The sequence below is a fragment of the Streptomyces sp. CA-135486 genome (assembly GCF_050936555.1).
GTDB lineage: Bacteria > Actinomycetota > Actinomycetes > Streptomycetales > Streptomycetaceae > Streptomyces.
In genome coordinates, this window is record NZ_JBNJMM010000002.1 from 4,025,946 (window position 1) to 4,068,500 (window position 42,555).

The 42,555-nt window shown below is 67.9% G+C and carries 37 protein-coding genes and 2 pseudogenes (1 of these 39 cut by a window edge); 25 read left to right on the top strand and 14 right to left on the bottom strand.

Annotation, left to right across the window (positions count from 1 at the left end):
* The 5 genes from ACQEVG_RS37980 to ACQEVG_RS38000 form a co-directional block, all read left to right on the top strand.
* Positions 1–63 carry the final stretch of a YihY/virulence factor BrkB family protein gene (locus ACQEVG_RS37980; RefSeq protein WP_432992679.1) on the top strand. 1,014 nt of this gene lie to the left of the window's left edge, so 63 of the gene's 1,077 nt are visible here — the last part of the coding sequence; the start codon falls outside the window, past its left edge; its stop codon occupies positions 61–63.
* A 72-nt stretch (positions 64–135) separates the two neighbouring features.
* Positions 136–684 (top strand): phosphatase PAP2 family protein, encoded by a 549-nt coding sequence (locus ACQEVG_RS37985; RefSeq protein WP_432992682.1) that lies wholly within the window; start codon positions 136–138, stop codon positions 682–684.
* Between the two features lie 121 nt (positions 685–805).
* Positions 806–1,225 (top strand): phage holin family protein, encoded by a 420-nt coding sequence (locus ACQEVG_RS37990; RefSeq protein ID WP_432992685.1) that lies wholly within the window; start codon positions 806–808, stop codon positions 1,223–1,225.
* Positions 1,222–1,653, top strand: a complete 432-nt coding sequence (locus ACQEVG_RS37995) for a DUF3618 domain-containing protein (protein WP_432992688.1) — start codon at positions 1,222–1,224, stop codon at positions 1,651–1,653. Before ACQEVG_RS37990 ends, ACQEVG_RS37995 begins: the two co-directional genes overlap by 4 nt.
* Entirely contained in the window at positions 1,650–1,916 is a 267-nt protein-coding gene (locus tag ACQEVG_RS38000) for a DUF4235 domain-containing protein (RefSeq protein ID WP_432992692.1), read from the top strand. Before ACQEVG_RS37995 ends, ACQEVG_RS38000 begins: the two co-directional genes overlap by 4 nt.
* Before the next feature lie 118 nt (positions 1,917–2,034).
* Here the strand turns inward: ACQEVG_RS38000 and ACQEVG_RS38005 are convergent, their stop codons facing one another.
* Positions 2,035–2,484: an HD domain-containing protein gene (locus ACQEVG_RS38005; RefSeq protein ID WP_432992695.1), complete on the bottom strand. Its 450-nt coding sequence runs from the start codon at positions 2,482–2,484 to the stop codon at positions 2,035–2,037.
* Between the two features lie 690 nt (positions 2,485–3,174).
* Between ACQEVG_RS38005 and ACQEVG_RS38010 the strand changes: the two genes are divergently transcribed.
* Entirely contained in the window at positions 3,175–3,525 is a 351-nt protein-coding gene (locus tag ACQEVG_RS38010; protein WP_432992698.1) for a PRC-barrel domain containing protein, read from the top strand.
* 102 nt (positions 3,526–3,627) lie between these two features.
* Here the strand turns inward: ACQEVG_RS38010 and ACQEVG_RS38015 are convergent, their stop codons facing one another.
* Positions 3,628–4,044 carry a CBS domain-containing protein gene (locus ACQEVG_RS38015; RefSeq protein ID WP_432992701.1) on the bottom strand — a complete coding sequence of 139 codons (417 nt, stop codon included), beginning with the start codon at positions 4,042–4,044 and terminating at the stop codon, positions 3,628–3,630.
* Positions 4,045–4,790: 746 nt separating this feature from the next.
* Here ACQEVG_RS38015 and ACQEVG_RS38020 point away from each other — a divergent pair.
* Together ACQEVG_RS38020 and ACQEVG_RS38025 are read left to right on the top strand one after the other, a co-directional pair.
* Complete coding sequence (locus ACQEVG_RS38020) at positions 4,791–5,840, top strand: IS110 family transposase (RefSeq protein WP_432992704.1); 1,050 nt, start codon at positions 4,791–4,793, stop codon at positions 5,838–5,840.
* A 1,246-nt stretch (positions 5,841–7,086) separates the two neighbouring features.
* A complete protein-coding gene (locus ACQEVG_RS38025) occupies positions 7,087–8,235 on the top strand; it encodes an FG-GAP repeat domain-containing protein (protein WP_432992707.1) in 1,149 nt (382 codons plus the stop codon).
* Positions 8,236–8,268: 33 nt separating this feature from the next.
* Here ACQEVG_RS38025 and ACQEVG_RS38030 read toward each other — a convergent pair whose 3' ends face one another.
* The 6 genes and pseudogenes from ACQEVG_RS38030 to ACQEVG_RS38055 form a co-directional block, all read right to left on the bottom strand.
* The gene (locus tag ACQEVG_RS38030) at positions 8,269–8,742 is read right to left on the bottom strand and encodes a hypothetical protein (protein WP_432992710.1); all 474 of its coding nucleotides are present in this window, start codon (positions 8,740–8,742) and stop codon (positions 8,269–8,271) included.
* Positions 8,743–8,976: 234 nt separating this feature from the next.
* A complete protein-coding gene (locus ACQEVG_RS38035) occupies positions 8,977–9,954 on the bottom strand; it encodes a peptidase (RefSeq protein ID WP_432992713.1) in 978 nt (325 codons plus the stop codon).
* 46 nt (positions 9,955–10,000) lie between these two features.
* Positions 10,001–10,531: a hypothetical protein gene (locus ACQEVG_RS38040; protein WP_432992716.1), complete on the bottom strand. Its 531-nt coding sequence runs from the start codon at positions 10,529–10,531 to the stop codon at positions 10,001–10,003.
* A 115-nt stretch (positions 10,532–10,646) separates the two neighbouring features.
* Positions 10,647–11,546: a transposase gene (locus tag ACQEVG_RS38045; protein WP_432992719.1), complete on the bottom strand. Its 900-nt coding sequence runs from the start codon at positions 11,544–11,546 to the stop codon at positions 10,647–10,649.
* Positions 11,543–12,124, bottom strand: a complete 582-nt coding sequence (locus ACQEVG_RS38050; RefSeq protein WP_432992722.1) for a helix-turn-helix domain-containing protein — start codon at positions 12,122–12,124, stop codon at positions 11,543–11,545. The genes ACQEVG_RS38045 and ACQEVG_RS38050 overlap by 4 nt, the downstream gene beginning before the upstream one ends.
* 442 nt (positions 12,125–12,566) lie before the next feature.
* A pseudogene (locus tag ACQEVG_RS38055) lies at positions 12,567–13,138 on the bottom strand (dihydrofolate reductase family protein).
* 463 nt (positions 13,139–13,601) lie between these two features.
* Between ACQEVG_RS38055 and ACQEVG_RS38060 the strand changes: the two are divergent.
* The 10 genes from ACQEVG_RS38060 (at position 13,602) to ACQEVG_RS38105 (ending at position 28,941) form a co-directional block, all read left to right on the top strand.
* Positions 13,602–14,453 (top strand): Rieske 2Fe-2S domain-containing protein, encoded by an 852-nt coding sequence (locus ACQEVG_RS38060; RefSeq protein WP_432992725.1) that lies wholly within the window; start codon positions 13,602–13,604, stop codon positions 14,451–14,453.
* A 319-nt stretch (positions 14,454–14,772) separates the two neighbouring features.
* Positions 14,773–15,993 (top strand): ATP-binding protein, encoded by a 1,221-nt coding sequence (locus ACQEVG_RS38065; protein ID WP_432992728.1) that lies wholly within the window; start codon positions 14,773–14,775, stop codon positions 15,991–15,993.
* A gap of 2,170 nt (positions 15,994–18,163) precedes the next feature.
* A complete protein-coding gene (locus ACQEVG_RS38070) occupies positions 18,164–21,070 on the top strand; it encodes an HD domain-containing protein (protein WP_432985495.1) in 2,907 nt (968 codons plus the stop codon).
* 520 nt (positions 21,071–21,590) lie between these two features.
* Positions 21,591–23,174 carry a type I-E CRISPR-associated protein Cse1/CasA gene (casA, locus tag ACQEVG_RS38075; RefSeq protein WP_432984817.1) on the top strand — a complete coding sequence of 528 codons (1,584 nt, stop codon included), beginning with the start codon at positions 21,591–21,593 and terminating at the stop codon, positions 23,172–23,174.
* Entirely contained in the window at positions 23,174–23,899 is a 726-nt protein-coding gene (locus ACQEVG_RS38080; RefSeq protein ID WP_432984820.1) for a hypothetical protein, read from the top strand. Before casA ends, ACQEVG_RS38080 begins: the two co-directional genes overlap by 1 nt.
* Positions 23,900–23,903: 4 nt before the next feature.
* Positions 23,904–25,067: a type I-E CRISPR-associated protein Cas7/Cse4/CasC gene (cas7e, locus tag ACQEVG_RS38085; protein WP_432984823.1), complete on the top strand. Its 1,164-nt coding sequence runs from the start codon at positions 23,904–23,906 to the stop codon at positions 25,065–25,067.
* Positions 25,064–25,858: a type I-E CRISPR-associated protein Cas5/CasD gene (gene cas5e / locus ACQEVG_RS38090; RefSeq protein WP_432984827.1), complete on the top strand. Its 795-nt coding sequence runs from the start codon at positions 25,064–25,066 to the stop codon at positions 25,856–25,858. The genes cas7e and cas5e overlap by 4 nt, the downstream gene beginning before the upstream one ends.
* Positions 25,855–26,493: a type I-E CRISPR-associated protein Cas6/Cse3/CasE gene (locus ACQEVG_RS38095; RefSeq protein ID WP_432984830.1), complete on the top strand. Its 639-nt coding sequence runs from the start codon at positions 25,855–25,857 to the stop codon at positions 26,491–26,493. The genes cas5e and ACQEVG_RS38095 overlap by 4 nt, the downstream gene beginning before the upstream one ends.
* Positions 26,494–26,530: 37 nt before the next feature.
* Positions 26,531–28,120: a Mu transposase C-terminal domain-containing protein gene (locus ACQEVG_RS38100; RefSeq protein ID WP_432984833.1), complete on the top strand. Its 1,590-nt coding sequence runs from the start codon at positions 26,531–26,533 to the stop codon at positions 28,118–28,120.
* Positions 28,117–28,941 (top strand): AAA family ATPase, encoded by an 825-nt coding sequence (locus ACQEVG_RS38105; RefSeq protein WP_432984836.1) that lies wholly within the window; start codon positions 28,117–28,119, stop codon positions 28,939–28,941. The genes ACQEVG_RS38100 and ACQEVG_RS38105 overlap by 4 nt, the downstream gene beginning before the upstream one ends.
* Positions 28,942–29,655: 714 nt before the next feature.
* Here the strand turns inward: ACQEVG_RS38105 and ACQEVG_RS38110 are convergent.
* Positions 29,656–30,090: a hypothetical protein gene (locus ACQEVG_RS38110; protein WP_432984840.1), complete on the bottom strand. Its 435-nt coding sequence runs from the start codon at positions 30,088–30,090 to the stop codon at positions 29,656–29,658.
* A gap of 786 nt (positions 30,091–30,876) precedes the next feature.
* Between ACQEVG_RS38110 and ACQEVG_RS38115 the strand changes: the two genes are divergently transcribed.
* From ACQEVG_RS38115 to ACQEVG_RS38130, 4 genes and pseudogenes are all read left to right on the top strand, one after another.
* The gene (locus ACQEVG_RS38115; protein ID WP_356226749.1) at positions 30,877–31,140 is read left to right on the top strand and encodes a helix-turn-helix transcriptional regulator; all 264 of its coding nucleotides are present in this window, start codon (positions 30,877–30,879) and stop codon (positions 31,138–31,140) included.
* A gap of 156 nt (positions 31,141–31,296) precedes the next feature.
* Complete coding sequence (locus ACQEVG_RS38120; RefSeq protein WP_432984844.1) at positions 31,297–32,163, top strand: DUF6083 domain-containing protein; 867 nt, start codon at positions 31,297–31,299, stop codon at positions 32,161–32,163.
* 162 nt (positions 32,164–32,325) lie between these two features.
* A complete protein-coding gene (locus ACQEVG_RS38125; RefSeq protein ID WP_432984847.1) occupies positions 32,326–32,724 on the top strand; it encodes a hypothetical protein in 399 nt (132 codons plus the stop codon).
* A pseudogene (locus ACQEVG_RS38130) lies at positions 32,721–34,207 on the top strand (UvrD-helicase domain-containing protein). Before ACQEVG_RS38125 ends, ACQEVG_RS38130 begins: the two are co-directional and overlap by 4 nt.
* Before the next feature lie 529 nt (positions 34,208–34,736).
* On the opposite strand, the gene ACQEVG_RS38135 reads toward ACQEVG_RS38130, so the two are convergent.
* The 5 genes from ACQEVG_RS38135 to ACQEVG_RS38155 form a co-directional block, all read right to left on the bottom strand.
* A complete protein-coding gene (locus ACQEVG_RS38135) occupies positions 34,737–35,393 on the bottom strand; it encodes a hypothetical protein (RefSeq protein ID WP_432984850.1) in 657 nt (218 codons plus the stop codon).
* Positions 35,390–37,666, bottom strand: coding sequence for a hypothetical protein (locus ACQEVG_RS38140; protein WP_432984852.1), 2,277 nt, complete (start codon positions 37,664–37,666; stop codon positions 35,390–35,392). Before ACQEVG_RS38140 ends, ACQEVG_RS38135 begins: the two co-directional genes overlap by 4 nt.
* A 51-nt stretch (positions 37,667–37,717) precedes the next feature.
* Positions 37,718–38,545: a hypothetical protein gene (locus ACQEVG_RS38145; RefSeq protein WP_432984853.1), complete on the bottom strand. Its 828-nt coding sequence runs from the start codon at positions 38,543–38,545 to the stop codon at positions 37,718–37,720.
* Between the two features lie 105 nt (positions 38,546–38,650).
* A complete protein-coding gene (locus tag ACQEVG_RS38150) occupies positions 38,651–39,310 on the bottom strand; it encodes a Crp/Fnr family transcriptional regulator (protein ID WP_432984855.1) in 660 nt (219 codons plus the stop codon).
* A 44-nt stretch (positions 39,311–39,354) separates the two neighbouring features.
* Positions 39,355–39,795 carry a Pycsar system effector family protein gene (locus ACQEVG_RS38155; protein WP_432984857.1) on the bottom strand — a complete coding sequence of 147 codons (441 nt, stop codon included), beginning with the start codon at positions 39,793–39,795 and terminating at the stop codon, positions 39,355–39,357.
* Between the two features lie 379 nt (positions 39,796–40,174).
* Here ACQEVG_RS38155 and ACQEVG_RS38160 point away from each other — a divergent pair, with 379 nt between their 5' ends.
* The 3 genes from ACQEVG_RS38160 to ACQEVG_RS38170 all read left to right on the top strand — a co-directional run.
* Positions 40,175–40,492, top strand: coding sequence for a hypothetical protein (locus tag ACQEVG_RS38160; RefSeq protein ID WP_432985513.1), 318 nt, complete (start codon positions 40,175–40,177; stop codon positions 40,490–40,492).
* A 667-nt stretch (positions 40,493–41,159) separates the two neighbouring features.
* Positions 41,160–42,065 carry a hypothetical protein gene (locus ACQEVG_RS38165; RefSeq protein WP_432984859.1) on the top strand — a complete coding sequence of 302 codons (906 nt, stop codon included), beginning with the start codon at positions 41,160–41,162 and terminating at the stop codon, positions 42,063–42,065.
* A gap of 140 nt (positions 42,066–42,205) precedes the next feature.
* The coding region (locus ACQEVG_RS38170) for a TIGR04255 family protein (protein WP_432992731.1) at positions 42,206–42,555 on the top strand (350 nt) is incomplete at its 3' end.

Here is a 42,555-nt window from a genome sequence, read left to right on the forward strand (position 1 = left end):
GTCCAGCCGCGGGACACTCGCAAGTGGACCGATGAAGAACGCAGGGAGCTGGGCGACCGCTGACCCGGCACGCTAGGGCCACACGGCAGCCGGAACCGGGGGTTTGGGATACCGGACGACGGAAATGGGCTGGTCATGCGCCTGCTCCATGATGCCCGGCACCTCGACCGGCAACTGACCCGCCAAGCCGCCGCGTGGGACTCGCCCTGGGCACGACACGTGCTGCCCGGCGTGGCGTCCGCGGCCGAAGGAACCAAACTCTGGTGGGGCATGGCGGCGATGATCAGCGCAACTGGCCGCTCCGGATTCAAAGCCCCTGCCGCAGGCCTGCTGAGCATGCTCACCGCGGAAATGCTGTCGAACGCGGTGGCGAAGCAGATCACCCGCCGACGCAGGCCGCCCAAGCAGCTGATCCCGCACGACGACGTCGAAGACCGTCCGGCCAGCTCCTCCTTCCCGTCCGGGCACACGGCAGCCGCCGTGGGCTTCACCGCCGCTGTGGCTTTCGCCTCGCCGTTGTGGGGAGCCGCGGCCGCCGTTCCGGCAGTCATCGTGGCCGCCGAGCGCGTCCACACCGGGGCCCACTACCCCAGCGATGTGGCGGCCGGCGCCGCCATCGGCCTGGCCAGCGCCTGGCTCATCCACCACGCGCCCCGCCTGCTGGTCCGCAGGCTGCTGCCCTGATCCCTCAGACCGGCCGGCCATCGGCAGCCGAATGAGCCGGCCCTGCTCGGGTACGCGGGATGCAGCCATGCCTGCAATAAGGGGGATCACCCGCCGAGCCAACGCAAGAGAGGTCACGACGATGAACACGTCACCGGACTACCCGCCGCGTCACGATTCCGAGGAGTCGGTCGGCGAGCTGGTCACACAGGCATCGGAGCAGATCTCGCAGCTGATGCGGCAGGAGCTGCGACTGGCGCAGGCGGAGTTGCAGCGCAAGGGCAAACGGTTCGGGATCGGCGGTGGCCTGTTCGGCGGGGCCGGCGTGGTCGGGTTTCTCGCCCTGCAGGCCGTGGCGGCCACCGCGATCGTGGCGCTGGACCTCATGTGGCCGCTGTGGGGCGCGGCGCTGACCGTGACCGCCGTCCTTCTCGCTGTGGCCGGTGTCCTCGCTGCCGCCGGCAAGAATCAAGTGGACCAGGCCACCCCGCCCGCCCCGGAACAAGCCATCGAGGGCGTCAAGAGCGACGTCGCCGAGATCAAGGAGAGGGCACGCCGATGACCGACAAGTCCCAGGACAACGGCTCCACGCCCACTCCCGAGGAACTGCGGGAGCAGGCGGAGGACACCCGAGAGGAACTCGGGGAGACGGTGGAGGCGCTGGCTGCCAAGGCGGACGTCAAAGCGCAGGCGAAGCAGAAGGCCGCCGAGGTCCGGAGCCAGGTGCAGGGCAAGGCCATCGGTGCCCTGCACATGGTGCAAGACAAGGCATCCGGGCCGGTACGCGAGAAGGCCGCCCATGCCAAGCAGCAGCTGACCGAGACCACTCACGTCCTGGGAGAGAGACTCCAGGACAGGACCCCGGAGGCGGTGCGTGACAAGGCCGATCAGGCGGCGCAGGCGGCGCGGAGCAACCGCAGTCTGCTCATGGCCGCCGGGGCGGCTCTGGCCGCCGTCTTCCTCCTCTTCCGCAGGAGGAAGAACCGATGAAAGCATCCGAGGTTGTCTACAAGCCGGTCGGCCTGGCCCTGGGCGCGGTGAGCGGCGCTCTGGCTGGTGCGCTGTTCAAGCAGGTATGGAAGGCCACCGGCCATGAGGAGGGCGCTCCCGATGCCACTGACAAGGACCGCGACTGGCGCGAAGTCCTGGCCGCCGCCGCGATGCAGGGTGCGATCTTCGCCGCGGTCAAGGCGGCTGTCGACCGCGGCGGCGCCAGCACCGTACACCGGCTGACCGGAACCTGGCCGGGCTGACGGGGACCTCCTACGTCTGCCCACGCGACGCCGGCCCTGCCGCCGGGCGGGACCGTCAACCCACGCGAGTGGGGGGTTGCACGAACAGTGGGTCATCTCACCGTCTACGGAGAGATCGTCACGGCTCGTGCAGGCCGAGCAGCCGCCGCATCCTGGCGTACTTCTCGCGGAGCTGGGTGCGGGTCGGTTCGTCGAGGAGGGCGAGCCGGTCCGGGTTGGCGTTGTGGGCGAGGTCGGCCTCCTTGATGAGGCGGGCGCCCGGTGTGGCGAGGATCCGCTGTGTGTACGACGCGTCGTCCTCGCCGGGGCGCTTGGTCATCGCGTCGACCAGGTCCTTCACGTTCTGCGGAAGGTCGGCTGACTCGAGCCACTCGCGGGAGAGGACGTCGTCCTCGATCGTGTCGTGCAGCCAGGCGGCGGCGATCTGTTCGTCGGAGCCGCCACGCTCCCTCACCCCGTCAACCACGGCCCGGACATGCTCCAGGTAGGGCCGTCCGGCCTTGTCCCTCTGGTGCGCGTGGCCTTCGCGGGCGATCGCCTCGACCTGGTCGAGCGTGCGGTCCGGCATAGGTACGACTCTACGGGCGCCGGGCCTTCGCCGCCCGGCTCACCGCTGCTTGCGGCCAGCAGCCCAAGGCAGCTCCGACCGGAGCTCGGCACGCACCTTGCGAGTGCGGCAGGCGCGGCATCACCCGGAGGACGTGAGCGCGCAGCCCGCCAGTCGGAGCAGGTGGAACTCCCTTGCCCGGCGGACCGCGTCGCGGCGCCGGGACTACAGCTTGCGATAGATGCTCCTCAGAAGCTGCTGCGTTCATCCCGTGCCTGGCCCGCGACTGCGCGCTGCCGCGCGGCATCCGGATCCGGTGGTGGCTGCCGCTGGCCTATCTGGCGATGCCCCCGGCCTGGCGAAGGGCTGGAGCGCCACTGGCCCGACACCGACGGGAAACGGCATCGCCCCAGCTACCGCCGAGCCCGGCGACCACCACGACATATTCAAGTCACGACCCTGTTGTCTGGCTGAATCCAGTGCAATGCTCTGACGACGGTGATCCCCCAGCCCCCAGGCGGAGATGCCCCACCCCCTGGCCCCGCCCGTGTGCTGTCACCTTGGGCGGGGGCCGCGCCGTCCCTCCCGGCCTCCCCACGGGAGGGCCGACGGCTGCGCACTGGCGCCCGAGTGGCAGATCCGGTACTGCGGACGTACGTTCGACGACGAGCGGCGGATGCTCGTATCTGTCATGCACCGAGAGGCACTGCTGTGAGTGGAGACATCTGGGGCTATCGACCGACCGCGGGATATCAGCAGGGGATCGACCTCGTCGGTTACAAGGTTGAAGCCAGCGACGGCCACATCGGCAAGATCGACAAGCACTCCGAAGATGTCGGCTCCTCCCACCTCGTCGTGGACACCGGAGTCTGGATTTTCGGCAGACGCGTACTGCTGCCCGCCGGGGTCATCGAGCGCATCGACACGGCCGCAGAAACGGTCTACGTCAACCGGACCAAAGACCAGATCAAAGACGCTCCCGAATTCGACGAGGCCAAGTACGCCGGCGAGCCCACCTACCTGGAGCAGTTCGGCCGCTACTACGGCCAGCCGCACATGTAGCAGGCGCAACCCCGGCGCAGGGGACTCCATCCGCGAGAAGGAGTCCCGAGCACCGCGTCACAATCGGGGGCCTCGCCTGGCCCTCTCGCGCATACGGGCCGATCAGTCGGTGGACAATGCCTGGAGGAGATCACCGACCTTCGGGTCCGGCAGGGCGCGGGCGACGTCGGCCTGGGCGACCATGCCGACCAGAGTGTGCCCGTCGATGACGGGCAGACGCCGGACCTTGTGCTCACTCATGGTGCGCAGGATCTCCTCGGCATCATCGTCGGCACCGATGGTGACCACCTCGCCCTGCGCCAGCTCACCGGCCTTCACCTCGGCCGGATCCTTGCCCACCCCCAGAACCTTCACCACAATGTCGCGGTCGGTGAGCATGCCCTTGAGCCTCTTGTCCGTGCCGCAGATCGGCAGCGCACCCACCCCCAGCTCGGTCATCTTCTTCGCGGCCTCGAGCACCGTCTCCTGGGCGCCGATGCACTCGGCGCCCCCTGTCATGATCTCTCGCGCGGTCGTCATTCCGGCAGCACTCCTTCTTCCTCACCTACAGGTGCGGGCCACACCGCTGAAGCGGCAAGCCCCGGGCACCCATGGGTCCCCCGCACCAACGCCCGCTAACGGCATCGCCCAGCCGTCCACCCAGCGGCCCTCACTTGACCTAGGAACCGACGGAATTCGCTGGCCCTGCCGAAACACAGCTCGCGCCGTGTGGAGGTCCCGTGTGGGGGTGCGGAGGTTGACGTCGTCGGTCCGGGGATGCGCGCGTTCCCGCCGGGGGAGTGGACTGCCTGATTGATCCTCAACGTGGCCGTGGAGCGGTTAGGGGGCCTTTGTCTGTCGTCGGCTGGAGACCTCACGTCATCTGCCGATGTCAGGCGGGGGAAAGGGTGCTCCTCGAGAACGTCCGTGGCAAAGAGGAACGCGATCGTCAGGGCGGGTCCTCCGCCACCGCATCCTCCTCGGATAGTGCCACCGTCAGTCACCACCGAAAGTGAGACAGGGCCGCTCGCTTTACAGGTGGGCGAGATCGCTGCGCTGATCACCTCGAGTACGGGAAAATGGGGCCGGGCGTCCCGGTCAGCCGATGGGCCTGTGATGCGAGCGAGCTCGTTTTACAGGATGGCGATGGGGGCCGACCAGGGGACCACGGATTGTTGCCAGGCATCGGATTTCCGCTGCCGGAGCACGTGTGTCAGACTCCGACTCCTCCCTTGGCCCCTCCGGGGCACCCGCTGAGCACGGACACCACGCGGGAGGAGACAACGATGCCCCGGCTCCAGGATGTGAAGGACGATGTCATCCATCTGCGGTCCGCGGGAGTGGATTTAGGCAAGCGGTTCCTGCTTGCCTGCGTCCGCGTGCCATCCACGAAGCGGGCTGGCAGCTGGTCGCTGGAGACGGAGCGATTCGGCACCACCACCGTCGAAGTACGGCGCCTTTTGGCCTGGCTCCTCGATCACCAGGTCGAGGTGGTGGTCATGGAGGCGACCTCGGACTACTGGCGCGGCGTCTACTACCTGTTGCAGCCGCACCTGAACCTGATGCTGGTCAATCCCGCCCATCTCAAGGGCATCCGGGGCCGCAAGACCGATCCGAGCGACGCGGCCTTCCTGGCCCGGGCCGGCGCCTCCGGGATGGTGATGGCCTCCTTCGTCCCGCAACGCGACATCCGCGAACTGCGCGATCTGACGCGTCGCCGCACCGAGTTGGTCAGGGCCGCGGGCTGGGAGTCCCAGCGGCTGGAGAAAGAACTCGAGGACACCGGCATGAAGCTCTCGGCCGTCCTCAGCGACATCACCGGCGTCAGCGGCCGGGCCATCCTGGAAGCCCTCATCTCCGGCGAACGCGATCCGTCCCGACTTGCGGACCTCACCCGAGGAAAGGCTCGCAACAAGATCCCCGCCCTCGTGAACGCCCTGGACGGTCAGTTCACCGACCACCACGCCTTCATGGTCCGGCACTACCTCGACGAGATCGACCGCTGGAAGAACGTCATCGCTGCCTTCGACAGCCGCATCGCCCAGCTGCTTGCCGACCGCGAGCGGGACATGGCAGTCCTGCAGACCATCCCAGGGATCGGCCGCCTCGGCGCCGAGATCATCATTGCCGAGACCGGTGGCGACATGGCCCAGTTCGCCTCCGCCCACCACCTGGCCTCCTGGATCGGGGTCTGTCCCGGACAGAACGAGTCGGCCGGGGTCACCAAGTCCGGCCGAACCCGCCCCGGCAACAGCAATCTCAAGCGCCTGCTCGGAATCGCCGCCATGGTCGCGATCAAGAAGAAGGACTCCCCCCTGACGAGCCGAAGTCAGTAATGGAATGTGGCCGTGGACGACCCGAACCTGAAGTAGTAACACCACCCGCGCACCGCCGAGTTGATGCGGAGACGCTGGTGAACACCGGTGATCTGGGGCCCGACCCCGACGGGGCCTGGCTGCGGGTACGGACGACGCGCCTTCCCGCCCGACACGCCTGGAGAGCGCGCTCGGACGAGAGCTCCGGGATGGTTCCCACGTTCACTGTGATCCGCTTGTCGGTGAGGCGGCCAGCTTTGCCCCTGCGGCATCGCCACGGTTACGCCGCAGTCCTTCACCGTGGCCTCCCGACCGGCAAGATCAATCCGATCCAGGAGTTCCCGCCCGTACGGGCGGTGCGCACCGCGATCCAGCCCAGATCCACCGGGTTTGAGCTGGCGAAGGTCTTGAGGGGCTTTACACCGCTGGTTCCTCGCGCCCATCTTCCCGTCTCGCTTGCCGGACCCGCACCGTCCGGTCGTTCCGGTGCGTCCCGTCGTTGTCGGGGGTGCTCTCCATCAGGCCCGGCCGAATTACCGAACCCGACTGCCCTCAGCTTCTGCCGTCCCGCTGCGACGGGACGACGGCGCAGGTCTCACACCCGCACGCGGATCGCAGCGCCTCGTGGCGCACGGTTTTCCACTTCACTCGAACCAACAGCGCCTCACGGCGCAAACGAAAATCTGCCAGAGCCACGTTCACCTGTACGCTGACAACTCGCAAGTGCAGCCCGCTGACGGCCTTTTCAGACGCCCTCAACTTCCGCCCATCCAGGCCGCTTTGAGCAGAGAACGTGGATTGTTTCCGGCTGGTTCCGCGAGCCTGCCGTTTTCCACATGGGGAGTTATTAGTATAATCCTAATTAGTGCGATTTGACGAGCGGCTCCGGCGTGCAATGAAGGACTCTTCACAACCCTCGCGGAATATTCTCTGCTTCACAATGGGATTTGCCTACGTGACTTACCCATTGACGGCCCATCAAGGGAGCGGGACCGTGTGAGTGGTTCTATTTACTGCCGCGGATGCCTTCGGGCGACCTGCGCGGCTGTACCGGTGCTGATGCTCGAAAGAGGGGATTGATCAGCTGCAGTCCAAACGCCGGTCGGCGGCGTCCCTTTCGCCTCGACTGTCACCGCGCCGACTGAATGACCACGAGTGGCGGATATGCATGAGCTCTGACCTGAGCGTGAATCGTCGCGCCGGAACACCATCGCAACAATTTCTAGGCGGTCAGAGAGAAGCCGATTCATGACGTCAAGGAGGCATCATGCCACGCAAACGCTCGACCGCCACGGCTCGTAGGAGTACGAGATTCGCGGTCACTGTCCTGATGGCGGTGATGGCCCTGTTCACCGCGCAGGGCTCCGCGATGGCGGCCCCTCCTACCTTCGCGACCCATGTCGAGTACAGCACTGGCACCAGTCCCGTTTCCGTGGATGTCGCCGACTTCGACGAGGACGGTTTCGACGACCAGGCCGTCGCCAATTCCGACGACGACTCGGTGTCGGTGCTGCTGGGCAACGGAGACGGCACCTTCGACGCCAAAGTCGACTACGCCACGGGCGACTATCCGGACGGGCTCGAGGTCGGTGACTTCAACGAGGACAGTGACCTCGACCTGGTGGCGACGAACAGCTTCGACAACACTGTGTCGATTCTGCTGGGCAACGGGGACGGCACTTTCGACGCCAAAGTCGACTACGGCACCGCTGCGACTCCGTACAAGGTGGCGGTGGGCGACTTCGACGAGGACGCGAACGCCGACCTGGCGGTGACCGATCTCGAAGCGGACGTGGTGTCGGTGCTGCTGGGCAACGGGGACGGCACCTTCGACGCCAAAGTCGACTACGGGACAGGGTCCTTCCCGTACGGGGTGGCGGTGGCCGACTTCGACGAGGACGCCAACCTCGACCTGGTCGTGTCCAACTTCGCTGCGGACACGGTGTCGGTGCTGCTGGGCAACGGCGATGGCTCCTTCGACGCCAAGGTCGACTACGCGACCGGAGCGGTGCCCAGCCGGATCTTGGTGGGTGACTTCGACGTGGACGCGAACGTCGACATCGCGGTCGCCAACCTGGACGCCGCATCGGTGTCGGTGCTGCTCGGTAACGGGGACGGCACCCTCGACGCCAAAGTCGACTACACAACAGGCGCTGGCCCGTTCTCAATGAGGGCGGTCGACTTCGACGGCGACACCAACATCGACCTGGCGACGGCCAACGCGTCGGAAAACACCGTGTCGGTGCTGCCGGGCAACGGAGACGGCACCTTCGACACCAACGCCGATTTCGCCGTCGACGCTGCCCCGTTCTCCCTCGCAGTGGGGGACTTCAACGAGGACACACTCCCTGATGTGACGACTGCCAACCTCGGGGCGGACACCGTGTCGGTCCTGCTCAACACCACGACCCCCTAGCCCCGGCCAACGCAGCAGCGAGCCATCGGACCGCTAGGCAACGGAGTGAGTCACGGTGCCGGTGTAGGTGCCTGCCACAGCCGAGGCAGGCACCGACATCGTCAGCGTCGGCAGCCAGGTCACGAAAGTGCTGGTCATGACGCCGTTGTAGGAGAATGCCGGGCGGGGGACATCTAGAGGCTGTGCGTCTGCCGCGGTGGGCTGTCCGGGGATCCAGGTTCCGGAGCCGGACTTCGTGACAATCGGGCCCGACCGGTACGACAGCTGGCTCTTCGAAATCGTCTCACCGACTGTGCCCCCTCCAGTGGTGAAGTTGCTCGCGGACACCGTGGCGGTCCAGCTACGAACGCCGATGTTGGTGACTTTCAGCTGCCCAAGTTGCACGCTCGTCGTTTGTCCGGGCTTCGCGGCCCCTATGGTGGCTGACCCCGGAGCGGTCACGGACGGGGCCAGAATCGCCTGGGGAATCGCGAAGACGGCAGGGGCCATCATGGCTTCTGCCCCCACTGCTTCCATGGGAGGCCACGCCAGGACGCCCACACACATCACCACAGTCCCGCCCCACACGCTGAATCGAGACTCTGAGCCGGACCGAACTTCCACTGACGCTCCCATATGCGATACGGCGACGGCCGGTACTTACTTACAAACATTCGGACAGGGGCAGATTTGCATCTGCCGAGCAGACGGCTGCGCTGACTGATCCGCCATTCATCCGCAGGTGTTACATATCGCGGGCACTCAGGGGCATCGTCGGCGCCGGTACCTGACAAGGGCCGCTGCAGAGCCGAGGACAATCAGGCCTCCTGCCAGGCCGTACCGCACCGTGCTGCCCGACGGGTCGGGAAGCCAGACGAAGGCCTTGCCACCCGGTTCTGGAAATGTCAGTCGTGCCGCAAGACTGCGCCGCACCGTTCCGCTTTCCAGCCGCAACCGTGCCCTCCACGGACCCGCGGGCAGACGCCGGTCGAGGTCGATCCGGACAGTACCCGCTCCCCCTGGGGGCAGCGTTGTGCCGGGAGTAACCTCGTACGCGCCCGCGCTCAGTCCTCCAGGACCCTCCGCGAGGTCAAGCTTCCCTCTAAGATCCAGTGCCCGCTTCCCTGTATTGCGAACGCGCGCGATGACGCGAGGCTGACCGTTCTCCTGGCGGATGGCGGTGAGCTTGTCAATATCGAAGGCTGCGTACTCTCCGCTGTCACTGACATCCAGATACACACGCACTCCTACGCGTGTGACGCTGCCGACGTTGTGCGTGGCATCCGGCGGCGTTCCGCTTTCGGCCCACACGACCGCATACCGCTCTCCCGGTGCCGCCACCTTCGGTACTTTGATCGTGACGTTCGCCTCCGTTTTCTCCCACGGATCGAGCGTCTGCCGGGCGGGATTGACGCCGGTCCATTCGGTCAGTTCGTTCGGCGTGTGCGCGTCGGCGAAGGTGAAAGTGTTCTTCTCGATCCTCGCCGCAGCCGCATACAACCTCACCTCCCGCCGGTTACGGCTTTCGTTGGCCACCTCGAAGCGGCGCTCGATGGTCGTTCCCGGCTTCAGGTGGTCGACGATGTACTTCAGCGCCCGCGGGTCATCGCGCCGGGCTACCGGCGCTTCGAGGAGCCGGAAACCGAGGTATCCGGGCTCGGCTGGCTCGAAGGGGAGAGTCGAGGCGGGAGCGGGCGTGGCCGGGAATGTACTCATGAGGACGGCCAGTGCCGCGCTCATGAGCCAGAAGGGTGCGCTCTTTCCTGTGCGGGCGTCCGTCAAATGCTCACGCTACCGAATGGGTAATGACGCCGCTGTAAGCACCGGACACATTGCCCGCCGGCACAGTGACGGTCAGCAGGGGGTTCCAGCTGACGGAGTTGGCTCCGTCGGCCGTGTTCGGCCGGGAGAACGCCGTACGAGGCGAGGCGAGGTTTCCCGGAGTGCCGGCCGTGAACGGGGGGTTGACCGGATTGATCGCAGTCCGGGGGTCATACACGACGGAGCCTCCCGAAATCGTCTCGGACGCCGAGCCGCCGCCCGTGGTGAAAGGCGTGCTCAGGCTCACCGTAGCAATCCAGTCAGTGCTGAGCTCGGAACGCTGGTCATTCACCGAGATATTGCCGAGCGCGCCAACCGCCTGGCCCCCCGGCGCCGCCGAAGAAAGAGAGGCACTTGTTGGCGCGCCGATCGTCAAACCCGTCGTGGCGGACACCGTGAAGGTCGTCGTCGTGTCGGCTGCAGTCGCCGGCACCTGCGTCACCGCGACAGCAGCGACCGCCAGAGCGACGGCGACAGCGGCGTTTCCAATACGCATGCTCACCCCTTATTCCATCAGCAATTATCCCGAACATATGCTTTTCCCTGATCATGGAGCGAGGCGAGATGTCATTGTTCACACCACAGAGGTAACGGCAGGAGGCTGGATGGCCTTACCCGGCAGAATGCGCACATGAACAGGCATCGATGGGGGGCTGCGATCCAACGGAACACCACCGAGACACCCCTGCTGATCGCACGTCCGGTCCCGTCTGCGTCGGCGCGATGGGCAGGCGTGACACCGGCGCTGAGCGTAACCTCCCGGGGAGGCCGCGGACGTGGTGACCTGCGCTCGGCGGCCGATCGGAATAGACAACAGGGAATGAGCGTCCCAGGTCCCGCAGAAGCGCCGCCGCGCAGGATTGGTTCGTGCGTGCGCGTGTCCGCATCCCCGAAGCGCACAGGTGCAGCTCCGTCGAACCTCTGCCCTGAGGACTGCCAGGGCGACGGAGGATTCTTCCGGGTGATCGGCGGTGTGCCGGTCGAGCCTGGCCAGCAGATCGTCCAGGTCGGAGGTGGTGAACCTCCACTGGAACGGCTGCGCTGTGGCGTTGTAGCGGTCTTCGAAGGCGCGGAGCCGGTCCCTGACCTCGCCGAGGTCGGTGAAGTCGTTGGGTGAGCTTGCGCTGGACGACGGAGAAGTAGATCTCCACCTGGTTGAGCCAGGAGGCGTGTACCGGGGTGTGGATCATGACCGCGTTCGGGAAGGCGGCGGCCAGGCGGTCGGCTGCCTTCTTCCCGCGGTGGGAGGAGCCGTTGTCGACGATCCAGAAGACGCACTTGGCGCTGGCGTACGGTTCTTGGCTCATGACCTGGGTGACCAGGGTCATGAACGGGGCGATGCCGGTGCGTGGTTCGGTGCGGCCGAACACGCGGGCGCGGTGGAGGTCGTAGGCGGCCAGGTAGGCCAGGGCGCCGCCGCGGCCGTAGGTGTGGTTCACGCATGGCCCGGGCTTTGCCGGGGGCGAGGGTGGGGTGGCAGCGGCAGCGGGCTTGGATGGAGGTCTTCTCATCCGCTCTGATGACGTACTCGTCCTCGCCGAGCGGGATGCCGTTCCAGGTGCGGGCGTACAGGTCCAGCACACGGGGCCGCCCTGAGGCGGAAGCCGGGGCCGGTAATGAAGATCCAGGAGCGGTGCTGCCAGGGCTTGAGCGCGTCCTGGTCCAGCCAGCGACGCACGGTGGAGGCCGACACGGACGGGGCGATGCCGCGGGCCATGGCCTCGCGGGCCAGCTCCGGGCACGACCAGCGGGACAGCGGCGCCCCGGCCTCAGCGGGCAATTGGCAGGCCAGCGCCTTGACCTGGGCGGCCTGCAGCGCCGTGAACGAAGGCAGGCGGCCGGGATGCCTGCGGTCGGCCAGCCCGGGCATGCCGTCCTCGGCGAACCGGCCCCGCCACTTCCGCACGGTGTCCAGGTGCAGGCCCGTCTGGCGGGCGATGCGCGCGTGGGAGCGGCCCCTGGCCGCATGCAGCACGATCTGCGCGCGCATCCGGGCCTGGTAAGGGGTCTTGTGGCCGTAGGCCATCTTCTTCAGCCAATGCCTCTGCGAGGCGGTCAGCGATATCAGGCAGGCGGAGGCAACGGGCAAGGCAGGCAAGCCAATCAGCAGAAGTGGATCTTACTGGCCGCACTGTGCCGCAGCACCAGGCACCGCGGCCGGGCAGGATGACCCCATGCCCACCGTGCCGGAGTCGACGAAGTCCTCCCTCGCCCAGAACCTGACCGCATGGTTCTGTTCACGAGGTTGGGTTTCGACAGCACCTACCTGCCTGGCGGGCCGGCCGGGTCGTTCGCGGCTGAGGTACGTTCGCCGGGGAGTATGGTGTGCCGCCGGGTGCCTCCCAAGGTTGAACAGCGGTTGTGCATCGTTTTGGGAGGCGCCCCGCAACCGGCGTGTTCGATGGTCGCGAGAAGCGACAGCACCGGGGGCGAGCGTTCGTACCGCGGGGCTCGAACAGGTCCCGCGGCGCGGATGCTCGGGTTACTTATCGCTGCCTTCGGCGAGGGTGGGGCGGGTACGGGAGCCCTTGTCAGCGGACGACGTCGAAGACGTTCTTCTGCAGGCCGTTGGCGTAGACCTCGTGCTCGACCAGCTTCAGCTTCTGGGTGTCCTTGTCTGTGGTGCTGAACAGCCGCTTGCCCGCGCCGAGCAGGAGCGGGAAGACGAGCAGGTGGTAGCGGTCGATCAGGCCGGCGTCGGAAAGGCTCTGGTTCAGGGCGGCGCTGCCATGGAGGATGATCGGGCCGCCCTCGGTCTCCTTCAGCGCGGCGACGTCGTCGAGCGAGCGCAGGATCGTGGTCTCGCCCCAGTTGGACACCAGGTCGTCCTTGGTGAGGGTGGTGGAGACGACGTACTTCGGCATCACCTTGTATTCGGCGAAGTCCTCCATGTCGGGCCACACCGGGCTGAACGCCTCGTAGCTGGTCCGGCCCAGCAGTATCGCAGTGGCTTCCTTCTGCTCCCGGCCCTTGATGGCGAATGCCTCGGGGAGGAACTCGATGTCCTTGAAGGTCCACCCGGAGTTCCGGTAACCGGACTCGCCGCCCGGGCTTCCACGACGCCGTCGAGCGAGACGAAGGCGGTGCTGATCAGGGTTCGCATCAAAGGTTCCTCGGGTCTCGTGTCTGGTTCTCAGCAGGTGCGGTCGTGCACGCTTCGACCACACTCGCGGCTGCGGCGCACCAACCATGATCTCTGACTGCGGATCACGGAGAAACTCATCGGCCGTCGCCTGCCGCTCCCCGCGGCCTCGGCATCCGGATCATCTCGGGAGCCACACATGTGCCCGACCGCGGGAGCTACCAGCAGCGCAACGTACAGCTCGGCGACCCGGCCACCTCCAGCACACGCCGCCACCGGCCACGCCGGAACACGACCGTCTCGCCGACTGCGGCTGAAGGCCCTCAGACGGGCGGTGTTCTGCGGTTCTCCCTGAACTCGAGCTCCTTGGATAAGGGTGATGAGCCGCTCCGTACGGTACCCGGTTAGCCCGTTATCGCTCGTCCCGTCGCGGATAGGGGAGTAGGAAGCGACCTGTGCAATACCCCGGTGAGGAGAGCATGAAATGGCCGTCCTTCATCAGTTCGCCAGACGACTGGAGCGTCTTGGCGCGCTGGATTCGGTGGCGGCTCCCGTGGCTCGAGCAGTCGGCCGCGTGGTGCGGCCGCGGCCGGTCCGCAACCTCCTCAGCGGAACGAACCTGGGCCATCCGCTGCATCCGGTGCTCACGGATCTGCCAATCGGGGCATGGACCATGTCGGTCCTGCTGGACACCGTGGGGGGGCGGTCCGCGGAGCCTGCAGCCGACCTGCTGGTCGCCGCAGGCATCGCCACCGCGGTGCCGACCGCCGCCACCGGCCTGAACGACTGGTCGGACACCTACGGAGAGGCCAGGCGCGTCGGCCTGGTGCACGCAGGAGCGAACGTGACCGCACTGACCTTGTACGTGGCCTCTCTCCTGGCCCGACGAGCCGGGAATCGCCGCTTCGGCAAGGCCCTGGGCATGGTCGGCTTCGGTGCTCTGCTGGCCGGGGGCTACCTCGGCGGCCATCTCGCCTACGTGAAGGCTGTCAACGTCAACCACACCGCGTTCGAGGACCACCCGGCGGAATGGACACCGGTGATCGCGGACTCAGAGCTCCGCGAGGGCGAACACCGTAGGGTCCTCGCCGCAGACACGCCGGTCCTGCTCTGCCGCGAAGCAGGTGACGTGCTGGCGCTGGGGAGCACCTGCAGTCACATGGGAGGACCCCTGGATGAGGGCAAGATCGACGATGGCTGCGTCACCTGCCCATGGCACGGCAGCACCTTCGCCCTCGCTGACGGACACATCGTCCGCGGCCCCGCCACCACACCCCAGCCCAGCTACGAAACCCGTGTCCGCGACGGACAGATCGAAGTCCGCGCACGTCAGTGACAACACCGCGAATGCCGCCCCGAGCGGCACAGGCCCGCTCATACAGGGCTGCGCACCGCTCGCTTCCCGCTCATAGCAAGAGAACCTCGCGGGGAACAATGACATGGCCGGGCGCGTGGGTGCACCGTCGCTGGATTGGGAGATGCCGTCAGCAACCGAGGGTGGTGAAACCTCCGACGCTGGCTCCGTAGCCGACGTGGGCCAGGTGGGTGGCCAGTGGGCATAGTCGCCCCGTAGTTGAGCATCAGGAAGCCGGGGGTTCCAGCGCCGGCCGTCGTGCCGGCGCGGGCGGCTGCCGCGGTGTCCGGGACCGGCTCGTATGGCCATGCCCTGGTGCGGCTCCCAGCTCGGCGACGAGCGCGGCGGCCTGTTCGGCCTTCAGCTCGCCTCCGGCGGCGCCCGGCCGGTGATGGTCGACCCCGCCCGCGGCCCCCGCGAGAACGCGTCCGCATCGATGGCGTTCACCGGCGAGCTCGGCGCCGGCAAGTCCGTCGGACTCAAGTCCGCGGTCTACAACGTCCTCGCCCGCGGCCACCAGCCCGGCAAGCCCAACTCGCGTGGCCGCGCGGTCATCGTCGACCGCACGAAGGAAGAGGAGTGGGCACGCTTCGCCAGCGCCTGCCCTGGCACCACCCAGGTCATCCGAATCGACCAGAGCGCCGAAGTCTTCCTGGATCCGCTGCGCCTGTACGTAAAGGACAGCCCGAAGGTCGCCGCCCGCTTCTGCGAGTCCTTCCTGACCCTGCTGCTCGGCGTGAAGCCGATGGACCTGGAAGGCGTCGCACTCTCCGAGGCGGTCCAGGCCGTCCTGGAGCGCCCCGAACCGTCCATGCGCGCCCTGATGGACGAGCTCACCCGGCGTGGAGAACAGGACACCCCGGCCCGCAACTTGGCCCGCAAGCTGAAGGCCGTTGCGCGCAAGGACCTCGCCGCGGTGGTCTTCGACGAGACGCTGCCGGTCGAAGACACCGCCCGGGCCGACTCCGTCGTCTTCCTGGTCAACTCCCTCGCGCTGCCGAAGAAGAGCGAGCTCGCCTCCGATCACCGCATCGAGCGCCTGGAGTTCGAGAAAGTCCTGGGCCGCTCACTGATGTACCTGATCGCCGCCGTCGCCCGCGAGACCGTCATGGCCTCAAAGCACGAGTTCGGCGTCGCCGTCTTCGACGAATGCTGGTGGCTCACCAGCTCGGACGAGGGCCTGGAGCTGCTGCTGGAGCTCATGCGTGACGGCCGCAAGCACAACGCCGCCGCGTACGTCGGCAGTCACGACCCGGACGACATCGGGCCGGCCGACAGCGAGAAAGGCGCCATCATCCGCGGCCTGATCCCACACCGGCTCCTCTTCCGCCAGACCACCCGCTCCCTGGCCTCCCGCGGGCTGGAATTCCTCGGCGTCGACGCCACCGACGCCGAGCTGCTGAGTCTCACTTTGATGTCCGACGAGGCTCTCATAGTGATGTCCTGTGTTCCTCTGTTGCTGCACCCCATGTCACGTGCTCATTTGCCGATCCCTGGCAGAATCAAGAGCGGCAGCCGGTGAGAAGTTGACGTGACGTCATATGGGACATTGCAGGACATTGAAGTGAGAATCCCGATAGCGGTCCCTACCTGACCTGCAGGTTCTTCCATTTAGCGGGGGCGAGGTCGGCTGCGTGGGTCGGGTGCCCAGTGTTGGGCGCCGGGTCCTGCGAAGGAGGGGACCCAGCTCCCTGCCACCTGAAGAGGGCTTGCTGTCGGATGACTCATGCTTCGGCAGGGACATGCAGGATGTCAGGGCCGCCCCCGGTGAGCGAATCAACCCTGCGTGTGCGGGGCCGGAAGTGGTTCGACCGCGATGTATGGACTGCCGTGGTGTCATCCCTGCGTGTGCGGGGCGGAGCCCAAGAAGGACGGCGGCCTGACCGACCGTGAGGTGTCATCCCTGCGTGTGCGGGGCGGAGACTTGTGAGCTGGGGCGTTAGAGCCCACTGCAGTTTTTGCTGTCCGCAAGACTGGTTCGCGTGGCTGAGCTTGGTCACGGCGGGTGAGATCGGTGCGGCAGTGGATTCGCCCCGGCCATCGGGGGAGTGGTGTCGTGGCCCGTCAGGACGGGGTCGGGGACGGCACTCGATGATACTGCGCCTGAGAGCCATCCCTGCGTGTGGCGGGGCGGAGTTCCTGGCGCGGGCGGTGAGGTTGCCGCTGGTCGAGTCTTCCCCGCGTGTGCGGGGCGGAGAAGATCTGTCCGTCGGTCATGAGGCGGCTCTCGGAGTCATCCCTGCGTGTGGCGGGGCAGAGGCGCAGTTACTCAATGGGGAGGCCTTCGAGTAGGTGTCATCCCTGCGTGTGCGGGGCGGAGGGGGCGCACCTGAGTGACGCGCTGCTGAGCCGGGAGTCATCCCTGCGTGTGCGGGGTGGAGTGGGCGATGGTGACGGCGCACGCGTACCGGACTGAGCCATCCCTGCGCGTGCGGGGCGGCGCCCTGATTGTCGTCGGGATTGGTCCACAGGCTGGAGTCATCCCTGCGTGTGCAGGGCGGAGCTCATCATGCTGTGGCTCGCGAGCGTATGCGCCGACTCATCCCTGCATGTGCGGGGCGGAGCTGTCCCAGGGCGTGCGCTGCGACTGGACCCGCGAGTCATCCCTGCATGTGCGGGGCGGAGCCGCCGAGGAGCCGGGGCTGGTAGGTCTGGCCGGAGTCATCCCTGCGTGTGCGGGGTGGAGCCCTGAGCGGCCAGGGTGATGAGGTCACCGAACGAGTCATCCCTGCGTGTGGCGGGGCGGAGGCTTGCTGAGCTGGGACGTTACCAGAGCCCACTATGGTTTTTGTCTGGTCGCAACACTGGTTCGTGTGGCTGATCTTGGTCACGGCGGGTGAGACCGGTGTGTTAGCGGATTGGCTCCGGCCACCGGGGAGTGACGTGGCCCGGCAGGACGGGGCCCGGGGACGGTACGCGATGGCACCTGCTACACCTGAGAGTTCGTCCCCGCGTGTGCGGGGCGGAGGGAATCCGTCCGGGTGTGATGGCGGCCGATCAGGAGTCATCCCCGCCTGTGCGGGGCGATTGGGGCCGAACTCGGTAAGCAGCATGGAGTCCTGAGAGTCGTCTCTGCGTGTGCGGGGCGGAGCTGTCCCAGGGCGTGCGCTGCGACTGGACCCGTGAGTCATCCCCGCGTGTGCGGGGCTGAGGACGAGGACGAACTGACCGACGCCGACTGCATGGTGTCATCCCTGCATGTGCGGGGCGGATTCGTGGGATCCGGCGATCAGGCCAGCGCCGTGCGAGTCATCCCTGCGTGTCTGGGCGGAGTTGGAGTTCGGCTTACCCCTCGTGGACACGAACGGGCCATTCCTGCGGGTGCGGGGTGGGGTCACCGGTACTGCCAGCCCCGCTCCTCACCGGCGTGTCATCCCTGCGTTTGCGGGGAGGGGCCCGCGGTGCCGTTGCGCGGGTTGGAGAAGACCGTGTCATCCCTGCGTGTGCGGGGCGGGAAGCGGGTGGAGCAATAAGCGCAATCAGGCCGCTGAGTCATCCCTGCGTGTGCGGGGCGAAGTCGGCGGTCTCGGTGCCGCTGGTGGTGCAAGGCAGGCTGTCCTGGTGTCCGGTGACATGCCGTTAAGCCTAGTGTGCTGAACGTGATCGACTGGTGCGATGAGTGGGACCGGGGCTGAAAGGGGTTGCGGGTGGGGGTGGTTGAGGATGCACGGTTCGGCGGTATCGACCTTAGGGTGTGGGCGGAGTTTGATGCAGCGACGTGGACGTCGTATCCGTTGCTGTTTCGGATGCTGGATGACGCGGCGGTTGCGGCGGTGTTGTGGGACCGGTTCTTGAGCGCGTCGCAGCGTGCGGTGATCGCTGAGGGCCTGGGTGTGGGCGAGGAGCAGGCGCGGTCGCTGACGGCGTTGCTGGCGGGCTTGCGGGAGTTGGGCAAGCTGGTGCCGGGCTTCCAGCGGCGTGAGCGTGGCGCGTGGGAGCGGCTGGGTGAGGATCTGGTGGCCGGGGCGGGCCGTATCCCGCAGGTACCGGTGGAGGTGGACCGGTCCTCGATGCATGTGGCGCTCGGTGTGCTGGGCGGGTTCGGCTTCGCCGTCGGCGGCAACAGCAGTCCGGCGCTACGTTGCGCGCAGGTGGTCGGGGGCATGGGGGGCCGGTTCCTGCAGGTCGATGTGAGCGGTGGCGCTGCCGTGCGGAGGGTCGCGGACACGGCGGGCGGACCAACCTGGCGGGAGTTACGGGCCCGCTACGCGGCGCTGCTGCGGTATCTGACCGGTGCCGTGACGGTTCCGGAGCGCGTTTCGGTGCAGGCGGCGGTTCTGCTGACCGGCGTGGGGATGCTGGCGGGCCGGCTGTCCGGGCAGCGCGGGCACTGGGAGGGGGCAGCGCACATGCCGGCGTTCGGCGCAGCCGAGCACTTCGCGACCGCCCGCGCTTGGGCGGTCGAGACGGTCGATGAGGCGGAGTTGGAGCGCGTCGACCTGGAGCCGCTCCCGTTCACCACCGCCCACCCGCACTTGAAGGGCCCCAACGCTCTGCAGGCTTCGCTGATGGCGCAGCTGCCCGGTTTGGTGGGCGAGTACGGCGTCGGCATCACGGTGATTGCCGACGGTACGGGATCGGGCAAGAGCGTCGGCGCGCTGGAGGTCAGCCGGATCTGCAACGGCGGGTGCGGCACGGCCGGCGTGGCGTGGCTGATGCCGACCACCGCGACCACCGACGCCGCGTGGGAGACGCTGGAAACGTATGTGCGCGCCCACCGGCCCGAGCGTGCGCCGGTGACGCTGGTCCACGGCCACAGCCGGCTGAACGCCGCCTACACCGACACACGGCTCACCAGCGAGGCGGCCAGCGGGCACGCTGATCCTGCCGGTGCCGTGACCACACTGATGCCTGACGGCACCCGCCCGGCCGACATTCCGGCACCCGCCGAGGGCGGTGCGGCCGGCCGGGACAGCGGAGCGCTGGAGCCGACAGAGGCGGGGGAGTGGCAGGCGGCGCGGGAGGTGACCGCGCCGGAGGGCTTCCTGCGCGGCCAGGACGCGGCGCTGCTGGCCCAGTTCAGCGCGGCGACCGTCGATCAGGCGCAGATGGCGGTGCTGCCGGTGCAGTTCAGCGCGCTGCGGTTGCTGGCCCTGTCGGGCAAGACGGTGGTCGTCGACGAAGCCCACGCCTTGACCCCGTACAGCCACCTGCAGTTGCTGCGACTGCTGCGCTGGCTGGGGAGTCTGCGTACACCAGTGGTGCTGCTGTCGGCGACGATGCCCGCCTCAACCAGCAGCGCCATGGTGGCCGCGTACCTGGCTGGCGCCGGACATGAGCCGGCCCGGCTTGCGGCCGCGGACTATGCGCCGGCCTACCCGGGGTGGCTGTTCGCCGATGCCGCCACCGGCACCGCCCACCGGATGGAGGACACAGCCCGCATCCGGCATTCCCGGGCCCAGAGCCGCCCACTGCGGATGACCATGCGCGCGGTGACCTACCGGCGGCTGCGTGACGTGAACCGGGACGTGGAACCGCACGAGCGGCTCGCCGTGATCGGCCAGACGATCGGACAGGTGGCCCGTGAGGGCGGCTGCGCAACGGTGGCATGCGCGACGGTCGCCGACAGCCAGGACACCTACCGATATCTGCAACGGTCCTGGACGGGCGATCCGGGGGAACTGCTGCTGCTGCATGCGCGGTTCCCCGGCTGGGTGCGCGAACAGCGCACCGGCTGGGTGCGCCGGGCTCTCGGGCCGTCCGGGCCCCGCCCGCACCGGCTGGTCGTGGTGACCACGAGCATGCTGGACACCAGCTTGGACATCGACGTTGACATGATGGTCAGTGACCTGGCCTCGATCGCCCGGCTGCTGCAGCGCGCCGGCCGCCTCGCGCGCTTCTACCTGGCCTGGCAGAACACCGCCCGCCGCCCGCGCTGGTGGAACTCCGACGGCGTGCCGCACCTGACGGTTCTACAGCCGCTCGGCGCCGCGGGGGCCACCGCAGTCCCGGCCGAGTGGCGCACCGTGGAGCCGGCATTCCTGCTGCACGCCACCGCGGCCCTCCTGCAGGCCAAGAATTATGACTTGCAGCTGGGCGTGCCCGGCGACGTGCAGGATCTGGTCGAGCAGGTCCACGGCGAGGACTCTCCGTTCGCCGAGGAGACGGCGAACCTGCGCCGGCTGCTGGCAGGACACCTGGAGCGCTCCAGGGCCGAGGAACACCTCAGCGCCGTGCACCTGATCCCGCCGCACGACCGGGTATCGGCCCTGGCCGACCTGCATCGTCAGTATCTGACCGCCGCCCAGGCTGCCACCCGCCTGGGCACCCTGCCACGACGTCTGCTGCCCTGCTATCTGACCTCTGGCGGCGAACTGGCCCTGGACCGTGCGGGTACGCAGTCGCTGCCCGACCAGAGGTACCTGAGCCCCCGCCAGGTACGCCATATCCTGCAGCACACCGTGCCCGTGCCAGCCGCCTGGGTCGCCCGCCGCGGCCCGCAGCACTGTCCTCCGGCCAGCTGGGAGCAGCATCCGCTGCTTGCCGACCTGGTCTTGCTGCCCACCCCTGCCTGCGACCACGCCCACTCCGAGCACTATGGACCTCATCGCCTGCGCATGGACGACGAACTGGGCCTGGTTCACGACAGGGTGAACTGACCCGCCCGAGGCCGGCGCGGCAGATCAAGCTGCGGGTACTGGTGTCGGGCGGGCGCATGCAGGGAACCGCAGCACCCGCTCGTCTATGACCTGCCGCATCTCAGCGGCGGGACGGGCCGAAACACATGTGGAAAATGCTGATAATCGCACTTTCTCACTCATTGGACATGGTTGGTTACGGTGTGATTGTCTCTGGGGTGTTCAGAGAGCCAGACGGCTCGGAGAGGGACGCAACCGTCACGCCACAAGCATGAGCGGCGGTGTGCCGGTCCCACTCCGTGCCTTCGGCATGAACGCGCGTTCCGCTCGACGCATCCGCCGAGCCGGACACCGCGTTGGGGCGCAGGCTGCCGTACCAGCCCCTGACACTTGGCCAGCTTCCTTTCCCCTCCCGCCTCGGCCCTTCGAGGCCGACACGTCGCACGACCTCCCCCTCTTCCTCTGCGTGGCCTGCCGGACCCGGACTGCTGTCCAGGGGCCCAGGCAGTGCTGTGTCTTCGTCCGCAGGAGACGCCCCTTGATGCCCTGTGTTCCCGCCCGTTTCAGTGCCGCCGACGATCCCTGGATCGATGTCCGACGCGGCACCACCTACCGCCAGGTGGGACTGCGGGAATTGTTCCTCGACGCCCACACCGTCGATGACCTGGCCATACCGATCGCGCCGTCCGCGTCCGGGCTGCTACGCATCGCTGCTGCCATCACCGCCCGCATCACCGGCCTGGATGATTCGACGTTATCCGCCGATCAGTGGAACACCCGCCGCTGGGATCTGCTGTCCGCACCCGACGGCTTCAAGCCCGCCGCGGTGAACGCCTATTTCGACAACAAAGCCCACTGCTTTGAGGTGTTCGACCTGGTGCGGCCCTGGCTGCAGGACCCGCTCCTGGCATCCCAGTGCAAAGCCCTCTCGGGTATCAACAAACTGGTCTTCGGCCGCCCGGCCGGCAACAACCTGGCCTGGCTGAGCCCGCACCACGACCTCGATCCGGTGCCCGTACCGACCGCCCAGGCCCTGCAACACCTGCTCGTCCACCACTACTACGGCGCCTGCGGCGGCGGCACACCACGCACCGTCGGCCGTCGCGCCCCCCGACACCTGGGCGGGCGAAGCGGACCGCTGCGCTCGACGGTCTCCTTCCACCCGCTGGGCCGCACCCTGCACGAGACGTTCCTGGCCCAGATCCCGAAACTCACCGGCGAGCAGACCGGCACCGATCTGTGCCCATGGGAAGACCCCACCCCGCCCGCCCCCGACGCCCCACCCGCCCCGATGACCTGGCCGGGGCGGATCCTGACCGGCCGTTCCCAGCATGCGCTGCTGCTGGTGCCCGGCCACGACGGCTCGTACGTCAGCGATGTGTATCTGACCTGGGCCACCGAACGTCCACCGCTGCCGGCCACCGACCCCTACCTGGTCATCCACACCAACGCAAACGCCAAACCCGAGCAGCGCCGGTACCCGCGGCGAGCGGACGCAGACAAGGCCTGGTGGCGGGAACTGGACGCGCTGCTGCTGGCTCCGGACGAACGCCACGCCTTCCGCCGCCCGCAGATCTTCGACACCCTCAACGACCTGCCCGAACACGTGCGCACCAGCCTCCGGGTCCGCGTCCACGGCTTCGACCAGGACGGCAAGGTCAACAACCGCCGCTGGTACACCGCGATCACCCCACCGATCCTGGCCTGGGCCCAGGAACATGATCCGGAACGCGCCGTGCGGATCGCCGAATGCGTCGCGGCGGCAGAACATCACGCCGGGCGGCTGACCTATCTGGCCGGCCAGGCATGGAAGCACACTGTCAACGGCCCCGGCCGCGCCGCAGATGGCCGCACCCTCGGCAAGGCCGAGAAGAAGTCCGCGTCCCCCTGGGCAGCATCGGCCCGCGCAGCGTACTGGCCACTGGCCGAGCACGCGTTCTGGCACCTGCTCGACCAACCGGACCTCTCCGCCCGGCACACGTTCGCCACCGCCGCGGAGCAGGCACTGCGTACCGCCACCGCAGGCGACCGTATCCGCCTGAGGCATGCCGCCCGCGCGGTCGCCGCCGCCGTGGCCGAACTCCACCGGCCCCCACGCACCCGCCCGGAAGAGGACCGCCGCTGATGTCCACGGCCGCCGAACGCCGCCGCCATTACCAGGACTTCACCGCCGAGGTCCTCGAACTGTGCACCGACCTCGGCGTGCGCAGAGACCTCCAGGACGGCCGCGGCCGACCGGTCAAGGAATGCCTGAGGATGCACAAGTACCTGACCGTGCGCACCGCCGGCCACGGCCAGCGCCGCGCCCACTACACCGTCGCCTCCCTCATCGCCCTGGCCGACCCCCTCGAAGCACTGCGCACCCGCCCCACCCCCGCCCCGCGGCAGACTGCCGACGAACTCGCAGCACAGCCCTCCCCGGCCGCCCCTCATCTGTCCGCCGCCAGCCCCAGCGGCACACCTGCGGTGCCCTCCCGCACAGCCGCAGACAACCCTCTGCCCAGCCCGTCGGACGCCCCCAGTCCCGGGCAGCTCGACCCCGATGCCTACACGGCCACAGCCTGGCGCAAGCGCCCCAACCTCGGCGTGACCATGGCACGTGCGGTGCGCCGCGCCGACTTCAACGAGGACCGTACGGACGACCTTTTGCACGTCATCGTCCGTGTCGGCGACGACCACCTGCACCAGCACCTGTTGCCTTCCCTGACCGGCCGGCTGTTGCGCGCCGGACTCGTCTGGGACTGGCCCGTTCTGCTCGACGACCTCGCGGTCCGCGTCTTCGACCCGGACCAGGTCGCCACCCGCTGGCTGGATGCGTTCTACCTCACCCTCAACCCCATCAAGGACTAAAGACATGACCAGCGGCTCCCGTTTCTTGGACCTCCACGTCCTCCAGCCGGTCACCGCCTCCAACCTGAACCGCGGGGAAAGCGGCCATCCAAAAACGATCAAACTGGGCGGCGCCGAACGCGGAATGGTCTCCTCCGCAGCCTGGAAGCGCCCGGTGCGCCTGGAGATGGAGGAAGAACTCGGCGAGAGCGCCGCCCGGACCCGCATGGTCCCCCCGGCCCTAGCCGACGCCCTGCGCCAACAGGGCTGGCCGGAGGACCTGGTGGACTTCACCGCCGCGCAGGTCGCCCTGGGCGCCAAGACCGGCGGGCTGAAGACCAACCCGCAACAAGGCCACCGCACCCAGGCCATGCTCTACCTGCCCGTCGACGTCACCGGCCGTCTGCTGCAGATCTGCGCCGTCCACCGCGGCGAACTCGAGCAGGCCCTGGCCGACCAGAGCGCCACCGGCAAGCAGGCTCCACCAGTCCTGCCCACCAAACAGATCGCCGCCGAGCTGACCCGCCGCACCACCACCATCAACCTGTTCGGGCGGATGCTCGCCGAGATTCCCACCGGACACGTAGACGGCGCCGTGCAGATGGCACCGGCGTTCACCGTCCACGACGCCCGCCTGCAGCCGGACTTCTTCACCGCCGTCGAGGACTGGCCCCGACCCAACGAGTCAGGCAGCGCCCACCTGGAGACCGCGTTCCTGACCGCCGGGGTTTTCTATCGCTTCGCCACCGTCAACGCCACCGCGCTCATCACCAACCTCGACGGCGACACCGCCGCCGCGGCGAAAGTGATCGACCTGTTCGTCTGGACGTTCGCCATGGCGATGCCCCGCGGCAAGCAGACCTCCACCGCCCCGCACTCCGTACCCGACCTGGTCCACTACGTCGTGCGCGACCGGCGGCCGATCTCCTACGGCGCGGCGTTCGAACAGCCCGTGACCGCCCGAGGACAGGGCTACACCGCCCCCGCCCGACAGACACTGGCCGACTACGCCGCCACCATCGACCGCCTGGTCGGCACCCGCCGCCGCATCGCGCACGGCCACGCCACCGCCGCCGGCCACCCCATCGACCATCTGGGCACCTGCCACCCGGGATTCGAGGACCTGGCCACCGCCTGCGCGGCCGCCGTACTGGCCCCCACCCCCCACGCCACCGGGGACGTGGCATGAGCAGGGGACTGGTACTGCGCCTGGCCGGCCTGCTGCAGTCCTGGGGAGAAACAGCCGCCTTCCCCTACCGCGACACCGCCGCCTTCCCCACCCGCTCTGCGCTGATCGGCATGTTCGCCGCAGCCCAGGGCCGCACCCGAGAACAGGCCCTGGACCCCTACCCGGAACTGCCCGGCACCCCCAGCCACCACGACCTGGTCTTCACCCTCCGCATCGACCGGCCCGGCACCCGCCACCGCGACTTCCAGACCGCCGGCGGCGGCCGCCCCCACGGGACGGGCCTGCGCACCGCCGCCGGCGGATACCGCAGCCAGGCCAAATCGACGCTGGTCACCTACCGCGACTACCTCGCCGGAGCCGTCTTCACCGTCGCGGTGCAAGCCTCCCCGCCACTGCTGCAACACATCGCCGACACCCTGACACAGCCGCGCTTCTCGCCCTACCTCGGCAGACGCAACTGCCTGCCCGACGAACCCCTGATCATCCACACCGATATCCCAGACCCGGTGGCCGCGCTACGCACCGCGGTCCCGCTGAGCCTTCTGCGCCCGCCCGCTCCAGGCGCCACCCACATCCCGGTCACCTTCGTCCACGAACACCCCCCGGCCCCCGGCGACGCTCCGCACTGCGAAAGCCCCAGCCAGCCCAGCGACTTCGCCACCCAAACCCGCACCCATCTGCTGCGGCCGCTGTGGCAGACCACCGAAAGCCTGTCGGCCGCCCTGTACGCCGGGCCCCAGCCGATCGAGGCACTCACCGACTACATCCTCAAGGACACCTCATGCCCATGACCTTGACCCGCATCGTCGTCAACCGCAGTCACCGCCAAGCCCGCGTTGACCTCGCCAACCGGCCGGGAATGCACAAGACCCTCATGCGGCTGCTCGCCCACCCCACCGGCCCCACGCCCCGCAAGAACGGCGGGCTGCTGTTCCGCCTCGAGCCCGGCCTGGACCCCCTACTGCTGGTGCAGACCGCCGACACCCCGGACCTGACAGGCCTACCCGGCGGCTACGGCAGCACCGACACCCGAGACCTGACCCCCATACTGACCGCCCTCACCCCTGGGCTGCCGGTCCGCTACCGCATCACCGCCGCCCCCACCGCATACCGCCCCACAGGCGCACCACCCGACCCGGTCACCGGCCGCCGCCCCCGAGGCAAGATCACCACCCTGCAAGGCCAGGACGCACAGGCATGGTGGCAGCGCCAAGCCACCACCGCCGGCCTGCACCTGACCGGACCCACCGAAACCCTCCGCCGACCCTTCCCCAGCCCCGACCGGCCCGCCCCCTTCTACAAACTCACCCAGTTCGACGGCACAGCCGCCATCACCGACCCGGACCTGCTCGCCACCGCCCTGCGCGAAGGCATCGGCAAGGGCAAGGCATACGGCGCCGGCCTGCTCACCCTCGCCCCCGCCTGACTCCCACCACCGAGCCCTAGAAGAACACCAGGTACTGATGAAGCACGCGCCCCCACCACCCCCCGACCCGACCCAACTGCGCGCCCTGGCCGTACGCCTGCTGCTGGAAGACGCCGACGAGCACACCCCCACCAGCGGTCGCATCGCCGCCCTCGCCCGCGCCCATGACGTCACCACCCGCACCGTGCGCCGCTGGATCGACAACGCCCACGCCAACGGCGGCACCTACACCCCGGCTGGCCGGCCGCACTTCGAACTCACCGAGCACATGCTCGACGTACTGGCGCGCTGGTACGGCAACGTCACCCGCGCCCACCTGGAACTGACCGCAGAAGCCCAAAAAGACCCCACGCTGCCCAAAGTGCCAGCCCGGGCCACCTTCCACCGCGCTGTGCACCGTCAGCTCAACCGCGGGCAACTCGCGGGCCTGCGCGGCGGAGAAGCCGCCCGCCGACGCTTCGACATCTTCGGCAAACGAGATCGCCACCACCGTAACTACGCCTGGGAGACCGACCACGTCGAGGCCAGCGTCAAAGTCATCATCGACGGACACATCCGCAAACCATGGATCACCTGGTTCGTGGAATGCGCCACCGACGGCATCTGCGGCCTGGCCGTCACCCCGCAGACACCCAGCCGGGAAAGCATCCTCGTCGCCCTGCGCGACGCCCTGCTCACCACCTCCGAACACGGCCCGTTCGGCGGCCGCCCTCAACGGGTGCGCGTCGACGGCGGCAAAGACTTCCTGTGCAAGACCGTCGGTGAAGCGATGGACCTGCTGGGCACCGAGCTCATCGTCCTGCCGCCCCGCCGCCCCGACCTGAAGCCCACCGTCGAGGCGGTCAACGGCGCAGTCAAGAAGATGCTCTTCGCCGACATGCCCGGCTACACAGACGCCCCCACCCTGCCCGGCGGCAAACCCATCGACCCCGACCGCGAACTGCTCCACTTCGAGGTCTTCGTCGCCCTGCTCCTGGACTGGGTGCGGCGCTGGAATACCGAGCACACCATCAAGGATCTGGGCGGCAAGACCCCCGCCCAGGCGTGGGCCGCCGACCCCACTCCCATCAGGACCGTCACCGCCAGGGACATCCACGCCTTCACCCTGGAACGCCTCGGAAAGCCGCTGACCATCACCAGCAAAGGCGTCCGCTGGCGCAGCCGCGACTACTTCGACCCCTGGATGGTGGGCAAGACCGGCGAGAAGGTCCACCTGCGCTACATGCCCCACCACGACCACTACGTCGAACTGTACGAACCAACAACCGGCCAGTACCTCGGCTCCGCCGTCATGGCCAACCAGGCTCCCCCAGCCGTACGCCGCGAACTGGACCGCGCCCGGCGACGCCAAGCCGACGAACTGCGCACACGGCAGCAGAAGGCAGAGAAGAGCCGCAAAGCCCGCTACGCGGCCGTCAACAAAGGCCCCACACACCGGCTGGACGCCATCACCCAGGACCAGGCCATCCAGCAACTGCACGACCTGGGCGGCGCCGACCTGAACACCCAAGCACTGCCCGGCTTCCTGCCCCTTCCCGCCCCCACAGACGGCTGGGCCGTGCCCCGCTCCCGCACCAGCCCCGCCAACGCCGACCGCCCCGACCACTCTGACGAGGGCAGCCAATGAACACCGAGCCCACCACGCCTTTCCGCGCCGGCCGCCTCCCCGAAGAAACCGATGACCACTTCCTCGGCCTTGAACGCGCCGCTCCCGTCGCCACCGACGCCGCCCTGCTCACTGAAGCCCTGGTCGGCAAAGCCATCACCCGCAAGGCCATGATCTGCATCCACGGACAGGTCGGCCTGGGCAAGACGTTCGCCGTCAACGCCGCCTGCCGCAAACTCGCCCCCGACGCCACCGTGTGGCTGCAGTTCGCCCAGGCCCCTCACATGGCACAGATCCGAGCAGCGCTGTGGGACGGCCTGGACCTCCCCGGTCCAGCACCGGTCAACACCACCCACATCTGCGACGACCAGATCAGGCAGGCACTGGCCAGCAGCTTCCACCTCCTCCTGCTGGACGAAGTGCAACACCTGGGGCCCACCGCCCTCGAGTATCTGCGGGAACTGTGGGACAAGAACAGCAAATCGGCGAAGAGCCTGGCCACCGTCCTCGTCGGCAGCGGCAACACCCGCCAGAAGATTCTGCGCTGCAACGCCCTGCACTCACGCGTCCACCGCTGGCAGCAGTTCAGCCCCCTCACCCCAGCCGAGATCCTCACCGTCATCCCCGGCTACCACCGACTGTGGAACGGCGTCGAGGACGAAGTGCTGCTGTGGATCGATGACTGTGCAGGACACGGCTGCTTCCGCACCTGGGCCAATCTCACTGTCATCCTTCAAGACGCCCTTGATGATGACCCGAATCTGACCTTCAGCAAGGACCTCGTCCGCTGGGCCTTCAGCCAACTTGATCCCACCACCCGATTCCCCGGCCAAGTCGGCTGAACCCGCTCCCAGCCCAAAAAGACACCTGCCGTGATCCACGCCCGAGGGGTCGGGGGGTCGCGTGGACCAGGCCCAAGGCATTGTCGTAGCTCGACCCGACACGCCCCATCGAGCGGCGGATCCCGTGCCTGCGAACGCACCACTGGTGTACTGCTCCCTGCCGGGGACTTCGCTGGTGCCGGGGCTACCAGAGGCGCTCTTGTAACCACCAACGCCCCGCCCCGCGACGTTGAAGTCGATGCGTCCGGTTTCTGTAACTGCCGCCCGTGCTGTGCGGGTTGGGTCTAGTCTAGGCGTCTTGTCGGGGCCGATTTGGGGGGGTGCCTCTGAACGTGAGGGACGCTCACCCGCTCCACCACGAGCCTGAATGCCGAGTACGTCCAAGATCCGCAACACCACCAGCAAGGTCGTCAGCCTGAAGGGCTGGACCCTCACCGACGCGGCGAACCACAAGTACGTCTTCGGCATGTAAACGCTCGGCGCGGGCAAGGCGGTGGCGGTGCGCACCGGCAAGGGACGAACACGACGACGAACCGCTATCAGGGGCGGGCCGCCTACGTGTGGAACAACGACAAGGACACGGCGACGCTGAAGAAGTCAACGGGCAGCAAGGTCGACGTCTGCTCGTACAACTCGACCGAGGTCGACTACAAGATGTGCTGACCGGCGGCCCAGAGCCTTGTGCCCCACCCCTTCAGGGTGGGCGCTCGTGCTTTATGGTGCGGCTGCGGGCGGGTGAAGAATCCACGTCAGATCCTCTGAGTCCGGTTCGAACTTCCAGGACGTGACGAATCCGACCTCGCCCAGGAGATCGAGCAGGTTGGCCAGTTCGTGCACTGGCAGGCCGCATGCGCGGCTCAACTGGCTGTTCTCCGCAGTCCCGTGTGCGGTTCCGGCGGGGGTGTGGGCGGCGACGGCAAGTGCGCCCAGGCGTCCGTAGGCGCCGCGGAGCCGCAGACGCTTCGTACAGGACACCCGCAGAGCCCAGTCAGCGGCGCGCGCGCGATCGCGACGAGTGGGGGCAGTGCGGAGGTCATCCAGAAGCTGCGCCGCGACGCTGCCGCGGCCGGGCCCCGTTGCGGGCTGCAGTCGCAGCCAATGGGCGTTCTCCAGCTCGTGCCACGGCGCGAGGCTGCCGCCCAGTCTCATTCCTCGTAGAAGGCCGGCTGGGAGCTGAACACGGCCCGATGCATCAGTGCGCAGCGAGCACTGCAAGGCCAACAGGCGAGACTGCGCACTGACGCCGGCGGGCAGACAAGCGGCGAGATACGAGAGCATCTCGCGCACCCGGACCTGCTCGGATGGCCCGCCGGATCGCCTCCGCAGCCGGGACCGTCCTACACGGGGAGAGGCCTCCGGCGACTGCGCTGCGGACGCGAGCACCGTGTCGGGGACGATGGCAGCATCGCTGGTGGCGCCGGCGCACGCGGCACAGGCATCGGCCAGCCGCCAGATGCGGCCGCCGCATTCACGCATGAGCACCAGCAGGATCGGTCCGGTGCAGCCGCGGTGGCGGGGGTGCCAGCGGCAGCCCCGCTCGTGGCACTGACAGGTGCGCAGGTGGGCGGGGAGAACGTCCCGGCGGGCGTGCCGGGCCAGGTGTGCCAGGGCGGCAGGACGCGCCGAAGTCGCCTGTAGGGCCTGCCCGCCCGGTGGGCAGTGCGGGCAGTAGAGGACCGGGCCGCCTTGCTGGGGGCGCAGTTCGACGGTCCAGGTTCGGGGCACCGGTGGGTGGATGGTGCACAGCCTCATGGGGCGGGCGTTCCTCCTGTCGTCGGCGCGGGGCCGCTCCGCTTCCCGTTCGCCTCGGAGGGGGAGCGGGGTGATGACCGCACCGTAGTGCAGACCTCTGCCCTGCTGCTGGGGCGGTCACCTGCGGAAATAGGGCAGAGGTCTGCACTGACAGGGCAGGTGTCTGCACCGTCGGATAGTGGAGTGACGATCTTCCCGCCCGACCCGAACCTCACCGCGCTGCGTTTGGAGCTGGCGCGCCTGAGGAGCGAGCGCGGCTGGACCTACGACGAACTGGCCCGCCGCAGCGGCCTGGCCAGACGCACCCTCATCGAAATCGAGCAGGGCCGTACGATCGGATCCCTCAAGACCTGGCACGCCCTCGCCCACGCCCTGAACGTGCCCGTCGACCACCTCTTCGCCACCCTCTGCGACGGTCACACGCCGCCCGCCGAAGCCGCCGACTAGCCCGGCGCAACCGCCGGGACAGTTCACCTGATCCGGTCACCGGCATCGCACATGCCTGCGACGGTCGCGCATCTGTTCCAGCCGATTGGGCCGATCGCAGGACATTGGCGGCCCGGGCGCCGTGCCTGCGGCGCGTTGCCTGCCACCTTCGCGGCCATGTGCTCTCTCCCTGCCCCGTCCGGCCGCCGCTGGGACGGCAGCCCCGCCGCTCCTCGACGCCTGCGGGCGCTGCGCGTTGCCGCCGACAGTCCCAGCCGGCTCCTGCGCACCGCCCAGCCTCAACGCTGCCGTGACTGCGGCCACCGCATCGACTGGTACACCGGCACCCATGGGCGACCCGTCGGCCTGCACCCGCAGGAACTCGCCGCGGCGGTAGTCCCGGTCTCCTGCCGGTGGCACGTCGACTCCGGCATCGCGCACGCCGCGGGCGACGGCAGCCGGTGGTGCCGTATCCCGCATCCCGTCCTGTGCCCCGCACGCCAGCCCACCGACCCGTTGACGCCGCAACTGGCCGAACTACGCCGCCGTCTCGCGGTGCGCACCCGCCGCCTGCTCGACACCGGCGCCCTCACCCCGGCGCCACTCAGTAACCCGCCAGCGGCAGAAGTATCGGTGTGCCGGCCGGCCCGGCCCGTGCTGCAGATCCTCTACGGCCGCTACCTCGCCGCCCGCCCCGTCGATGACATCCGGTGCGTCGCCCAGACCCGACCGCGTCACCGCTGCCCCCACCCCGTCCTCGCCCCGGACATGCCGACGGGCATCTGGACTCTCATGCCCGCCATCGCCGCCCGCGGTCAGCTGGCCCTGCCCGCCGCCGACATGGCCGTCTACGACCTCACCCACCTGCCCTACGCGGAGCAGCTGCGCTGGCGCACCCAACGCTGCCCAGCGCACGCCGCCGCCCCCGCAGCTGCGGACCTGGCACTCGCGGACTGGGAGGTCTTCGACCCGCTGCTCCACCACCAGCACATCCACGCCCGCCTCCCCGTACCCGTCAAGCACCGCCGCCAGGAGCCGGCATGAGGACAGCCCTCAGCCAGGGCACCTGGCTGCTTAAGGCTCTCTCGGCTGGCCGAGCAGCCTCCGTCTGCCACCAGCCCGCGTCATCGGCGGGCAGGCCAGCCTGCGCAGATCACCCTGACCCGGCCCGCCACCCAAGCCGAACTCGCCCGTGCCGCCCGCATCATGCCGCTCGCCGCCAGCTCTGATCGCACCCGCCTGATGACCGTGGCGAAGGCGAAGAATCCCGACCGGGCCCTGAGCCGCGCCCACCACCGCCTCAAGGAGCTGCTGCCCCTCGACGTCCTTGCCACCCACTACCCGGCCCCCGACGGACACGTCCTTCTCAGCACTGCCTTCAGCCCCACCGCCGACGCCTTCATCCGCCGCGCCGCCGAACAGATGGGCCAATCACCCCGCGTCTTCCTCCAGCAGACCATCCACCGTGCCCTGGCCCGCCACGCCCGTCAGGAAGCCGAGCGCCTCGACCACACCCTGCAGGCCCTGCTGGCCCACACCACCCCAGACCATCTCCTGGCGGCCGTCGGCCGCGCCCTCACCCTCTCTGGAATGCGACAGTGCTGAATCCGACCGATGAACAGACCGCAGCCGCCGACGTCTTCCGCGCCGAAGATCACCTGTCCCTGCAGGCAGGCGCCGGAACGGGCAAGACCAGCACGCTGATCCTGCTGGCCTCCTCCACCCGGCGCCGCGGCCGCTACATCGCCTTCAACAAGGCCATCGCCCAAGATGCCGCCGCCCGCTTCCCCGCCACCGTGGCCTGCAAGACGGCTCACGCCCTCGCCTTCGCGGCGATCGGCCACCGCTATGCCAGCCGCCTCAACGGCCCCCGCCAAGCGGGCTGGAAGACCGGCACGGCCCTGGGCATCACCAAGTCCGTTCGCATCGGCGAACGCGAGGTGACGCACAAGGCCCTGTCCCACGCGGTGCTGCGCACGGTGACCCGCTACTGCCACTCCGCCGACCGAACCATCGCCCCAGGCCACGTCCCGCGCCTGCGCGGCCTCGACGACAAAGACCTGCACGCCGAACTCGCCCATGTGGTACTGCCGTTCGCACAGAAAGCATGGGCCGACCTCCAGCGCCCCGACGACGGCGTGGTCCGCTTCGACCACGATCACTACCTGAAAATCTGGGCCCTGTCGGACCCGAAGATCGACGCCGACTTCCTCCTCCTCGACGAAGCCCAGGACACCAACCCCGTCCTCGAACAGGTCTTCACCGCCCAACGCACCCACGCCCAGCTCGTGATGGTCGGCGACTCCGCCCAGGCCATCTACGGCTGGCGCGGCGCCCGCGACATCATGACCGGCTTCGACGGCCACGCCCTGTCCCTGTCGCAGTCCTTCCGCTTCGGCCCCCGCCTCGCCACCGAAGCCAACCGGTGGCTGACGATCGCGAACGCGCCGATCCGCCTGACCGGCACCACCGCTATCCCCACCGAACTCGCGCCGGTTGATCGTCCCGATGCGGTGCTGTGCCGGACCAACATCGGAGCCATGACCGAAGTGATGGCACACCTCGGCGCCGGCTATCGCGTCGGGCTGGCCGGGGGAGGGGAGAGCCTGCGCTCCCTGGCAACCGCCGCCCGCGACCTCAAGGAAGGCCGCCGCACCGGGCACCCGGAGCTCCTCCTCTTCCCCCCTGGGGCGAACTGCAGGACTACGCCGAACACGACCCCGCCGGACGTGACCTGAAGCCATTCGTCGACCTCATCGACCAGCACGGCCCGGCTGCCATCCTCGCCGCCGTCGACCAACTCACCCCCGAGGCCCATGCAGACCTCACCGTCTCCACCGCCCACCGCGCCAAAGGCCGTGAATGGGAGACCGTCAGAATTGCCGACGACTTCACCCCGCCCAAGGACATTGACCAGCAGGACGCGAACGGCCGCCCAATTCCCGGCCCGATCGACGACAGCGAAGCACGCCTCGCCTACGTCGCCGTCACACGTACCCGTACGCGCCTCGACCTCGGCGGTCTGTCCTGGATTCACAACCATCCCGAGAGGTGCATCCCTAACGCCCCTCAGCCAGGAGCGGCTTGACCCTCCGAGAGCCTGACGGCCTCTGCGGTCGCGCTCCGCGAGGCGTGCGAGGCGCTGTACGTGGCCAATCTTCAGGGGGTAGATGTCAAAGACGCCCAGCTCCAGGCCGCGGACCTACGACGCGCCACCGGGTTTGACCTTGATCAGATAGATCAGGCAGTCAAAGACGAGTGAACACGTCTTCCAAGCACGCTTGACGGGTCACGACGGTGAGCACAACTCTGAAGCGCCTCTGTCGTCCTGGACGGCCTAACTTGACTAGTGCTGAGTTGGACTTTGGGGGTCATGCTGTACTTCCTGGGTGGTGTTGGCGTGGTGGCCGTGGAGTCGGTACACCATCTCGTCCGGCGCTCGAAGCATGCGTGCTTGTCGCCAGGCGGCGTCGTAGGAAATGCCGCTGCTGTTTCTTCGCTGTAATCGAAGCGCCCGCAGACTGGTGACGGGGGCGAGCAGGACTCTCCATAGCGTCAGCTTCATCGCATTCCTTTTGAGGTCTTCATATGTGCCCTGGAGATGCTGTGGCTGGTAGCTAGGGGCCGCTGGACTCGGGAATCGAGCCGCCGTTGAGTGACTTGAGCGAATCGAGCAACGCGAGCATGGCCTGGTTTTGCTTTTCGACGTCGCTGAATCCCTGGCCGAGCCGTTCCCACTGGTCGAGCAGGGGGTACCACCAGCGCTCGCAGGCTTTGATGGACCGCGCAAGGCGCTGCCAGTCAGCTACCTGCCGAGGGTCGATGGATCCGGGTTGCTGCTCAAGCCGGTCCAGCACGACGAGGTCAGGGTGTTCGTACAGTTGGGTTTTGAGGAAGCGAAGGCGCCTTACGCGGTCCGTATCCGCTCGCTGCTGGGCGATGCTTTCCCGGGATTCAGGCGACAACCGGAGTGCCACGTGCGCGGCCAGGCGCCGATAGTGCGGGGTGTGGACTCGATCTGGTGCGCCCAGTGCGGCGTTGATGGCGTCCTGGGCGGCGAGGAGATCGGTGGCCTCAAGACGGAGGGCAATCTCGGCGGCGCTTTTGAGGGTGTCGCAGCGGACAAGCTCCTCGAGGTTCTGCCGTGTCCTGATAGTGGGGCGCCACAGGATGGTGAAGGTGGCCTCGAACGGGACGCCGGTCGTGGCGCTGGGCAGCAATCGGGGGTGGGGGCAGGCAGTGGCGCGCGCTGCGCGCTGCCAGGGCCACCTCATGCAGTGTCTCCTTCGAGGGAGAACACCTTGTGCACGCGCTTGTCCACGAGATGGTCGTAAAAGTCCTCCGCCACGTTGACGCCGTGGATGGTGGGCAGATCAGAGAGTGCCTGCATGAGCTTCATGCCAGCCTTGAACATCTTCTGTCCGCGCAAGGGCGGGATGAGTCCGTCGCGGACACGCACGTAAGCGGTGGGGTCGGCGGCGGATGTACGGACCCACTCGGTCAGACAGGGAATGATCTCCGACGCGGTGGTGATGTCGCTGAGGAGGGCTTGCAGAGCGCGCTCGACGTCGATGTCCGGCGCCGTGTCCGACATGAGCCAGGGCATGCCGTCGTGATTCACCGACATCAATGCGAGGAAGGCCAGGCCGCCTGCCTTGCCCGACGTCTTCGACTGCTGCCAGGTCTGTACTTCGGCGACCAGCCGGCCAGTACCGGTGGGCTGTTTTGCCAGGTCCCTGAAGGCTTCGAGAACCTCGCTGCGTATCGTGTCGTCACCGGTCGCGTGGGCGACGCGACGCAGCCGGACCATGGCCATCTTGGCTGTGGATGGGGTGACGGCGGGATCGCGCAGGACACGGCGGCAGGTTGAGACCACCGCAGTTCCGTATTCCTGTTGCCCGGCCCACCGGTAGAGCGTGCCCCACGTGAGGCGGCCGACGTGTTCGTCCCGCACGGCAAGCACCATGACGGCACTCAACAGTTCGGACTTGTCGTTCCGGGCGACGCTTCCGAGGTTGTTGAGATAGTCGGAAGAACCGTGTCGCAGCGTGAGGGTGGCCAGTGCGTTGACTGCGGGGTCCGTTGCGTTGGGGCTGTCACCGACCTGCACAAGCCATTCGAGCAGGGGTCTACGCATGACCTCGTAGTTGTCCCAGACATACGCCAGGATGGCCCGGCCGTAGCCGGGCTGGTCGAATGTCACAGCGTCATGCGAGTCGACCGCGGCGCCGACATCCATGATGCGGCGACGCAGTCCGCGGCCGGCGAAGACTGCCTGGGCAGGGGAGGCGAAGACGCCCTTGCCCAAGTCTGTCGTGCCGATGGTGTCTTGCAGGCTGCGTGCGGTGGCGGCCACTTTCGGCATTGGCGCCGACTGCCGCACAGCGAGCGCCAGCAGAAGGCAGCGGTCCTCAAGAGGGAGCGACGTGTCCCTCCCCCCATGAGAGGTGACCATCTCCCCGAACAGGATGTCGAGCTTATCTCTCCAGTCGGACAGAGCCGCCGTTACCCGACCCTCGAGAGCGGTATCAATCTCGGCAGAGGCCGACAGCGGGTCCATGACGGGCAGGGACGATCGGTGAAGACGCTCGTGCTCCTGCCACGCCATGACAATCGTGCCGGCTGCCCGCACAGCTTCCACTGCGTCGAGATCGTGAAGGGAGACCTTGGTCGTGTCGAGAGACTGCACGTAGGGCACGAGGCCCGGATATCCGCTGGAGCGCAGATGGGCTTCCATCACAGGCTGGGCAGGAGGCGGTTGGTTGAGATGGACGACGTGGATTCCGATGCGGGCCGTGAGGTAGTGGTCGTCCCAGAGCTCTTTGGCCACGGTGAGAACGAGGTAGGAGTTGCAGGCTTCGAGATCCTCGGAGTGCTTGGTGAGCGCGTCGAGGAAGTCGGCCGAGAGCCGGTCGGTTACCGCGTCCTTGAGGTCGAGCTGGAATGCGCGGAACTCCTCCAGCGGCAGCCGCCCCCTGCTGGGGGTATTCCAGTCGGCATCCAGCTTCACCAGCGTGGCCCGGCTATCGGTGTGACGTGCCAGGAGATGGAGAGCAAAGGTGGTCGACCCGAAAGAGCGCGGCGCCACAACGATCAGTACACGTTGCCGGAGCCGTGCAGTGTCCGGATGGATGGCCTGCTCCCAGGCGTCGACCCACTGCCCCTCGCGTACCAGCGGCTGCTCCGTGATCCCCCGGCGGTCGAACTCCACTCCTTCGAGAACGTCGCGTTTCCGCGTCTCCAAGATCAGGTTTTTAACGTACGCTGCGACGACGTCCGGGTTCCCATTCACCGTGAAGGTGCTATTGCCTCCGGGCGTCAGGACACCGGGGACGGAGAGCCCTTCAGCGGCCGGTTCGCTCTCCTCCCCGTGCGGCGATGAAATGTCGCCTTGCGGCCAGTCGTCGCGGACGTCGTCGGCGCGGTCCAGGTCTCCCCGCCGCCACCGCGACAGGGACCAGCCCCCGCCGCTTTTCTGCGCTGCACCACTGCCAGGCGGCTCCCCATCGGGCTCAGCCTGATGGGGGGTGAAGTCGTTTTCAGACATGGAGTGTTGCCTGCTTTCGCGCGTTGGAAACAGCCGCGTGCGCGGCGTGGATCAGCGGCGGCGCTGGTCGATGCGGATGGTCTCGGCCGTGCCGATGACCGTGGTGTCGTTCATCGGCGCGTTGAACTGGAACAGGGGAGCGGAGCTTCCGGGCGCCGGTACTGCGGACACCGGCGCTCCAGGCACCTGGTTCGGGGCCGCTCCAGACGGCGGCCGGGCGGTGGTCACGGCCGCGATGTAGGGGCTGAGCACCTCCGGCGCCACCTGGGGAACGAGGAGCCTGCACGCTTCCTCGAAGCCCGGCTTGCCTTCCACACGAGCGGTAGCCTCCAGGAACTGGCGCTCCTCAAGGCTTGGTGTGCGACCCGCGCGCACCGTACGGCGAAACGCGGTCTCGGAGATGACGGCTGCCAGGAAGGCACCGTGCTCAAGCGCGGCGGACATGGCCTGGCGTGCTGCCTGACTGTCGATCAGCCGGCACGCCTCGTTGATGGCATCACCACGGTGGTCGGATAGCGACAGTGGACCCACGTGCACGCTTGCCCGCAGCCGGATCGCCGGTGCGCTGGCCAAGCGCATCTGGTCGTAGCGGATGAGGGCAGCGTTCAGGTGCTCGAGCAGCGGGTCGATCAGCCGCGCTGTGTGCCTGGCCGGCAGCACGAAGATGGCCCCGTCGCCCGTGTCCTTGTATGCGCCGTCCTGCGCCTGGGCGTCTTCCAGCCCGCTCTGGGCGAACACGGTGGCCAGGATGTCGTCCAGATCCGAACGCACCGGGGCCATCCTCGCCTCGGGAATCTGGCTGTAGCCCTTCATGTCGACGACCAGGAGCGCGTGCTCCGGCGGCACATCGAAAGCATCAGGTGGGACGGAGGAGCCCATGGAGTCACCGGCCTTTCAGCCACTGCAGTCGAGGTGGGTGCACCATGCTGACCGGGCCGGGATGAAGGTGGTGCCCAGTACTGGGCACCAACTCGGTGCGGTCCGTCACGTCTTGCTGTGCGCGTGCGCCTGAATGGAGGCGATGTCACGGATGAGGAGGCCGCCACCTGCTTCCGTGGCGATCCAGCCCTGCTCGCGCCACGGTTTGATGGCTGCTCCGACAGCGTTTCGGGACGCACCGATCATCTGGGAGAGCTCTGCCTGCGTCAGCCGCACGGAAAGCTCGGAGGCCGCCGTGGAGGCCGCGCTGACGAGGCGGCCCAGAGCCGCGGCCAGGCGCGTTGGGACCGGGGCTGTGGCGAGCTCGAGCCGTACTGCGTCTGCCTCGCGGACGCGGGCGATCGCATGACGCAGTAGCGGGGCCAAAAGATCGTGCTGCTCTACGAATGCGAGGAAGCCAGCAGCCGGAATGATGTGCACGCGGCAGGTCTCAGCCGCAATGACGGAAGACGTACGCGGTTGCGCGTCCAGGACAGCTAACTCGCCCAGTAACTCGCCGGCTCCGCGCACGGCCAGCAACGTGCGTTCTCCGTTAGGTCCCGTCAACGTCACGAGAGTGGATCCAGAGGCCAGCAGGATCACGTGGGTGCCAGGGTCTCCCTGCCGCAGGAGCATGCTCCTGGCCGGGCGTACCCGCACGGGCGCGAGATCGCACAGCCGTGACCACAATTGCTGGCCGATAACCGTGATGTGTGGCTGATACATATCCCCCCCCCCGAGATGTGGCGGCCGTCACATACATGATGCTCTCAGGAGGTGATGAAGGTGATCAATAACCCAATTCCGGCCATCAGGAGGGCAGCCACTGTACAATCCACGGCCACTTTGATCGCCCGGAACTTCCTGCGGGCAAGAATGGCCAACATCGACAACCGGAGTGCTTCCACGCGCAGTTGATCCTCAAGGCTCATGGCCTTAAGGGCTGCAACAACGTCCTCGATAGCGCCGTCAGAGCAAATGCCTTCCAGCCCTGTTAGCGCACTGTCCTTCGGCAGCACGGGACGGATGGCCAACAGAGCAGCACCGACAGCCAAGCCAAGAAGGCCGGATGCAAACGCCAGGGCCGCCGCCAGCACCCATGCTGCTTCAGACAGAGCCGACAGCGCCGCCGCGTCAAAAGCCAACAGACCGCCGGCCACCCCGCATAGTGCTGTCGCTTTCCCATCCGCTCGTTGTACCTCCACGAACATGTCTGCGGCCCTGACCCGCACCCTGTCCGCCGACCGCTGGTGAAGTGTCCTAGCCGTGTCCTCGCTGCATCCGTACACGGTTTCCCCTGCCTCGTAGCGAACCGCTCCGACCATGTGGATCCAATGTGCAGGAGTAAGCCCACCAGCTGTGCCCATCACCTGGCACAACGAGCGCCCAGCCGATCACACACGGATGGCGGGCAGACAACTTTCCTGGCACGCAGGGCGCGTCGTCTGGCCTGCTGGCCGACGCGGACGCGGCGGACGGGTGCTACTTGGGCGGCTGCCGCTGAGCGAGTCCACCAGGCTTCCCACGGTCTGCGACAACAGAGCTCCCTCGGCAGGGCGTAACCACGCGCGTGGACGAGGCTCGGTCCAGATGCCGCGCCTTGTCTTGTCACCTTCCGCTCCGGCCCGGCTCGCCGCAGAGGCCAACCGCTGGCTGACGATCGCCGACGCCCCGATCCGCCTGACCGACATCGAGGTGACCTCCACCACCCTCGCCCCCGTCAAGGACCCCGACGCGGTGCTGTGCCGCACCAACGTGCGCGCACTGGTGGTCAGTCCGCCGGCCGGACCAGGACAGCGACGAGCCGACTCTCTTCGTCCTCGTCGGCGACGACGGCCGCATCGCGCGCGATCGGTTGCTGTGCTCCGCCGGGATGGGGCCGACTGCGTCTGGAGCTGGCGCGCCTGAGGAGCGAACGCGGCTGAACCTACGACGAACTGGCCCGCGCCATGGCGGCCTGGCCAGGCGCACCCTCGTCGAGTCGGGCAGGACGCACGATTGGATCTGGCACGGCATGCCTGGAGGAAGGTTTCACCGCCTCACTCCGACGGAGTATTTCAGTGTCCTGCATCTCGTTCTACCGTGAAAAGTCGGCGCTTGAGGGCAGGGGCCGCAGTGGCGTCTTGGTTGTCGCGCGAACACCCATGGCGTGGCGGTGAACAATGCGGCGGTCATCGCACGTGTGTACGCTCCGGCGTGGCGGTAGCGCGTGCTACCTGAAAGAGCGCCGTCGGGCCCTGTCGCCGTGAGCATGCGTCCGCGTTCTCCTTCAGGCTGACACCGCGCCGTCAACCTGTCTTTATCGGATCATCCGTTCGTGACAGCGCCCCGCTTCTCGCTGTACCGCGCCGTGGGCTTAGGCCTTTCAGCGGCAAGGTTGCCGTTTCGGCAAGGCAGGGCATGCCCGCGGCTACGTGGAGGGTTTCTGACGGTTGTTGCGTATTGGACGTGCGCAAGCGCCTCATCCCCTAGGGTGACGGACTGTGTCCCTTGGGTAACTAAGGGGCATAGGCGGGGTGTTCGGGCTAGCAAGGGCGACTTGTGGGCGTGAGTCGAGGAACGGGGCGGGGGCACTATGGGCAGTTTCGTCGATGGTGTGCCGGAGCGGGATGCGTGGCCGCACGGTGTATTACACGAGCTGGAGAAGTTTCTGCAGGGCGATGTGGTGCAGGCTCCTGAGTTTGTCTTCTACGGGGCGCCGGGGGCCCCGGTGAACGCGGTCTCGGTGCAATATGCGACGGTGCACACGGACGACATGGTCATGATTGTTCCGGAGGAGCTCTCGCCTCCGCTGGCGATCATCACAACGGCGACCTGCGATGTCGCGGAGCCGGACGTGAAAAATCCCAACAGGCCGTTCGTGCAGGTGGCTCCGGTGGTCAACATGGCCGACATGCCCGGTGACAGCAAGGGCAATGTGCGGGCGAACAAAGTGGGCTACTTTTTCCACCTGCCGGCGCTGGCGAAAGACGAAGGCGATCTGTGGGTTGCGGACCTGCGGTACGACCAGCCAGTAGAAAAATCCTGGCTGGCCCGGCAGGAGCGGATTGAGGCCCTGGTGAGCGAGGACGAGCGGAACCGGTTCGGGCGTGCCCTTGCCTGGCAGCGCGAAAGGCCTGCCATGGGGCGCCGGTTCATCGACCTGGTTCAGCGCCCTCTGCATGAGGCCCTGGAAAAGCTGCGCAAGGGCGACAAGCCCCTTTTCGCCCTGATCGACGAAGAGGCCGAGGAGTGGGCGGTGAGGCTCGCTAGTCGGCTGGATCCTGAGTGGGTGGAGATCGTCCTGCTGTCGTCCGGTCAGATGAGTGAGCCGGCCCGGGAGTGGTGGCAGCTCGCCGTGAACGACCTTCGCGAGGGCGCGGAGACGCAGGGCCTGAGCATCCTGGGACCGCGTTTCGAGGACCTCGAGCAGCTATGCGTCAACGGATTCCGTCGGCTGACCGTGCTGGGCTCACCGCATCGCAAGCTCAGCACCGGGTAGTCACTCAAGTACTCATTGTCACCAAAATGCCTGTTCTGTATTGACAGCCGGGCCGCCTCGCGAGACAGTCGGGAGTGAAAGTTCGTGAAAGTCTGGACCACGGACCAGGAGACAGCGGGCCTTTGGAAACGGGGTGCAGCATGACGCACTGGCTCGCCGTCCCCCCTGGAGAAGTGCATCTAGCTCGCCCGCCGGTCGGGCTGGTTGTGTGTCAGATTCGGCACGAAAGCAGGATTGCAGCCTGCGACGGTGCCGTGGCGCTCAAGATCGACAGGGCGCTCGACTGGCGTACCTGCCTCGAAGAACACCAGCTCTCCTACCCGACTGCGGGCGATAGCCAGACCGGCGCCGCCGCATCCAGCGTGCCTGCCGCGGGGGGGTGGCAGATGCAATCGCTGGACAGGGAATGGACGGTGACGGTCCAGGCGGACCACTTCGCCATTGAAACATCCGCCTATCCAGGCTGGAGCGAGTTCTCCCGGAGGCTTGG

Coding starts and splice junctions, on each gene's coding strand:
- ACQEVG_RS38040 (WP_432992716.1), bottom strand. CDS start 10,531: ATGCGTATTGGAAACGCCGCTGTCGCCGTCGCTCTGGCGGTCGCTGCT.
- ACQEVG_RS38020 (WP_432992704.1), top strand. CDS start 4,791: ATGCCCCGGCTCCAGGATGTGAAGGACGATGTCATCCATCTGCGGTCC.
- ACQEVG_RS38110 (WP_432984840.1), bottom strand. CDS start 30,090: ATGAGACTGGGCGGCAGCCTCGCGCCGTGGCACGAGCTGGAGAACGCC.
- ACQEVG_RS38160 (WP_432985513.1), top strand. CDS start 40,175: ATGCCGCGCCTTGTCTTGTCACCTTCCGCTCCGGCCCGGCTCGCCGCA.
- ACQEVG_RS38015 (WP_432992701.1), bottom strand. CDS start 4,044: ATGACGACCGCGCGAGAGATCATGACAGGGGGCGCCGAGTGCATCGGC.
- ACQEVG_RS38045 (WP_432992719.1), bottom strand. CDS start 11,546: ATGAGAAGACCTCCATCCAAGCCCGCTGCCGCTGCCACCCCACCCTCG.
- ACQEVG_RS38165 (WP_432984859.1), top strand. CDS start 41,160: ATGGGCAGTTTCGTCGATGGTGTGCCGGAGCGGGATGCGTGGCCGCAC.
- ACQEVG_RS37995 (WP_432992688.1), top strand. CDS start 1,222: ATGACCGACAAGTCCCAGGACAACGGCTCCACGCCCACTCCCGAGGAA.
- ACQEVG_RS38095 (WP_432984830.1), top strand. CDS start 25,855: ATGACCTTGACCCGCATCGTCGTCAACCGCAGTCACCGCCAAGCCCGC.
- ACQEVG_RS38150 (WP_432984855.1), bottom strand. CDS start 39,310: ATGTATCAGCCACACATCACGGTTATCGGCCAGCAATTGTGGTCACGG.
- ACQEVG_RS38060 (WP_432992725.1), top strand. CDS start 13,602: ATGGCCGTCCTTCATCAGTTCGCCAGACGACTGGAGCGTCTTGGCGCG.
- ACQEVG_RS38140 (WP_432984852.1), bottom strand. CDS start 37,666: ATGTCTGAAAACGACTTCACCCCCCATCAGGCTGAGCCCGATGGGGAG.
- ACQEVG_RS38125 (WP_432984847.1), top strand. CDS start 32,326: ATGCCGCTCGCCGCCAGCTCTGATCGCACCCGCCTGATGACCGTGGCG.
- ACQEVG_RS38080 (WP_432984820.1), top strand. CDS start 23,174: ATGTCCACGGCCGCCGAACGCCGCCGCCATTACCAGGACTTCACCGCC.
- casA (WP_432984817.1), top strand. CDS start 21,591: ATGCCCTGTGTTCCCGCCCGTTTCAGTGCCGCCGACGATCCCTGGATC.
- ACQEVG_RS38025 (WP_432992707.1), top strand. CDS start 7,087: ATGCCACGCAAACGCTCGACCGCCACGGCTCGTAGGAGTACGAGATTC.
- ACQEVG_RS38100 (WP_432984833.1), top strand. CDS start 26,531: ATGAAGCACGCGCCCCCACCACCCCCCGACCCGACCCAACTGCGCGCC.
- cas5e (WP_432984827.1), top strand. CDS start 25,064: ATGAGCAGGGGACTGGTACTGCGCCTGGCCGGCCTGCTGCAGTCCTGG.
- cas7e (WP_432984823.1), top strand. CDS start 23,904: ATGACCAGCGGCTCCCGTTTCTTGGACCTCCACGTCCTCCAGCCGGTC.
- ACQEVG_RS38155 (WP_432984857.1), bottom strand. CDS start 39,795: ATGTTCGTGGAGGTACAACGAGCGGATGGGAAAGCGACAGCACTATGC.
- ACQEVG_RS38035 (WP_432992713.1), bottom strand. CDS start 9,954: ATGAGCGCGGCACTGGCCGTCCTCATGAGTACATTCCCGGCCACGCCC.
- ACQEVG_RS37985 (WP_432992682.1), top strand. CDS start 136: ATGCGCCTGCTCCATGATGCCCGGCACCTCGACCGGCAACTGACCCGC.
- ACQEVG_RS38145 (WP_432984853.1), bottom strand. CDS start 38,545: ATGGGCTCCTCCGTCCCACCTGATGCTTTCGATGTGCCGCCGGAGCAC.
- ACQEVG_RS37990 (WP_432992685.1), top strand. CDS start 806: ATGAACACGTCACCGGACTACCCGCCGCGTCACGATTCCGAGGAGTCG.
- ACQEVG_RS38065 (WP_432992728.1), top strand. CDS start 14,773: ATGGCCATGCCCTGGTGCGGCTCCCAGCTCGGCGACGAGCGCGGCGGC.
- ACQEVG_RS38120 (WP_432984844.1), top strand. CDS start 31,297: ATGTGCTCTCTCCCTGCCCCGTCCGGCCGCCGCTGGGACGGCAGCCCC.
- ACQEVG_RS38005 (WP_432992695.1), bottom strand. CDS start 2,484: ATGCCGGACCGCACGCTCGACCAGGTCGAGGCGATCGCCCGCGAAGGC.
- ACQEVG_RS38105 (WP_432984836.1), top strand. CDS start 28,117: ATGAACACCGAGCCCACCACGCCTTTCCGCGCCGGCCGCCTCCCCGAA.
- ACQEVG_RS38135 (WP_432984850.1), bottom strand. CDS start 35,393: ATGAGGTGGCCCTGGCAGCGCGCAGCGCGCGCCACTGCCTGCCCCCAC.
- ACQEVG_RS38000 (WP_432992692.1), top strand. CDS start 1,650: ATGAAAGCATCCGAGGTTGTCTACAAGCCGGTCGGCCTGGCCCTGGGC.